Origin of the sequence: Mesorhizobium sp. M1273 (genome assembly GCF_040318195.1) — a bacterium.
Lineage (GTDB): Bacteria > Pseudomonadota > Alphaproteobacteria > Rhizobiales > Rhizobiaceae > Mesorhizobium.
This window is the reverse complement of record NZ_JAMYLV010000046.1, coordinates 1-42856: the sequence shown is the minus strand read 5'-3', so window position 1 is coordinate 42856 and position 42856 is coordinate 1. Positions and strand designations below refer to the sequence as shown.

Below are 42856 nucleotides of genomic sequence, written 5' to 3'. Positions count from 1 at the left end.
GCCGCCGATGCTGCCAAAGTTCCCATCAGCCATCGCATCAAGAAATGCGCCTGGAACGACGACTATCTCATCAATGCCATCACTCATATGCGATAGCCCTGCCTCGAGGGGGGAGATGGCCGGCAGGCCAGAGGGGATAGCCGCGCGTGAGGCGCCAACTTTCTCTTTCGTCCAACATGGCGTCGCGCCAGGACGTACCGACCCCCTCTGTCGCCTTCGGCGACATCTCCCCCTCAAGGGGGGAGATTGGCGACTTCTCCAACCGCTCAGGCTGGGGCGTTGACGCGCTGTGCGCGCGTTGCCCAATCGGCAACCGTCGCGCCAGCAACGCTCTCGCCGGCAACCATCCCGTTCGTCTGCGGCGCAAGCAGGTCGTTGCGGCGGGCGAAGGCAACGAAGGTGGCGCGCGCCGTCTCGGCGTCGATCTCTCCTTCCAGTGCTGCACGGCACGCTTTTGCGGCGATGTCATGCGCGGCCGTCCGGCTCGTTGCCGGCCACTCAGCCAAAAGTGCATAAGCCTCAGCCGCGCTTTCTATCTTCGTCGGCGTACCGAGGCCGGCGAGGATGGTAACCGGCTTGTCGAACGAAGCACGATCCATGAAACTCTCCTTTCCTGGCTCAATCGGCTCCTTGCGGAACTCAACCGCGCGGGCGCTTCGATCCGCCTGCAGGACGGCGTCGATCGGTGAATGCAATACGGCTTGCATGCCCGGCCGCGGCAGCAGCCGATGCCCCTTGACCAGCGCCTCGAGCCAGGCCGCCACGCCCAGCGGCGGATGTTCGCGCCCGTAGAGCCACGCCTTTGCCTTGGCGAGCGGGTAACCCGCCTCTTCGGCGAAATCGGTTTCCGACCAACGCAGCAGGCGCAGGCATTCGCGCATCCGCGCCGCGATCATTTGCGCTCCTCCGTGCCGGCCCCCACGCGTTGAGCCGACAGAAACATCAGCGTGTAGGCCGCCTTGCCGCGGTCCCAGCCGGCCGACTCGGCCATATCCAACAAGCCGTCGACCAAAGGCGCCAGCGCCGCCCTGCAGTCGGTTTCATAGTTGAAATCGTTTTTCGGGCGGGTCGGCGCCGCGATCTTTCCAAAACTGTCCATCATATCCATGGCAACACCTGCTCAGCATTAGTTCCGGACCGGCAAGACCGTGCCCGCTTTTGGCGGGCACGGTCCATCTGCCGTTTCGAAGTCGCGCTTTGGAAGCCTGGCCTTAGAAGTCCATGCCGCCACCGCCGGGCATGGCCGGTGCGGCAGCTTCCTTCTTCGGCTTCTCGGCCACCATCGCCTCGGTCGTCACCAGCAGGCCGGCAACAGAGGCGGCACCCTGGAGAGCGGTGCGCACGACCTTGGCCGGGTCGATGACGCCTTGACTGTAGAGGTCGCCGAACTCGTTGGTCTGCGCGTTCCAGCCATAGCCGAACTCGCCCGTCTCGCGCAGCTTGCCGACGATGATCGAACCTTCGGCGCCGGCATTCTCGGCGATCTGGCGCACCGGCGCTTCGATGGCGCGACGCACGATGTCGACACCGGTCTTCTGATCGGGATTGTCGACGACGACATTATCGAGCGCCTTCGCCGCTCTCAGCAGCGCCACGCCGCCGCCGGGCAGGATGCCCTCCTCAACCGCCGCGCGTGTGGCGTGCATGGCGTCGTCGACGCGATCCTTGCGCTCCTTGACCTCGATCTCGGTCGAGCCGCCGACACGGATGACGGCGACGCCGCCGGCGAGCTTGGCCAACCGCTCCTGCAGCTTTTCGCGGTCGTAGTCGGAGGTGGTTTCCTCGATCTGCGCCTTGATCTGGCTGATGCGCGCATGGATTTCATCCTTGCGGCCGGCGCCGTCGACGATGGTGGTGTTCTCCTTCTCGATCAGCACCTTCTTGGCGCGGCCGAGCATCTCCAGTGTGACGTTCTCGAGCTTGATGCCGAGGTCCTCCGAGATCGCCGTGCCGCCGGTCAGGATGGCGATATCCTCCAGCATGGCCTTGCGGCGATCGCCGAAGCCCGGTGCCTTGACGGCCGCGACCTTCAGGCCGCCGCGCAGCTTGTTGACGACCAGCGTCGCCAGCGCCTCGCCCTCGACGTCCTCGGCGATGATCAACAGCGGCTTGCCGGATTGCACGGCGGCTTCGAGCACAGGAAGCATGGCCTGCAGGTTGGACAGCTTCTTCTCGTGGATCAGCACATAGGGTTCTTCGAGTTCGACGCGCATCTTATCCTGATTGGTGATGAAATAGGGCGAGAGGTACCCACGGTCGAACTGCATGCCTTCGACCACTTCCAACTCGGTCTCAGCGGTCTTCGCTTCCTCGACAGTGATGACACCCTCATTGCCAACCTTTTCCATCGCCTCTGCGAGGAAGCGGCCGATCTCGGCATCGCCATTGGCAGAGATGGCGCCGACCTGAGCGATTTCGTCATTCCTGGTCACCTTGCGGGCATTGGATTTCAGGTCGGCGACCACGGCGTCGACCGCCTTGTCGATGCCGCGCTTCAAATCCATCGGGTTCATGCCGGCAGCGACCGCCTTGGCCCCTTCCCTGACAATGGCCTGAGCAAGAATCGTCGCGGTCGTGGTGCCATCGCCTGCGGTGTCGCTGGTCTTCGAAGCAACTTCGCGGACCATCTGAGCGCCCATGTTCTCGAACTTGTCCTCGAGCTCGATCTCTTTTGCCACCGTCACGCCGTCCTTGGTGATGCGCGGCGCGCCGAACGATTTGTCGAAGACAACGTTGCGGCCCTTGGGACCGAGCGTCACCTTCACCGCATTGGCAAGCATATCGACACCGCGTAACATCTTCTCGCGGGCTTCGGTATGAAATTTCACATCTTTGGCAGCCATTGGAACACTCCTCGATAGGCAGCTTTTCGTTGACTGGAATGCTTGTTCAGGCCCCGCTCAGGCAGCCTTCTTCATTTCGCCCGTGGCTTCGATCACGCCCAGCACGTCGCTCTCTTTCATGATGAGCAGATCCTCGCCATTGAGCTTGATCTCGGTGCCGGACCATTTGCCGAACAAAATGCGGTCGCCGACCTTGACGTCGAGCGGCTGCAATTGGCCGCTGTCGTCGCGCGCGCCCGGACCGGCGGCAATGACCTCGCCCTCCTGCGGCTTCTCCTTGGCGGTGTCGGGGATGATGATGCCGCCCGCGGTCTTTTCGTCGACCTCGATGCGGCGGACCAGGATGCGGTCATGCAATGGACGGAACGCCATGTCGTTCTCCTCTCGGGACAAGCAGATCTTCGAACATCCTCCTGACCGGACCGGCAATATCGGCCCGGCACGGGGTGCGCGATCTCTTCATCAGGCATCGCGCGCATACGAACTAGTCGCGCTTTTTTCAGCTTTCAAGAGGATCATGCAAAAATTTTAGCACTCGACGCCTGAGAGTGCCAATACGCTGTAATTGTTCGCACATTCGCCGTTTCCGGCGCGATGACCCGGCCGGATTTCCAAATCTGTCCGTCTCCTGAGCCGCTTGCCGGCGGCTGGAACCTATGTGGAAGGCGAGGCGTTTTGCAGACCGAGGTTCATTGGGAAAGGAAGGATTGCATGACCAGCAGGGACTTTCAGCTCCAGATGCAAGGGTTTGGCCTCACCACGGCGGAGATCCACTACCGTCTGCCCGATCATCGAAGCCTGCTTCAGCTCTATATCTGGCAGGAATACGATATCGCCCCTGATTTCCCGACGCTGAAGCATTTCCTCGATTTCTGGGAGCGCGAGATCGAAGGCCCGCTACATTCGGTGCGCGTGGCTCATCACCGTCTGATCCAACCGTCCGAATGGCGGGCCGTAAACGGCATTATCACCGTCCACTGAGGAGCAAGCCGATCTGCCGCCAGACAGCAAACAAAGTGCCTCCGAAGCGGGGGAAAGAGGTAGCTGACTCTCCCCCACTTGTTTTGGATCTCACAATATCGGAGGGCGTCCGGACTAGCCGGCGTGGTCGACAGGCTTGCGGGCGAGCAATCCAGCCTTGCGCGCCGCCCTGACGAAGGCCTTGCGCGCATCACGCGCGGTGCGCCAGCCGTCGAGCGCGTCGCGGCAGGTCCGATAGGCGGCGCGCCAGCTCCGGCCGCGTGCACGGTCCGGCCACTGCTGGCGCATGCATTCGATGGCTTCCCAACTGCTGGCGACCTTGCGCTCGCTCGATTGGAATTTCAACGTGATCGGCTCGGCGAAGCGGACGTCGTCCATCACTTCCTCCTTGTTTTCTGATCGTCTTCTTGTTTGAGCAAGCAACGTTATGCTGGCGGCACCGGCGGCCGGCCGGCGCCGCTGAAGGACATGGTTCGTCCCTTTGCGCGGTTCAAGAGCATCGCGGCAACAGCCGGTTATTCCTCCTCGTCCGGCCCTTGCAGCAGTTCGATCAGCGTCGCTACCCTTGCCGTCGGCAGCGGTCGGCCCTCGTTCACCAGCGCCTCGTCGGCGGCGATCCAGGCCAGGGCCTCGCGCAATTCCTGGACCGTCCCGTCCGTCGCCGCAATGTCGGCGATCACGGCTTCGTCGACCGGGCCCAGCACAGAAATGATCTCGTCGCGTGTCATGGTCAGCTCCATCTGCGAGTGCCGGGAACGGGCCCGGCAACACAAGAAATCTGGGTCTTGACCTGCTGCAGACAATAACCGGCCGGGGAAGTCAGCGTTGGCAATTGAAACCAGACAGGCAATCTCGTGCCGGACATCTCCCCACTTGTGGCGAGATTGGCAGCCTCGCCGAACCGACCGAAAACCGGCCCGAAAAACCGGCAACGCGAGAGCCACCGGGTCTTGACTTGCGGCGGACAATAACCAGATCGAAGGCACCGGTCGCCGAAATGGGGCCGGCGGAACCAGGGAGCGCCAGCTCTTTGGCGCCCCTCGTATCTATGTTGCTCGATGGAGGATGTAGCTATGAGAACCGCATTCGACTTTTCCCCGCTCTATCGGTCGAGCATCGGCTTCGACCGCGTCTTCAACCTGCTGGAAAATGCTCCGCAGGCCTTCGACGCCTGGCCGCCCTATGACATCGCGCGCAGCGGCGAGAACAACTACCGCGTCACCATCGCCGTAGCCGGGTTTTCCGAGGACGACCTCGAAATCACCCATGAACCCAACCTCCTGATTGTCTCCGGCCAGCACAAGGAGCCGGACAACGCGGAGTATCTGCATCATGGCCTCGCCACACGGCCCTTTACCCGCCGTTTCGAGCTTGCCGATCACGTCAAGGTCGCAGGCGCCTCGCTCGACAACGGCCTGCTCAGCATCGATCTGGTACGTGAGGTGCCAGAGGAGATGAAGCCTCGGCGCATCGCCATCGCGACCGATGTCGCCTCGCCGAAGACCGGGCCGAAGGTCGCGCAGGGCGAAGCAAACAAGCAGGCTGCCTGAATGCACCAGTCGAGAAAGGAGACTATGCAATGGCTATTCGTGATCTCATTCCGTGGGGCCGGGAGAACAATCAGCCCCCCAGCCTGTTCCGCAACGGCGACGGCGATCCCTTCCTGACGCTGCATCGCGAAATGAACCGCCTGTTCGACGAGGCGTTCCGCGGCTTCGACACGAGGCTGCCGTCGCTCGGTGGCTTCTCCGCTGCCCGCGCCAGCTGGCCGAGTGTCGAAATCTCCGATAGCGAAAAGGAGATCCGCGTCACCGCCGAGATCCCCGGCATGGACGAGAAAGACGTCGAGTTGCTGCTCGATGACGGTGTGCTGACGCTGCGCGGCGAGAAGCGCGAAGAGACCGAGGACAAGGACAGGCAGTTCTCCGAACGCTTCTATGGCCGTTTCGAGCGGCGTATCCCGCTCGGCTACGAAGTCGACGAAGACAAGGTGAACGCCGCGTTCCGGAACGGTGTGCTCAGCGTGACGCTGCCCAAGACGGAGCGCGCCCAGGCAAAGGCCAAGCGTATCGCCATCACCGGCGGCGACGGCAAGTCCTGACGGCTCGTAGGACGACGCCCCTTCTGCCTGCCGGTTCCGGCGGGCAGAAGCGGGCAAATGTCGATGACCCGTTCTCCCGACGCTCCGGTTCCGCCTGACCAGGCGCAGCACGCCCTGCAGTGCCTGACGACCGAGCATTTCGTGCTGCAAAACGCTCGCGCCGCGACCATTCAGGAAGCGAACCAGAGAGCCGATCTGTTCCTGACCTCGGTCTCAAGCGCAACGATTGCCTTGTCCTTCGTCGCGCAGGTCACGGAGATGGGCAGGCCGTTCGTGTTGTTCAGCCTGATCTTGCTGCCTTGCCTTTTCTTCATCGGACTGGTCACCTTTGTGCGCGCGGTGCAGGTTGCCATCGAGGACATGGTGCATGCCCGCGGCATGGCCAGGATCCGCCACTATTTCGTCGAACTGGCGCCGGTCCTGCAAAGATACCTCGTCAATTCCACGCATGACGACCCCTCGGCGGTGCTGGTCGACAAGGGCCTCAGACCCTCGCCGCTGCAATATTTCATGACCACCGCGGGGATGGTGGGCACGATCAACGGCGCCATTGCCGGCGTCTTCACCGGCATCGTTGTTAAGTCCGCTTTCGGCGGGGGCATGTCGCCCGGCGTGATTTGCGGGCTGGCGGTCTTCGCGACATGCATTCTCATCCTGCGGCGCTATCATAGTCGCGCCTGGGCGGCGGCCGAAGAAAGCTTGCCCGCACGGTTCCCGGGCGACAGTGGCGACAGCGAAAGCTAGCGCCGACGCAACCGGATGTCGAAAAGTGGCAGGGCGCCGCCCTTGCGTCTTGCGCGGCAATTGACCATCCTCGCCAACATCATTTGCACCGCGGCCGGGGGGTTCGCATATGCCGACGCTTTATGCGCTGAAACCGGCCTTCCAGGCCAGGCTGCGGCCGCTTGCCGATGGCCTGGCCAGGGCCGGCGTCACCGCCAACCAGATCACACTGCTGGCCGCTGCCCTCTCGCTCGCCGCCGGCCTTGCGGTGGCAGTCCTTGCAGGCCATCGCGCGGTCTTTCTGCTGATGCCGCTCGTGCTGTTTACGCGAATGGCGCTGAATGCCATCGACGGCATGCTCGCAAGGGAACATGGCCAGGCCTCGAAGCTCGGCATGTATCTCAACGAGCTCTGCGATATGATCTCCGACCTCGCTTTGATCCTGGCATTTGCCGTCATTTTTCCCGCCTGGGGTGTCGTTGCATTTGCGATCGCGGCTATGATCACTGAGTTCGCCGGCGTGCTCGGCATCGCCGCCGGAACCGGGCGCAACTATGCCGGCCCGTTCGGCAAAAGCGACCGGGCGCTGGCGCTCGGCATCCTCGCCGTGCTTATCGCGTCCGGCCTGTGGGTCCCGGCGCTCACGCCGCTGGTGTTTCCGGCCATGGCTACACTCTCGCTGGCGACCGCCATCAACCGGATACGCAGCGGCCTTAACGGGAGCGGCAGCTGAATTCCGGTCTCGCCAGGGAGAACAACATGCTTCACCAACAGACGGTTGCCGCGGTGGCTCCAGCCAATATCGAGCGGGTGGCGCAGGAGCGCAGCTTCAAGAGCCATGACGGCACCGAGATCTTCTACCGCTATTGGCCGGCGCTGTCGGAAAACCGCAAGGGCGCCATCCTGCTGTTCCATCGCGGCCACGAGCATGGCGGCCGCATGGCGCATCTGGTCGACGAGCTCCAGATGCCCGATCACGCCTTCTATGCCTGGGACGCGCGCGGCAATGGCCGCTCCGCCGGCGAACGCGGCTATGCGCCGTCGTTTGCCGCGCTGGTGCGCGACATCGATTGCTTCGTGCGCGAGATCGGCAGCGACGGCTTTGCCCGGCGCGACATCGCGCTGATCGCGCAATCCTTCGGCGCCGTGCTTGCCGCCGCCTGGGTGCATGACTATGCGCCTGACATTCGCGCCCTGGTGCTGGCCTCGCCGGCCTTCTCGGTCAAGCTCTACGTACCCTTCGCCAAGCAGGGCATTGCGTTGTGGCAGAAGCTGAAGGGCCGCTTCTTCGTCAATTCCTACGTCAAGGCGAAATTCCTGACGCATGACCCCGAGCGCATCGCCTCCTTCGACGCCGACCCGCTGATCACCCGGCCGATCGCCTCCAACATCCTGGTCGAGCTCTACGATCATGCCGCGCGCATCGTCGCCGACGCCCGCGCCATCACCGTGCCGACACAGCTTCTGATCTCCGGCAGCGACTGGGTGGTGCGGCATGGACCGCAGCACGAATTCTTCGTCAATCTGGCGAGCCCGGCCAAGGAGCGGCACGTGCTGCCCGGCTTCTTCCACGACACGCTGGGCGAGCGCGACCGCCACAAGGCACTCGACCTGATCAGGCCCTTCCTCGAAAAGCAGTTCGCGGCGCCGGAAGAGCCGGTCGACCTGACCGGGGCCGACCGTGCCGGCTACACACGCGACGAGGCCGACCGGCTGGCCTCGCCGCTGCCGCTGCTGTCTCCCAGGGGGCTCTACTGGGCAATGAGCCGCGCCTCGATCCGCATGGGCGCCTGGCTGTCGTCCGGCATGAAGACGGGGATTGCCACCGGCTTCGATTCCGGCTCGACGCTCGACTATGTCTATGAGAACGAGGCGCGCGGCATCAGCCCCATTGGCCGCATGATCGACCGCACCTTTCTCGATGCCATCGGCTGGCGCGGCATCCGCCAGCGCAAGCTGCATCTGGAGGAGCTGATCGGCAGCGCAGTTGAGACGCTGAAGGCCGCCGGCCGGCCGGTCCATATCGTCGATATCGCCGCCGGCCATGGCCGCTACGTGCTCGATGCCGTGCAGAAAGGCGCGGCGCCGCCGGCAAGCGTGCGGCTGCAGGATTTCTCCGAGCTCAACGTCTCGCTCGGCCGCAAGCTGATCGCCGAGCGCCAGCTGCCGGCGACCGTCTCGTTCCATCGAGGTGACGCCTTCGACGCCACGCTGCTGGCCGGGCTCGACCCGGCGCCGGATCTCGCCATCGTCTCGGGGCTCTACGAATTGTTTTCCGACAATGCCATGATCGCCCGCTCGCTCGGTGGACTGGCCAGCGCCATGCAGCCCGGAAGCCTGCTGGTCTACACCAACCAGCCTTGGCATCCGCAGCTCGAGATGATCGCGCGCAGCCTGACCTCGCACCGCGGCGGCCAGGCCTGGGTGATGCGCCGCCGCACGCAGGCCGAGATGGACCAGCTGGTGGCGGCCGCCGGCTTCGAGAAGCTCGACCAGCGCATCGACCAGTGGGGCATCTTCACCGTTTCGGTCGCGCGGCGCGTCTGAGCATGGATCTGCCTGCCTGTGCCTCACCTCGCGATGCCCCTGCCCTTCCGGCCTTGCCGCGCGAGCCGTATCCCGGGATCGTCCTGCGCGCCGCATTGTGGCTGGCATTTGTGGCGCCGTTCTTCTACGCCACCTACGGCTTCGCCAATTGGCTGGCGTCGCGGCGCGACGACGTCGGCAGCATCGTCTTTGGCTGGGAGCATGGCATCCCGTTCCTTGCCTGGACGATCGTGCCCTACTGGTCGATCAACCTGTTCTACGGCTTGTCGCTGCTGTTGAACAATTCGAAGAGCGGCGTCGACCGCCTCGCCGGCCGCTATCTGACGGCACAGATCGTCGCCGTCGCCTGCTTCATCCTGTTCCCGCTGACTGCCACGTTCGTGCGCCCGCAGACGAGCGGCCTGCCCGGCTTCATGTTCGCCGTGCTCGGCGGCTTCGACAAACCCTTCAACCAGGCGCCGTCGCTGCATATCGCGCTGCTGGTCATCATCTGGGACCATTGGCGTCACAGATTGACCGGCATCGCCGGCGTCGCCTGGCATGTCTGGTGTTTCCTGATCGGCGCCTCGGTGCTGACGACGTGGCAGCACCATTTCATCGACATACCGACCGGCGCGCTGCTCGGTCTTTTCGCGCTGTGGCTGTTTCCGCGCGACGGCGCCTTGCCTTTCGCCGGCTTCCGCCTGACCGCGGACCCGAAAGCGCGGCTTCTGGCGCTGTTCTATGCGCTTGGCGCAGCCTTTGCGCTGGCCGGTGCTGCCGCCGGCGCATTGGTCTCGGCGCTGTGGCTCATCCTGTTGTGGCCGGCACTGGCGCTGGCCATAGTCGCTTTCGCCTATGCCGGCGCCGGCGCCAAGGTGTTCCAGAAAACAGCCGATGGCCGCGTGTCGCTGGCCAGCCGTCTTCTGCTGTGGCCCTACCGGGTTGCCGCCAAGGTCAATGTGTGGGCATGGACGCGAAAGCTCCCGGCGCAGATCGTCATCGCCGACGGTGTTTCCCTTGGCCGTTTTCCGACCGCCGCCGAGGCCGACGCCTTCGGCACGGTGATCGACCTTGCCGGCGAATTGGAACGGCCGCGTGGCGCCTCGATCCGATGGTTGAGCCTGCCCATGGTCGACCTTTTGCCGCCGTCTCGCGAGGCGCGTGCGCAAGCGGTGGCGGCGATCGAGACGGCGCGGGGCCAGGGCACGGTGCTGGTCTGCTGTGCGCTCGGCTTCCAGCGCAGCGCCGCCGTCGTCGCCGAATGGCTGGTCGCCAGTGGCCGGGCCGCCACGCCGGATCAGGCGCGAGGCCAGCTCGCCGCCGCGGGCCGACCTGTGCATCTTGGCATGGACGCGGCGACATGACCGCCTTTCGAGATAAGGCCGAGACGTTCGCCGCCGGACTGATGGTGCAGGTGGCGTGGCCGCTGCTGTTGATTGCTGCTGCCTTGCTGGCGGCGCCGGTCATCGGCCTGGCGACGGCGCCGCAAACATCGTCGCTGTCCGCGGCGGCCTGGCTGATCGCCGCCGCGGGTGCCATAGCCACAATCATTCTCTCGGCCCTGCTTTTGTTCGACGCGCTGCTGTTCCGGCTGATGGCCAGCCACGCCAGCGAAGCAGGCGGCGCTGCGGCGATCGACGACGTGCTGGCGCGCATGCGGCTGAAACCCACGGCGGCCGGTGGCCGCTCGCTCGACCAGCGGATGGCCGGCACGCGCCGTCTGCTCGCCAAGCAGCGTATCGCCTTCAGCCTGTTCGCGGCGGCCTCGGTCGTCGCGGCATTCTTTTGAGCCCGTCCATGACAAAGCTTCGCGTCAGCACCTATACCCTGCTGCAGACGGTGACCTCGGTCGGCCTGTCGGCACTGGCCTGGGTGGTCACCGGCGTGCGGCCGATCTGGAACGGCAGCCAGCCATCGGACCGGCAGCGCATCTACTTCGCCAACCATGCCAGCCACGGCGATTTCATCCTGCTGTCGGCCTGCCTCAGCGAGAAGGAACGCGCCCGTACCCATGCGGTGGCGGCCGCCGATTATTGGAGCAAGTCGCGGCTGCGCCGTTTCATTGCCGAGGACATGCTGTCTTCCGTGCTGATCCACCGGCAGTGGACGGATGAAACGCAGCACCCGATCTCGATCATGCTGTCGGTGCTCGACCAGGGCCATTCGCTGATCCTGTTTCCCGAAGGCACGCGCAACATGACCGACGAACCGCTGCTGCCGTTCCGCTCCGGCCTCTACAATCTGTCGATGGCGCGGCCCGATGTCGAGCTGATCCCGTGCTGGATCGAGAACATGTCGCGGGTGCTGCCCAAGGGCCAATTCGTGCCGGTGCCGCTGCTTTGCCGCGTCGTCTTCGGCGCCCCGATCGCCATTCAACCGGGTGAGGAACGCCGCGCCTTTCTCGACCGCGCCCGCGAAACGCTGCTGGCGCTGAACCCCCGGCCGCAGCGAGACGATTGAGGACCAAGGCAAAATGCTGCCGATGATGCACGAAACCCTCATTCTGATTGTCGGCCTGCTGGCGGTGCTGATCAGCGCCAGCGTCGTCGCCGGCGTCTTGTCATGGCGCGCGCCAAAGCCGTTGTCGCCGACGCTGGTCAACCTCACCCAGCGCATCAATGCCTGGTGGGTGATGGTGGTGGCGATCACCGTCGCCTTCTTCTTCGGCCGCCCCGGCATGACCATCCTGTTCGCGCTGATTTCGTTCGCCGCGCTGCGCGAATTCGTGACGCTGACGCACAGCCGCCGCAGCGACCACTGGGTGCTGCTCGGCATGTTCGGCATCGTCATCCCGTTCCAGTACTGGCTGGTGTGGACCGCCTGGTATGGCCTGTTCACCATCTTTATCCCGGTCTACTGCTTCCTGCTGATGCCGGCGATCACCGCGCTGCACGGCGACACCGAACGCTTTCTCGAGCGCGTCTCGGCGCAGCAATGGGCGGTGATGATTTCGGTCTACTGCGTCAGCCACGTGCCGGCGCTGCTGACGCTCGAGGTGCCAGGCTTCGAAGGCCGCAACCTGTTGCTGATCGCTTTCCTGATCATCACCGTGCAAGGCAGCGACGTGCTGCAATATATTTTCGGCAAGCTGTTCGGCCGGCATCTCCTGGCGCCGACGGTCTCGCCGTCGAAGACCTGGGAGGGGCTGGTCGGCGGGCTGGCGGCGTCGAGCCTGCTCGGCGCGCTGCTGTCGTTCCTGACGCCGTTCTCGCCGCTGCAGGCAGCCGGCGTCGCCTTCATCGCCTGCCTGATGGGCTTCCTTGGCGGGCTGGTCGCCTCCGCCATCAAGCGCGATCAGGGCGTAAAGGACTGGGGCCATCTGATCGAAGGCCATGGCGGCATGATGGACCGTGCCGACAGCCTGGTCTTCGCCGCCCCGGTCTTCTTCCATACCGTGCGCTATTTCTGGACTATATGATGGTTGGCGCCGTTTGCCGTGGCGGACGGTTCAGGGCGACCTTGCGAAGATAACCTGATCCGTTTCGTTATTACCACTTTCGCGAAAGCGGTAATAACCCGACCTGCCGCAGTCTTCGCCGCACTCATTTTGCCGCGGCGAGCGGCTCTTTCTTGCGCGCCGGCGTCAGGCGGCGCATGCGGCGTTTGGCGGTGGTCTTCAGCGCCACCGGCGGAGCGCTGGACAACGCACCGAGCACCGCGTCTACCATGCCATGTGCGACGAAATCGGCGTTGATCTCGTTGGCCAATCTGGCATCTGCCTCCTGGTTGTCGCTGTCGGCTTCCGACCACAACACGATGCCCACTCGCAACCTTGGTTTGGTGCGTTTCAGCCGACGGACCAGGAACCGCCCGTGCTTGACGGAATCCCGGTTCAAAAATCCGATGACGACACTATCGACGGCGTCGAGCTCAAGGCGGCGAATGCTCCCCGGTTCCATCTCGGCGAAGCTCGCTCTCAACACCGTAGCGCCCTGGACTTCGAGCACCTGGGCCAGCATGGCGGCCGCCGCGTCGTCGAGTTCGCCGCGCCCGCCGGCGCACAGCACCGACATGCCCGTGCCATCCGGCAGTTCGGTGTACTCCTCGCCCTGAACCTCCCCCTGAACGTGCCTGTCCTCGCGTGAGCCGTTGTCCTCGGCCGCGGCCGTGTCGTCCGCTTCCGCCTCCTCCTGCGCGCTGTCGTCGAGGTTCGCCACCATCGTCAGCGCGCTGCCCGCGACCTGCTGTCTTTGCTCGTCGCTCAGCACACCACGCACCCGGTCCTGCTCGCCGAGCAGAAGTGCGGGAATCGCGACCTTGTCGTAGAACTCGACCAGATATTCTTCGTCCAGCATCTCCTCGGCATGGTCCGTCGCTTCCTCGGGATCGCCGGCCAACAGCCGCTGGTAAAGCCGGGCGTGCGGTTCGAGCACGGGTTCGTTGCCGAACAGAACGTCGAGGAATTCGAACTGCGGCACATGGCGGCCGAGCACGACGAGGCAGACCGTGAGCGGCGTCGACAGAACCAGGCCCAGTGGCCCCCAGAGCCAGGTCCAGAATATCGCCGCAACGATGATGGCCAATGGCGACAGCCCGGTGCGCGAGCCGTAGAGCCAGGGTTCGATCACGTTGCCGGTGATCAGTTCGACCACGACGAAAAGCCCTGCGGTCCAGAGCACGAGCGACCAGCCGGGCGCCACGGCAAGCGCCAAGAACAGAGGCAACAGCGTCGCGATGACCGGGCCGATATAGGGAACGAAGCGCAGCGCCAGCGCCAGCAAACCCCACAGCAATGGATTGGGTATGCCCAGCAGCCAAAGTCCAATTGCAATCGGGACGGCATAGACGATGTTCACGACCAGTTGCATGAGCAGATAGCGGCCGACGCGCTTGCCGGCATCCTGCAGCGCCTCGGTGGTTCGATGCAGATCGCCGTAGCCGACGAGGCGTATGAAGCGATCGCGCAGGTCCTCCCGCTCGAGCAGCATGAATATGACGACCACGACGATCAGTCCGGCCGATGCCAGCGGGCTCAGCAGCGGGCCGATCAGATTCTGGAGGACCTCGAGCGGTCGTTCGCGCGCGACGATTTCGACCGGGATCGGTTCCCGCGGAGGCTGATCGGCGGCGGGTTGTACGGGCTCGGGTCTGTCGAGTTCCTGGCCGACGCGTTCGATCACCCGGCTCAATCTGGAAACGATGCCGCCGCCGACGCCGGTTTCCTTGAGCGACCGGACCTTGGTCAGGATATTCGCCTGGTAGAGCGGAATGTTCTGCGCCAGTTCACTGACCTGCGTGGCGACGATGAAGGAGAACAGCGCCAGCACGGTGAATGCGCCGAGCACACTGGCGATCACGGCCGGAAGACGCGGAATGCCGGCTCGCTTGAGTGCCGACACCATGGGCACGAGCGCAAAGGTAAGCAGCAGCGCGATTGCGATCGGCAGAAAGACCTCGCGCCCGAAATAGAGCGCCGCGACGGCCGTCACGACCGACGCTACGCTGGGCAACGATGTGCGCGGAAGCGCCCTGGCCGCGGAAACGATGCCCGCCCGCCGGGGCTCCGACAGGTGCGCGTCGTTTCGACGATTTGCCGCCACTTGATACCTCCGCTCCGCCGTCGCCATGATCGGGCATATTGAGCCGGCCTGCAACTTCGCAGCGTCTCACCCAGCTGGACGCCGATTGCCCTGGTCGGCAGCGCGGCAAATTCAGTCATGGTAGAATTTTTTGCATTAATGACGTCACGGGCAATCCTGTTCCATGTCTGCGCCAGAACGTGGAACTTTTGGGTCAAAACACCGTTCCTTCGTAGATCGCTGATGGACAACCTCAAAGCAGCAGCTCAGGAGGAATGATCATGAACTTCAAGACGCTTTGCATGGGCGCGATGGCCCTTTCGATGATGACCGGCGCAGCGCTTGCCGCCGGTGCCACTGGCACTTCGGCGCTCGACGATCCGCAGAAAATGACGCCCTTCTTCACCGACGCCGGCATGAAGACCATGAAGTCGGAAGCCGAATTCAAGGCGGCATGGATGGCCATGTCCACGAGCGACCGGGCCATGATGTTGAAGGAATGCAGCGACGCAGGCATTGCCAAGATGCATGCCGACTTCTGCAAGATGGCCAAGCAGCTCAACAAGTAACCGTCGGCTTCTTGCCAAGCGAAATGGGCCAAGCGAAAGGGCGGGCGGCCCTTTCGCGACCTTCCAGTCCGCACTCATACCGGCGGGTGCCTAGCCATTTGAAATCGCGACGCCGGCCGGAGCGGCAATGACATTATGGTCCAGGGGCACCGTCTGCTTGCAACCTGGGTTTTCCGGTCGGCCGTTCCCGCATAGTATTGGCGGACGGCCCGCTTGACGCTTGACCCCGCTTGACGCTTGACCCCGCTTGACGCTTGACCTTGTCGCCGAGCGTGGGATAGGCCGGGGACTGGCCCGACCACCTCCCACCGGAGTCCCACGAAAGACCTGCCATGACCGACGCGATCATAAGAGACAGCAATGGCACGGCGCTGCACGAGGGCGACTCCGTGACCCTGATCAAGGATCTCAAGGTCAAAGGCACGTCGGAGACGATCAAGCGCGGCACGTTGGTGAAGAATATTCGCCTCACCGGCAATCCCGGCGAGATCGAATGCAGCACCAGGCAGGTGAAGGGCCTGGTGCTGAAGACCGAGTTTTTGAAAAAGGCGTGATCGCCTCGGCACCCTTCGCTTCGCTTCCATATCAGTGGCTCTCGAATCGCTCGTGTGAGTGAACCGCCCACGCGAGGAACTGGAGGAGCCGCGCCCTCCCCCTATGTTGCACTGCGTTAGATTTGTTGCATTGCAATATCGTCGCATCGGGTCGAGCCTCTGCGAGGTGGGCATTCCTTGCATGAGGTGATTGTGTCTGCATCATTTCGGCCTGACATCGAAGGGCTGCGCGCGCTGGCGGTGGCGGGTGTCATCGCCTTCCATTTTGGTCTGTCCGGCCTGCCCGGCGGCTTTGCCGGCGTCGACATCTTCTTCGTCATCTCCGGCTATCTGATCACCCGCCACCTGGTTACGGAAATTACCGAGACCGGGCGGCTGAACCTCTGGCGCTTCTACGCCCGGCGCGCCCGGCGCCTGTTGCCGGCGGCACTGTTCGTCATCCTCGCCACGCTGTTCGCGGGTTACTTCATCCTGTCGCCGGAGGAACAGGCGCTTTATTCGAAAGGCGCCATGTTCGCCTCCGCCTACATGATCAACCTTTGGCTGATCCGCTGGTCGTTCGACTATTTCGCCGCCGACGCCACCAACAACCCGTTCATCCACTTCTGGTCGCTCTCGGTCGAGGAACAGTTCTATTTGGCATGGCCGGCGCTGCTTCTTGCCGCCGCCTGGCTGCGTCCCGGCAAGCGCGCCGCTATAATCGTCATCGGCGTCGCCGGCGCGGCCTCCTTCGCCGCCTGCGCCTGGCTGACGGAAGTGTCGCAGCCCTGGGCCTTCTATTTCTCGCCGCTCAGGGCCTGGGAATTCGCCGCCGGCGGCCTCGCGACCATGGCGCCGGCAAAGATCTGGCGCGACCGGCCGCTGCTGGCCACGCTCCAGGCATGCCTCGGTCTGGCGCTGATCGCCTGGGCCTATCTGATGCTGGACGAAGACTCGCCGTTTCCCGGGGTGAATGCGCTGGCGCCTGTTGCCGGCACCGTGCTGCTGCTGCTCAGCGGCAGCGGCGGCCGCAATCTGCCGAGCGCCGTGCTGGCGCTGCCGCCCATGCAATGGTTGGGCCGGCTGTCCTATTCGCTCTATCTCTGGCACTGGCCGGTCATCGTCTATGCGGCGATGGTGGTTCCCGGTCTGTCTATCCTGGACCGCCTTGCCTGCGCGGCGCTGACGCTGCTTCTGTCGATGTTCACCTATCATTTCATCGAGAACCCGATCCGCCGCAACGGCTGGCTGATGGCCGGAGCAGCGCGGGCGCTGGTGCCCGCCGTCGCGCTGACCGGCGCCGGCGTGGTTGCGGCCTATGGCAATGCGCGCTTTGCCGAGCACAATCTCAGCCCCGAACAGCACGTCATCGCCGACAGCGCCGCGCAGCTCTCTACTGTGCGCGCGAGCAATGGCGGCTGCGTGCTCGATTTCGAGACCGTCAAGCCAAAACCCTGCATGTTCGGCCGCAAGGATGCCCAGCGCTCGGTCGTGCTGTTCGGCGACTCGCATGCCGACCATTGGTCGACGCCGCTGATCAAGGCGGCCGAGAAGAACAATTTTCGCGTCGTCACCTTTCTCAAATCCTCCTGCCGGGCTTCGCGGGTGACGACCTGGAACTGGCGGCTGAAGCGCGACTACACCGAATGCGACCAATGGCGCGAGCAGTCGGTCAAGGACATCATCGCGCTCCACCCCCAACTGGTGGTGATCTCGGAGTTCTCGATCGGCAATGTGATGAAGGAATCGCCCGAGGAGTTGAGGCACGCCGATTGGCAAGCGCAGTGGCGGACGGGCCTCACCTGGACGCTTCAGGCCTTCAGCCAGGCCGGCATCAAGGTCGCGGTCATCAGGGACGTTCCCTACAATGCAAGCTACGCCGACAAATGCGTGGCGCGGGCGCTGTGGCGGGGCCAGACGCCCGCGACATGCGACACGCCGAGGATCATGGCGGCAAACGACGACATCGCCACCATCGAGCGCGATATCGTGCGCTCGACACCGAACGCTGCTTACATCGACATGACCGACCGCTTTTGCGACCAGACCACCTGCCACGTCTTCATCGACGGCAAACTAGCCTTCCGCGACCGCCACCACCTGGCGACGCCCTTCGCCGAAACGCTGGAACCGGCGGTGGAGCGGGCGCTGTTTTCGGATGTGATGGCGGCGGCTGTAAAGTAACGGTTCCGGATCTTGTCGGATCACGACTCAGCCTCTCGGCAAGCAACCATGCGGGGTCAGCTAAGGATGAGACCCGCCAGGAAAACGGTAAGGAGAAGCGACAGCGGAACTGCAAGAAGGCAGCACAACTCGAAAGTATTGGCTCGCCAAGAAGTCATTGGGCGCTTTTCCATGTTGGCCTTCTCCCTCAACGGCCAGACCGAAACGGCAGTTCCGCTTAAATGTCAGGGTGCTCGTCCGCACCGCTCTTTATGCTACTGGCGCAACTCGTTCCGCTTCCTGGTCATCCATCGTGCACGCGCCAGATGTGTCGCCCACGCCCGGAAAGCCCTCTCCGGCTCCCGCTCCGGATCAAGATGCAGGACGATGCGGGCGACCTCGCGCCAGTCCGTTCCTTCCGCCGAAGCGTCGAGCAGCCGGATATAAGTAAGCATGCGATCTTCGTCATAACCGGTCAGCACCGAAGACGTCGGCGCTGCGTTCGCGATATGAGAGTTTGGCTGCTTTGGCATTGCGACCTACCAGCAATGGCGCATCGTAGCAGCCTATGAAGAAGCCCGCGCCCTTTGATCGGAGGATGCGGATCGCGATTCGCCCCGACAGTCGACAAATGCGAACCTCGGGCGGCGGTTCCCCGCCCAGCTGGGCTCACGCCTCACCACGTCGTGATCGGGTCGAGGCAATCTATATATTTTAGTGGAACCTAATTTAGTCAACGCAATTATGCGTGCGTGAGAAAGCGTGAAATCCAGACCGTCACTGAAAGCCGGCTATCGCGGGATCAGTTGGCCGATGATCCAGTGATTGCAGTCGATTTGACGGAACGGATATTGCAGGCGGCCGACAACGACAGGATTGTCTGCCTCGTCATGGCAACGGAGGAGTTGGAAACCGACCGCATCGAGAAAGCAGAGCCTAAGGAGACCAGGATTGCCGCAAGCTTCGTCCGGGACTTTGAGGTGATGCTGCTTGTTCTTTATGCGGCCTACGCCCTCGCTGTGCTGGGTGCGACCGCGTTCGTTTTGCTGGAACTGGGCCATGTTCTGTAGGCAGACGTCGGCAAAAGACGGGACTGACGCGCGATTGCCGCTGTTTGATGAGAGGAGCGGCCACGCTGCGTCGACGATCCGACCCCGGCGCAGCCAGCGGCGTTTTCGCGCCAGCAGGCGCTAAACTTCGGGCCCGTCCGTTCGTTACATCTTGCCAATCTATGGAACGAGGCTGCCCCTCGGGGGTTTTTCTATTAGAGGGACGTTAAAGAAGGAGGTAGCTATGAAGAAGCTCCTGCTTGCCTCGGTGATCGCCATCGCATCGGCGGCTTCCGTGATCGGCCCGGCGAATGCCGGCGGCAGCGTCACGATCGGCATCGGCAACGGCTATGACGACGACGACTATTACTATCGCCACCATCGGTATTCCGATTACGACGATGAGTACGTTCCCCGTTACCGCTATGATGTCTATAACGAGGACTACGCGCCGCGCTACCGGTACCGGTACCACCGGCGCTGCCACACCGAAGTCATCAGGCACTGGCGTCATCACCACCGGATTATCGAAAGAATCCGTGTCTGCCGTCGTTGACGGATCGATCCGGCCGGTAGTGCCGGCCGGATCGGCGGGGCTTCTCACCTCGGCTTGCGCATCAGCATCATGCCGTAATGCACGGCCAATATGTCGAGCCCGATCTTGAGTAGTTTCACCACCACGTCGCGCGGCTCGCCGGCCTGTTCGGCCAGGCTCTTGACCGTTGCGTCGGCACAGCAGACCTTTTGCACGATGCCGGCGATCTCCCAGTGGGCAAGAGCCCTGGTGGCCTCGGCATGGTCGCGGCCGGCGGACAGGATGTGTTCGGCGACGCCGCTGCCGGTGCGGCCGCCGTCGACGCGCTCGGCCCAGGCCATCGGCTTGGCGGTTGCCTCGGACGAGTTGCGGAAATCCTGGCGGTAGCGCATGCCCGCCTCGCGCTGCTGGCGCGACAGCGAGGTGAGGCCGCTCAGCGGGTCGACGTTGCGCACCCGCACGATGCCGCCGGTCGCTGTGTGGCCGTCATTGGAGACCTCATAGAGGCGCGCTCCTTCCTGCGTCCCCTTCGCCAGCCGCTTGCGGCCGAACCGGTCGTCCTTCAGTGCGAAATCATGGCCGATCTCCTTGCGGATGCGCACCTGCTCGGCCTCGCCTTTCGGCAATCTCGGTGGCCTGGCTTTGACCTTTTGGGCGGTTTTGGTGCTCATCGGCTCGGTCCTCCTGGGTTTTGGTCGTCGGGCTCTGGCTAACTTCCAGCCTCATTGCAGCGGGCTCAAATCGCTTCGGCCGGCAGCGTGCGCAGGAAGCGCGCCGCGTGATAGGCGCAGTAGCTTTTCGATGGGTTCGTGCGCATTCCGCAGCACAGCATGTCCAAACCTGGCCGGCTGCCGGGGGCGTCGTTTTCCCCATCCTCCTGCGGCGTCGTGTCGAGCGGCGCGCGGCAGCGCTCGAACAGGCAATCGATGAAGCGCATGGCGGCGAAATGCGGCTGGCGGCCGCCGGCGGCGATCGGGCGCGGCGCCGGCATTTCGAGCGGTGCGCCATCGGTCCCGGTGATCCGAGCCGGACCCGGCTGCCAGGCCGGCGGCGCCAGCCTGGCCGACAGCCTTGCCGGGCGGCAGCGTGGCTCGGCCTTCGGAGCCGACTCCGCTTGATCAGCAGTGCTTGATGGCTCAGGCGCCGAATTTCCGAGCCGGCCGCCAGAGCGTCCGCCACACCAGCCCTTGGATCTGGCAAGGCCGATGGTGCGCAAACGGGCGGTGCGGTGGACGATGCCGATGATGGCTGCACGCGAGGCCGGGCGGCCGCGCAGCGCGGTCAACCGGGTGGCGATCTTCACGGCCGACAGTCCGCTCGTCAGCCAGTTCTCGATTTGTTCCAGTTCCGAGGCGGAATAGCGGGCGGCCATGATGTTTCATTCCCTGCAAAAATGGTTGTGTGCGGCGCCGGCTTCGCCGGTCTCAGGCTCGAAAGCCGGTCAGCCTTCGCGTGGTCTGCTGCGATCGCGCTTCATCTCGGCCGCCTGCCTTGTTGCGCCGGACACTGCCTTGCCCGTCCGCTCGTCGAAGGCGATGACCGTGCCGTCTTCGGTGCGGATGCAGGAAACCGCGGCTTCCGCATTGCCGGCCGGCAGGCAATTCGTGGCCGGAGTCGTGAGGGGAACGGCTCCGGCCGTTCCGGCCGCTTGCGCTGCCGGATCCGAGGCGCGAGCCTCGGGCATCGTCCCGGCCGGGGAGGAGGACAGCCGCGACGAAGGGGAAAGGGTTGGCACATGCATGGCCTCGGCGATCGGTTGCGCTACCGCCTCCAGGCGAGCGCTGCCGGCGCGCTGAACGGCGGATTCAAGGACCGAAAGCTGGCGAAGCGACTTGTGCATGCCTACATAAGAGCATAACTCAAATTGTAATGCAAGCGATTCTTGCATAGACTAAACCGAATCTTATGCCTCAGATGGAGCCATGGCGAAAACTGCACTGTCGATCAAGGTCGGAGCGGCGATCCGCCGGGCGCGCAAGCAGCGCGGCCTGGTGATGCGTCACATTGCCGAGCACAACGACACCGACGTCGCTGCCGTCGGCAATTGGGAGACCGGGCGCAACCTGCCCAAGACCGAGAACCTTTTGAAGACCGCCGCTTTCCTGCGCGTCGACCCGGTGGCGCTCGGCAAGGGCGAGGTCGTTTTCCTCGAAGATGCCGGACCGGTCGCCGATGCCGAGATCGTCACCGATCCCGGCCCCCTGCCCGCCGGGCCGATGGACATCCAGCTTCTCGGTACCGCCGTCGGCGGCGACGATGGCGACTTCACCTTCAACGGCCAGCCGGCCGGCTATGTCCAGCGGCCGCCGGGGATCCGGCATCTGCGCAATGTGTTTGCGCTGCACGTGCTGAGCGATTCGATGGTGCCGCGCTACGAGCCCGGCGAGATGATCTATTGCGGCGGCCGCGAAGCGTTGCCCGGCGACCATGTGGTGATCGAGACCCTGCCCGAGGAGAACGAGCAAAACGGCAAAGCCTTCATCAAGAAGCTGGTCAAGCGCACCGCCGCCGAGCTGATCGTCGAACAGTACAACCCGCCCAAGACGCTGTCCTTCAACCGCTACGCCATCAAGAACGTCTTCCGCGTCATCCCGCTCAAGGAACTGCTGGGGTATTGAGGCGGGAGCTTTCCCTTCTCCCCTTGTGGGAGAAGGTGGATCGGCGCACAGCGCCGAGCCGGATGAGGGGTGCTGGAAGGAACGCGGCGGAGGAAATGTAGAAGCGTTTTTTAAGCATTTACGCCATCAAGGTAGCGATCCGTCCAACACCCCTCATCCGACCGAGCTTCGCTCGGCCACCTTCTCCCACAAGGGGAGAAGGAAGAACACCGTCCCCGCCCCCCTCAAGCCCGCCTCGACTGCAGCTCTCGACCATTGAGCAGGCGCGCCTCGGCGCGGGTCCGTTGCCGGTCGTCGATGAAGGCGGCCTGGATCGAGACGGCGGCGCCCGGCAGGCCGTCGGCCCGGCAGGCCTTGCAGATCAGGCGCCCCGAAAGTGCGGCCAGCGGTGTCTCCGGCATCACCCCATGCCGCTTGAGCTCGGCCGGCTTCCACCACCTGTTGCGGCCGCAGTCGATGCATTCGACCGCAATCGAGACAACATCGGCGATCGTCGCTTCCTTGCCTGCCAATGCCATGGTTATCCCCATCGTTGTTCCTGCTTTGTTCGCAACATTATCGGATTTTGGAGCGGAGTCGAGTCGGTTCCGCTTACATCAATGTGAAAGTTTGACTTGTTCAATTATTTGAGTTATGCTTATACGTGGCGAGGACTGGAATCGGCGCGAGCAACAGAACCGCAGCCGGCCGGCAGCAAGGGAATGACGATGGACCCAGCCCAGTTCGCCCATGCCTGCGGCTATAGCGGCGACAGCCCGGCCATGCTTGCCGCTTTCGCGGCCATCCGCCAGGACGGCATCCGCAAGGCACGCCAGGGTCATCGCCAGCGCAAGGCGGCGATTGACCGGATGAAGCCGAGCCGCGCTCTGTTCCTGGCGGCGATCCGCCCGGCGCAGTCAGCCGAGGAGGCACTCGAGGATGCCGCCCGCTTCCTGTCGATGTTCCGCAATATGCCGCACTGGCGACAGGAAAGGCGCGCCGCCGACCTCACCCGCGCCAGGCAGCAGCGCCTCTTCGCCCGCTTCTTCCGCCGCTACGGCCACCGCCTCTGGGCGCTCGAGGCGACCTGAAGGCGCGCGGGCCTCCCTTGCAAAACGGATGTTGCGATCGCCGACACCGCGCCGTATGTCTCCGCGCGATGAGCGAGATCGAATTCCGTCGCGCGCAGGCGCCCGACCTGCCGGCGATCGTTGCAATGCTTGCCGACGATGTGCTCGGCGCAGACCGGGAAGACCCGTCCACGCCGCTTGCGCCATCCTATCTCGATGCCTTCAGCGCAATCGATACCGATCCCAACCAGTTGCTGGCCGTCGCGGTCAACGCCGGGCAAGTGGTCGGAACGCTGCAGCTCAGCTTCCTTCCAGGCATTTCGAGAAAAGGCGCCTGGCGCGGCCAGATCGAAGGCGTTCGCGTCGCCCGGCAATGGCGCTCGCGCGGCGTCGGCAAGCTGATGATCGAATGGGCGATTGAAACATGCCGTTCGCGCAATTGCAGCTTCGTCCAGCTCACCACGGACAAAGGTCGACGGGAGGCGCACGCTTTTTACGAGCGCCTCGGCTTCACCGCCAGTCATCTCGGCTACAAGCTGGCGCTGTAGCGCTCGGCTGATTGCCGAAGTCGGCGCTGCCCCTCATCCGCCTGCCGGCACCTTCTCCCCGTATAGCGACGGGGAGAAGGGGCTGTCCGCAACTTCGGCACTTTCCTGCAACGTTAGTGATTGGCGAAACCATCGACGAAAGCGTCCTTCTCCCCGTCACTATACGGGGAGAAGCGCCCGGCAGGGCGATGAGGGGCAGCGCCAACCTGAAGCGATTGCCCCTTCACCTGTCGTCCGCGCTGCTTGACAATCCACCCACAATGTTCTCTTTATGTTCTCACCACAACTCGAGACAATGCGGCGTTCGAACCGCCGCGGGCGAACGGGCCGGATGGAAGCCAACATCCTCCACGCGGATCTGGATGCCTTCTATGCCTCGGTCGAACAGTTGCTCGACCCGGCCTTGCGCGGCAAGCCGATTGCCGTCGGCGGCGGGGTAGTGCTTGCCGCATCCTATGAAGCCAAGGCGTTCGGCGTGCGCGGCGGTATGCCGGGACGGCGGGCGCGGGAACTCTGCCCGCAACTCATTTTCGTCGGCGGCCATTTCAAGGACTACCAGCGGCTGGGCGATGCGGCAATCAAGGTGCTCGGCGATTTCACGCCGGTGGTCGAGCGGATTTCGATCGACGAGGCCTTTGCCGACGTCGCCGGCTGCACCCATTTGTTCGGCTCGCCGGCCGAGATCGCCGGCAGGATCCGCCGCCGCGTGCGGGCCGAGCTCGGCCTGCCGATCTCGGTCGGCGTAGCCCGCACCAAGCATCTGGCCAAGATCGCCTCACAGGTCGCAAAACCGGACGGGCTGGTGGTGGTCGATCCGCGCCACGAGCTGGAGTTCCTGCACCACCTGCCGGTCGAGCTGATGTGGGGCGTCGGCCCGGTCACCAGGCAGCGGCTGGCCGGCATCGGCGTCAACACCATCGGCGAGCTGGCGAAGACCAATGGTGGGGCGCTTGAGCGCCTGCTCGGGCCGGCGGCGGGAGAGAAACTCAACGCGCTGGCGTGGAACCGCGATCCGCGCAAGCTCAAGACGCAGCGCCGGGCGCGCTCGGCGGGTGCGCAGTCGGCGCTTGGCCGAAAACCGGCCGACGAGGAAGTCTTCGTGCCCGCTTTGCTGCATCTGGCCGACAGGGTCGCCACAAGATTGCGGGCGAAATCCCGGCCCGGCCGCACGGTGACGGTTCGCGTCCGCTTTGCCGATTTGCGCTCGGTGACGCGCTCGATCACGCTCGACCAGCCGATATCGGCAACCGCCATGCTGGCCGAGATCGCCGAGGCGCTGGTGCGCAAGGTGCTCATCGACCATCCGCACGAAAAGACAATCTCGCTGCTGGCGATCGCCGTCTCGCATCTGGAGCAGCATGCCGGCCTGCAACTGGAACTGCCGCTCGGGCTCGACGACGACCGCCGCCGCCCCGGCACCAGCAAGGGCGCGGCGCGCTGGACCGCGGACCGCGCCGTCGACAAGATCCGCGACCGCTTCGGCTGGGAGGCGGTGGGCTACGCCTCGGTCGCGCTCGGGCTACAGCGGTCGGTTCCCGACGCGTTTCGCGAGCTGGCCGAAAAGGAACTGTGAGCCTCGATTACACTTTGGTTGCCAAGTCGCCGGAGTGACGTTGAAGGCTGCGCCGTTGTGAATTTATCTTGGACCAGTTCGTCGTGCACCCGTTTGGGTATTAACCAGACAGGGTAGCACCCGCTCGCAAATCCTTCCGCCCTCACTTCGAACGACAGGAGATCGGCATGGGACAGAACGCCGGATATTTCGCACTCATCGTTGCCGGACTGGTGACCAATGCAACGACGCTGGCCAAGCCGCTCAACCCGGACCGGGCGATTCCATCCCTGGGCGATATCAACTCGCCGCTGGCCAGCCCGCTGTTCAAGCAGGTCAAGGCCGGGCCGCTGGCGATAAAGCTTGAGGAAACCACGCTTGCCGATGTCGAAAAAGCCTTCGGCGGAGCGATGCACGATGAAGGTGACGCCGGAGATTCACGCCACTGGCTTTGCTATGCCGGCCCCGACGCCGGCGGATCGCCGTCGATCTTCTGGTTCGTCTCCGGCGAGATGGGCGGCTCCGACCACGGTGTCCTGTCCGTCGCGCTGCAGCCGAACCCGGAAGGCAAGGTGCCGGAAGGATGCGCCGGCGCGCCTGCCAGCCTGACAGCAATTGAACTCGATACGCCCGGCGTCGGAGCGCCGCTGAGCGACGTGGCCGCGAAATTTGGCGCCGCCAAGCCCGATCGTTACGGCCATTTCGGCTTCGCCGCCTCTTATCCTCCTTCGTCTCCCGACCAGAAGGACACCACGGTCACGCAGACGCTCACCTACACAGCCGGGAACGGCAGGATAACCGGCGTGGCGGTGACGCAAGTCACCACCAACTAGGGCGTCCCCGCTCGGTTGGCGAATGGTTCACGTGTGATTGATTCTGCCGCGCCCGAGCCGGGCGGCCTGCTTGCTGGCCACCTCGGTTCTGATGTGCCGCCCGGGCCCGCCTCCTCCTGCAAATGCGACATTCGAGGCGGCCCTGGTCGTCAGACCAAAAGCGTTGCGCCGCCCCAAGCGACCAGGGCGGTGCCGGCCGCACGGCCAACCCATGGGCCGGCAGGAAACACCGGTTCGACGAGAACCTGCGAAAGTCCGGAAATGACCCAGAAGCGGGCGGTCGGCAGCGATCCGAGCAGCAACGATTTTGGCAGGACCGGAAATCGGCATGGAATGCTGCAATCATCATCATGTCCCGTCCAAGTTGTGGACAGTTCCTTCTCAAAGGCGCACTCTTAGCATGCGAAACGCGAGCTGGCGTTTCGTGCAACGCTTCACATGCTTGACTTGCGTCGGTGATTATCTGACCTACCCGGATACTTCCGGGTGGGCAGATCTCACATTGTGTCGCCTATCCGTGATCAGGCTACGGCCTAAGGCACGTTGCAGCCCGTTCCGGATCAACTGGGAGGTAAACAACATGCCTGATTTTCAGCGCAGAGAACTTCTTGTTCAAGGAAGCGCGGCTCTTGCCGCAATTGCTGCTCTCTATACCTCGCGCCGGGCTTACGCTTTTCCAACACGGCCGAACGAGGAAGTTATTCGATGGCTGGATCAGCCGACCGAAAATCCCGATCCGGTGGGTATCCAGAAGCAGCTTGTCTGGGAGGATTTGGATAGCTGGATAACGCCAAACGACAAGTTCTTCAGCATCTCGCATTTCAACCGACCAACGATCGACGAGAAGACATGGTCGATGGAAATCGGAGGCCTGGTTAAGAAGCCCCTGGAGTTAACGCTCGCCGACATCAGGGCGCGACCGCGGCAGGAGGTCGTTTTCACAGTGGAATGCTCGGGCAACCACGGGTTTCCCTTTTTCACCGGCGGCATCGGCAATGCTCGCTGGGCAGGGACGCCGCTCGCCCCGATCCTCGAGGAAGCCGGCGTTCTGGAGAAGGGCATCGAGGTCGTCTTTTTCGGTACCGACACAGGCGAGATCCCGATACGCGACGTCAAGATGCGGCAGAACTTCGCTCGTAGCATGTCGCTCGCCGACGCGATGAACCCCGACAATCTCCTCTGCTATGAAATGAACGGGGCCGCCTTGCCGGCGCCCAATGGCTTCCCGGTACGGCTCATTGCGCCAGGCTGGTACGGGATCGCCAACGTCAAGTGGCTAAAGCGCATCGAGGTTCGCGATACGCGGTTCATGAGCCTTCTGATGGCCCGTGACTATGTCACCATCCGGGAGGAGGACCACAACGGCGAGACCGTATGGGCCGAGACGTCAGTCGGGCGAGCGCTGATAAAGTCCGCGCCTGCGAAGGTTACCCGGAAAGATTCAGATTACCGCATCGTTGGGGCAGCCTGGGGGGCGCCGATCGACCGGGTCGAAGTGCAAATCGATCAAGGGCCTTGGATACCAGCGACCATTGACCACAGTGAGGAGGCCGAACACGCCTGGAAAATATGGTCCCTGGCTTGGGCAAATCCCTCTCCTGGAGAACACACGGTGACCTCGCGCGCGGTCAGCACCACGGGACAAGTTCAACCGGCGATGGACGATCCCTTGATAGCCAAGAAACACACATACTGGGAAAGCAATGGCCAGGTGACGCGCCGCGTGCGTATCGGCTAGAGGATTCTGCCGCCAAATGGAGTCATGTGGCGTCCGCATAAATGCGGCAAAACAGATAGTTAGAGCGGTTCCGGTTCTGAGAGAACCGGAACCGCTCCAAGAACGTGCTGCCATGTGGCAATTGCGTTTGGGTCAAACAGGAAGAGGCTGCCTGATCGCCATTTCGCACCATTTCCAGCGCTCTCCTCACCCCTCCACGGCCCTGATCTCCGCGTCGACCAGGCACCAGGGCGCATAGCGGAAGTCGCGGATCTGGATGACCTGATCGTTCCGCCACTCGACCAGAATGAAGCCGCGCACCGCGCCGTCGGCCGCTTGCGGGTGGCGGATCAGGATCGCCGGCCTGCCGTCGACGAAGCCGAGCGACAATGTCCAGTCGCTGATACGGGCATAATTGCCGAAATAGGTCGACACCTCGGCCTTGCCGCGCAGGCGGACGCGGTTGACGACGTCGAGCCGGACGTCCTCGGCGATCAGTGCCCTGACCGCGTCGAAGTCGCGCGCGTTGAACAGGTCGACATAGCGCCGCAGCCGGCGCTCGTCATCGGCGTCGAGCCTCGGCGCGAGCGCCTGTTCGGGCTGCAGCGCCAGCTGCTTGAGCTGCGCCCGCCCGCGATGCAGCGCGGCCTTGGTGGCGGCGAGCGTCGTGCCGGTCACCTCGCAGGTCTCATGCAGGCTGAGGCCGAGCACGTCGACCAGGATCACAGCGCTGCGCTGCGGCACCGAAAGCTGCATGAAGGAGCGCAGGCCGGTCTGGGCGGCGAGCCGGCTGTCGGCGCTGCCGGAGGGATCCTCGATGACGCTCATGTCGGCCTCGGTCATGCGCGACCTTTCCCGATTGCGCCGCCGCAGATGATCCTGCGCGGCATTGTGGGCGATGCGAAACAGCCATTACTCCGGCCGTTCGACCATCGCACCGCCGTCGATCGCCTGCAGCGCCTTGATCAGCACCTCCTGGACGATGTCCTCGCCGTCGATCACCGAGCCGGCCATGCGTGCGCAGTAGCGATGCAGCCTTGGCCGCAACCCGACGAGCATCGCCTCCAAAGTCGCCCTGTTCATTTTCGGCGTAGCGTCCCATTTCTGCGCGAGCGGCACGGCAGGCGCTACCCGGCTTTCTGATCCGCCAGCATACGGTAATTGCCGATGACTTTAACAGGCGATCGCAATGCCGGGGTCGAACGGCGCTCGGCGTGGTTTTCCGTAAACGCCTTGAAGGCCGCAAGCCCGGTCAGCGCCGACGAATCGCCGTCCTGGCCGACGATGTGGACGAACGAGCCGTCGTCCAGCTCGAGCACGAGATAACGCACCGTCGGCGGTGCCGCCTCGCCAAGCGCTTCGAACACTTTTTCGACCAGCGCGCGGTTATCTTCCAGGTCGGCTTGTTTCACACCGTATCGAATGAGCGCGTAGTTCATCATCGTCTCCTGACTGGTTGGTATGAACGAAGGACGACCGGCTGCGCTGAAAAGATTCTCCTTGCCGAAGAATCTTTTCGGTTGCCCGCATCGTCTTTCCCGCGTGGGCGGCTGCGCGGCAGCCATCAAGCAGGAGAGACGATCATGCATATCCAGTTTGCCGAGCTTCCGGTGTTCGAGCAGGACCGCGCCAAGGCGTTCTACACCAGGCATCTCGCCTGCCAGGTCATGGCCGACCAGAAGATGGGTGATGGCGGCTGGCGCTGGATCGAGCTGGCATTTCCGCATGCCGTGACGAACCTGCATTTTGTCAGGCGCGCCGACGACGCACCCGGCGCGGAGCCGGTATTGGTGCTGGTCGACGAAAATGTCGGGGCAATGATCGCGGCCATGAAAGCGGGCGGCGTCGAGATCATCACCGAAGCGCATGAGGCGCCGTGGCAGCCGGGGCGAACGGTGGCGGAGTTTCGCGACAGCGAAGGCAACCGCATGGTCCTCGCCAGCCGATAAGGCACCGGAGCCCTCTGTCCGGCGGGGCGTCGTACCTAAGTCCTACCTCCGGCCGGACCATCGGCCGTACTTCCTTCGTATTATTATTTCGTGACCTCTGCGCGCCGGAACCTTCCCTTGCATCGGGCGTTCGGGCGCTGTATCGCGATGCCTCATATTTAGGCAGGCGGAGGAAATACGAATAGGGCGGGTGGCAAAACAAACATGGGCCGGGGAGGAGCATCTTACCATGTCGAACCGTAAAATCGGAATGTCCCACAGTTTGGGGCTGCGCATCGCTGACCTCAAATCCAGAATGCAAAGTGCCCAGATTACCGAGCATGAGATCAAGACGTTTCAAAAGGTTGCCGCCATCATGGGCGGCGCCAAAGGCTCACTGCGCCTCGATGCGGACGATCTGATCGCCGCGTCTTTCCTTGTCGATCCCTTGGAAGATCTCCCGCTCTCCAGTTGAAGGCGCCGAACGCAGGTCGAAATCCTATCGGGTTTGAACCTGCGATTGCCGCCGGCGGAGCATCCGCCAGCCCAAGCCGCATGCGAGGATGACGTTGGCCAGCGCTAGACCAGAAAGCGCGGCCAACGTCCCGTGCGGGCCGAAGCGCTCCAGCAGCAATGCTCCGGCCGAGGGTGCCGCCGCCTGGGCTATCAGGCTCGGCATGGCGAGGCGGCCCATCAGTCTCGCGTAGCCGTTAGAGCCGAACAGCGCGAGCGGCAACGTCCCCCGCGCGATGGATTCCAGGCCGATGCCTGCGCCGTAGAAGCCCAGCGCCAGCGGGATGATTGGCATGCCGGCCCAGAGCGTCGAAACGCCGATCGCCACAAACGTAACCGAGGCAAACTTGGTGAAAATCGGATGGTGGTAGCGCGCGATCATCATCTCGATCGCGCGCGCCGCCACCTGTGATGGACCAACCAGCACGCCGAGCCCGACGGCTGCGGCAAGCGCCATGCCGCTGCCTTGCAGGATTGTGAGCAGATGCACCGATAGTGTCGACGAGATCACCGCTGCGAGTGTCAGGGTCGCGGCCAGAACGATCATGATCGACGGATCGGCTTGGTTGTCGAGAATGGGTGCCGCCTTCTTCACTCCCGGTTTGACTGCCGGTTGCGGCGGCTCCCGGGGCAGGATCACGAGATAGAGCGGCAGCGCAATTGCCAGCTGAAAGGAGGCGTAAACCAGGCAGGTGCCGCGCCAGCCGACCTCCCCCAGCAGCAAGGCTGAGATCGGCCAGCAGATGGTGCTCGCAAGGCCGCCGAACAGCGTCAGCATGGTGATGGCGGAGCGCGCGCCCTGGCCGTAGTGGCGGCCAAGCGTCGCGAAAGCGGCATCGTAGAGCCCTGCCCCCATGCCCAGGCCGATGACCAGCCAGGCCGCGATATAGGCCGCAAGATTAGGGGCAAGAGCCAGCCCGATCTGGCCGAGCCCGATGCATCCGGCGCTGAACGCCAGAACGTTGCGGCCGCCATGCCGCTCGATCGACGAGCCGACGCGCGGAGAGATCAATCCTGCCGTGAGCAAGCCGAGAGACAGGCCGCCGACAACCCATGCCAGCGGCCAGCCGGTATCGGAGGAGACTGCCGGCGCGATGACCGCGGGAAGATAGTAGGAAGAACCCCACGCCATGATCTGCGTCAGGCCAAGCGCGGTGATGATCGCGCCGCGGCTGCGCACGATGGCCGGCGAAGGCGGCGAAAGACTCATGCCGCGACGCTGCAGCCACAGCCGCCTTCGCCGACCGCCTTCGCCTTGGCGTCGGCGACACAGCACGCATCCACCGCTGCCGGCGCCGGACCGCCGCAGCACCCCTTGTCGGCCACGCCGATCCGCGGCACGGTGCAGACGCCGGTCTCGGGCAGCACGAGCTGGACATTGTCGGCCGCCACCATGTCTCCGGCGATCGCCGCCGCGACCGAGCGGACCTGCTCATACCCGGTCAGCAGCAGGAAGGTCGGTGCGCGGCCATAGCTCTTGATGCCGACTGTGTAGAACCCTTGCTCTGGATGGCTGAGCTCACGGTGGCCGTGCGGCGGCACGTCGCCGCAGGAGTGCTCGTTGGGATCGATCAACGGTCCCAGTGCCTTGACGCTTTCCAGCCATGGATCGAGCTCGAGCCGAAGCTCACGGGTCAGCGACAGATCCGGGCGTTGCCCGGTCGCGGCGATGATGCGGTCGACCGGGCCAAGCGCCTGCAAACCGTCCCTGGTCTGGCCTTCGACGACCAGCCGGCCGTTGGCATCGCGGATCGAAACAGCCGCAAAGCCCGTCACCAGCCTGACGCCGCCGCTCTCGGCGAGTTCGCGCACTTCGGCGCCGAGTTCGCCGCGTGCCGGCAATTGGTCGGCATCACCGCCACCGTAGATGCGCACCAGGTCGGTGCCGCGCGTCGTCCAGATGAAAGCGGTGCCCGCCTCCACATTTGCCAGGCTGGCGAGATCCAGCACCGCATTGGCGGCCGAATGGCCGGAGCCGGCGACCAGCGTCGTCTTCCCCGCATAAAGGCTGCGGTCGCGGCCGAGAATATCGGGGATGCCGTAGGCAATGCGGTCGGCAAATTCGGCCTCGCCTTCTGCAGGAATTCCGCCGGCGCCGAGCGGGTTCGGCATCTGCCAGGTTCCCGAAGCATCGATGACGGCACGTGCGCTGTCGCGTCTTGTACCATCGGCAGTCTCGACCGCCAGCATGAACGGCCGGTTCTCGCGTCCCTTGCTCAGCACCTTGTCGGCGCCCCAGCGCGAAATGCCGACGACCCGGGCGCCGGTTTCGATCGACGGCGACAATTGCGGAAGCTTTGCCAGCGGCTCGAGATAATCCGCGACGAGGTCGTCCGCGGTTGGGAATGCCTCGGGCTCAGGCATCCGCCAGCCATGCGCCTCGAGCAGGTTTCTGGCCGCCTGATCGACGCAATAGCGCCAAGGCGTGAACACACGGACATGGCCCCAATCCCTGAGATTGGATGCAACCGCATTGCCGGTTTCGTAGACTTTGACAGGAATGCCCCGCGCGATCAGGTGGACCGCTGCCGCCAGGCCGACCGGCCCGGCGCCGATCACCGCAACGGGGAGTTTTTCAATCATCTCCATGTCTTCCATCCTTCCGGTAATTTCGAATTATAATGGCAAAAAAATCATGCCGCCGTTTTGGCGGCCGCTTCCGCCGATGCCGGCGCACAGGTGGCGTCGGCGCAGCATTCGTCCGCGAGGTATCCGATGAGCCCGTTCATGGCGGGATAGTTGGCCCGGCAGATTAGCGTCGTCGCCTGGCGCTCCTGTGTCACCAGGCCGGTGTCGACCAGCCGCTTGAGGTGATGCGACAGCGTCGAGGCAGCGATGCCCAATCTGTCCTGGATACGCCCGACCGGCAGCCCCTCATCGCCCGCCCGCACCAGCGTCCGATAGAGCTGCAACCGCGTCGGGCTGCCGAGGGCTTCAAGTTGCGAGGCTGCTTTTTCGAGTTTCATGGAAATAAGCTATTTCCAGAATCGCTGCACGTCAAGAGAATTTCGACAGATCGAAATAAGACGATATCTAGCCGACGCGCTTGCCGCTGGCGTCGATGACGACCTCGCCGTCCTCCTTGGTGAACGGGCCGATATCCGGATTGGGCAGGATATCGAGCACGGCTTCGGAGGGTCGGGCGAGCATGGTGCCGAGCGGCGTCACCACGATCGGCCGGTTGATCAGGATCGGATGCGCCAGCATGAAATCGAGGATCTCGTCGTCGCTCCACTTCGGGTCGCCCAGGCCAAGTTCGGCATAGGGCGTGCCCTTTTCGCGCAGCAATTGGCGCGGCGTCATGCCCATCGCTGCGATCAGCTCGACGAGCTTTTCGCGCGACGGCGGATTTTTTAGATATTCGACCACCTCAGGCTCCTCGCCGGACTGCCTGATGATGGCCAGCGTGTTGCGCGAGGTGCCGCAATCGGGGTTGTGGTAGATGGTGACGGTCATTGCGCGGCCTTCATCTGTCCGATCTGTTTTGGTTCGGCGAGCAGCCACCCTGCAAAGGCCATGGCGAGCAATCGCTTTAGACCTAAATTTGAATCAGCCCCTTACTTCACGGGTTTGCGCCGCCCCATGCCTGCTTGCTGGCGTCGTTGTAGACGGAGCGAGGGACCCTGCCTTCGACAATTTCGCAAAGCGCCAACGTTGCAAGCATAGCGCCAGCGTTGCGGCCGGGTCTATCTCTCCGTTTATGGCAGGGCTATCGCAGATGGAAAGCGGAGGCTTTCGCTCTACGAAGGACCCCCACCCCTAACCCTCCCCACAAGGGGGAGGGAGACTTCCGTCGGCGCCGACCTCGGCAAATTGCCTGCTTTTCGGCGCCAAGGGGAAGTAAAGGCACGCGGCAGCGTTCCCTCCCCCTTGTGGGGAGGGGTTAGGGGTGGGGGGTCCCTTCTTCGTAAGAATCCACATGCGATTTGCCCTGCCCCTGCGGGAGATGCCAAGTGGGGCGAAGGAATACGAGTTGGCAATCGTTCTGAGCAGCGACCTCGGACGAGCAGGAATTCGGATTTTCTATCGCTACAGCGTATTTTGTTCTTGCTTTGTGCCGGCAGCTATGCTACTAATTTCGGTGTGGTGCTAATTGGCTCCCAACGACCCGCCTCCGAGGCGGGTTTTTCGTTTCAGGCGTTGCAGCGTTCGGTAGGTGGGTCCGTCAAGTCCATATTCGATTGCCCTGCCGTTTACGGGGAGAAACGCCCGGCAGGGCCAGAGGGGCGGCGCCTACTTCGATAATTGGCCGTCTTCAACACCAACTTGGCGCAATCGCCCGTCCAAAGCGATTGCCCGCGCCGGCGACGGCCCACCCGGCTGATCAGCCAGGCATCGTGGCGGCAACGGCATCAGCGCGGCCAAGACCGGCAACCGCTTTCCTGACCCGCTGCAGATGTGCCTGGCGTCCGGCGGCCGAGACGCTGTCCATCCGGTAGAGCGCCAGGAATTTGGTCCGGCACAGCGGATGGCAGACGGAGCGGAAGCCGCGCAGCAGGGTCCGCCGGCCGGGCTGTCCCATGATCCACGACATCAGCGGCGTGGCGCCACATGTGGTCATTGCCATCACCCGGCGTATGTGCCGCAATTTGGGCCGCGGGCCGCGTCGTGCCGTCGGCATCTCGAAAGCGAAGCCCGGCACCAGCACACGCTCCAGCCAGCCTTTCAGCATCGCCGGCAGGCCATACCACCAGGTCGGATAGATGAAGACGACCGCCTCCGCCCAGAGCAGCTCCTGCGCATGTTCGTGCACCGGTTGCAGGTTCGCCGCCTTGTCGTGGTAACCGCGCCATTCCTGCGTGCGCATGACCGGATCGAAGCCGGTCGCATAGAGGTCGAGCAGGTGGACCTGGTGACCGCTTTCGGCAAGCGTCTCCAGCACCGTGTCGCGCACCGCGCCGCTGAAGCTGTCGGCGCAGGGATGGCAATGGACGACGAGGACCTTCATCTGGCGTTCAGACCTGTCGGTCGCGAGAGGATCGCGGGGGTGCATGCAAGCGTCGCATGCAAACAAGCCACCCGCAGACGTAGTCGATCAGCTGTTTTCATGCGAAGCCCCGCAGCCCCCGTATCAAGACGCAACACCTCCGGTCGCGTCAAGGCCCGTTCGTGCGCAGACGTGGGCTTGCTGGGGCCAAAACCCTAACGGTGGATTCGGTTTTTCGATCAGCATTGTTCCAGAATGTCCGCGCCCTAGCTTCACGGCCGGTCCAAAGCGTCAGGAGAAAAAGAATGCAGACAGGAAAACTGAGCGGCAAGATCGCCTTGGTGACTGGCGCCTCTTCCGGCATCGGCGAGGCCACCGCCCTGGCGCTGGCGGCCGAGGGCGCCACGCTGGCGATTGCCGCGCGGCGCGCCGAGCGGCTGGACCATCTGGCGAAGCGGATCCGTGAGACCGGCAGCGCGGCACTGCCGATTGCCGTCGATGTCGCCGACGAAGCGCAAGCCACGGCGATGGTCGAGCGGGTCCAGCAGGAGTACGGCCGGCTCGACATGCTGCTTGCGGTGCCGGGGTCGGCGTCGCCGCGCCGTTCCGCAACACGACGCCGGAAGAATACCGCCGGATGGTCGACGTCAACATCCTGGGCCTGCTTTATCCGATCCATGCGGCACTGCCGTCGATGCAGCGGCAAGGCGCCGGCTACATCGTCGTGGTCTCGTCCGGCACCGGCCGTTACATCCACCCTTCGGTGGTCTATTCCGGCACCAAGCACGCGGTGAGCGCGATGGCGGAATCGCTGCGCCGCGAGATCGGCAAGGATGGCATCCGCGTCACCTGCATCGAGCCTGGCGCCGTCAAGACCGAGTTCACCCAGAATATGCGCGCCGATGTGCGCCAGGCGGTCGAGCAAAGGCTGGGCGACATGGAGCAGCTGGAAAGCGAGGACATCGCCGCCGCCATCCTTTATGCGGTGAGCCAGCCGCCAAGGGTCAACGTCAACATCCTGACGCTCTATCCGACCGAGCAGGCGTGAGGCCGCGAAGGTGGTATCCTGCGCCGCCCCGCAGCGTCATCCGCCGGTCATCAGCGTGAACACAAGCTGCCGCAGCTTGCCGCCCGGGCCGAATTCGACCCGGTCGAAATCGCGGCTCGCCTGCCGTTGTGCCTGCGAGATTCCGGCGAGCCGTCTCGTCACTTCGACCCTGATCTTGCTGCAGCCGCGGTCATCGGCGACGGTCAGGCCGATCGTGGCCGCCTCGATCTTGTGCACCATGTCGACGATGCTGGCGCCGTGCACCTTCTCGTGGGCGGCAAGGCCGGCTGCGAAAACCTCCCAGTTCTTCTGGATTGCGCCCGGCAGCCGCGCGGCCGGCTTCGGCAAGGTGTAGGTGATGATCAGCTTCGGCCGCGCCGACACCAGCACGCAGGCGTCGCCTTGCGGCTGGTAGTCCCTCACCCAGGTCAGCTTGAAATTGGTATGCGCGATGACGCGGCGTTCGCCGAGCAGCGGCCCGCGCCCGCCGATCGAGGCGTAGAGCTCCGGGCCGGATTGCCCTGAGATGGCATAGGTCTCGACCTTCTCGACTGCCTGCCAGCCGGCATGCGCCGGCGATGTCGGCAACAAGGCGAGCAGCAGGCAAAGGCGAATGGCTGTTTTCATGCAAGTCCTCGCAGCCGCTGCGCACGACGCAAACGATATGCAGTTCCCTTCCGTGGACATAGCCGGCGGCCGACTATAGTGGGATGCTCGTATACAAGAATCCACAGACAACGCCATGTCGCCACGACCGAACCTTGCCCGGCAACGCCCTGCCCCCGCAGCCAATCCTCCCGGCGTCAGCCTCTGTCGCGCGCTGTCGAAGCTTGGCCTGTGCTCGCGCAAGCAGGCCGAGCTTCTGGTTGCCGAGGGGCGCGTGCGGGTCGCCGGCAAGATCGTGCGCAACGGCTCGATGCGCGTTGATCCAGGCCGCGATCGCATCGAGGTTGACGGCCGCCGCGTCGCCGCCGAGCGCAAGGTCTATCTGATGCTCAACAAGCCGCGCGGGCTGGTCACCACCCGTGACGACCCGCAGGACCGCGGCACCGTCTATGATTGCCTGGCAGGCCTCGACCTGCCTTTCGTCTCGCCCGTCGGCCGCCTCGACAAGGCCAGCGAAGGCCTGCTGTTGATGACCAACGACACGCGCTTCGCGCAGCGCCTGCTCGATCCGGCCTCGCATGTCGCCAAGACCTATCACGTGCAGATCGGCGCGCTGCCCGACGCGACCATGCTGGCGCGGTTGCGCGCCGGCGCGACCGTCGACGGAGAATTGCTGGCGGCCCGCTCGATCGAGTTGCTGCGCGGCGGCACCAGCACCGCCTGGCTGGAAATCGTGCTCGACGAGGGCCGCAACCGCCATATCCGCCGGCTGCTCGCCGCCCATGATATCGAGGTGCTGCGCCTGGTGCGGATCGCGATCGGATCTCTGCAACTCGGCGACCTTGCCAAAGGCAAGGCACGCCATCTGAGCGCGGAAGAGCAGGCGCTGCTTCAGGCCTGAACTGCTGGCGGCGACTCGACAGTCAGGCAGCTGCCCGCCAAAGCTGTTCCCTGTCGGATACAGCATCAATTGCCCGCAAGAGAACTGACACCGCGGTGTCCAGGCTGCTTTCCTCGGCCTCCAACTCGACAAGCCCTGTCCAGGGATCGAGATCAGCAGGATCACGCTCTATGTTCGCGACCAACGTCTCGCGTGATTCAAATCGAAATGTGAGGGGTTCATCAATCTTCATTGTCGGAAGAAGCCTTGGCTTTGCCGCACTGGGCCAGCACCTTGCCGATGGCGGCGGATGAGCCGGCAAGCGGAAAGCTGTTCTCGCCATATTTGCCCGAGGCGACCGTGACCTCGCCCTTGGAGCGCAGCAGGGCCAACAGCGGGTCGGTGCTGCTCAATTCCACGGTGAAGGTGTTGTACATTTCTTCGAGTTGAAGCGTCTTGGTCACCGCTTTGCCGCCGGCCTTGAACGCGAACGAAGCGATGCCGGGTTCCAGTTGCGGACCGCTGTCGCCCAAATCATAGCTCAGCGTCGGCTTGCCGAAACAGGCCAGCGTCAGCTGGGCGCCGCCATTCGATCCGCCGCAGACCGACGCCATCAGCACTTTGCCGCCCTCCTCTTCCTCCAGTTTCGCCGTCCAGCCGCACGGCGCGGCAAACGCCGGCTGCGCCGCTTGCAGGACGACCTGAGCGGCGACGCAACCCGCCACGACGAATTTCGCCAATCCGCTTCGCATGATCTTCCCTTCCCAAGTCATCGAACCATCGTCGGCCACGTGGCATCAAGGACTATACAAAACAAATTGTCCCGTGGCATTACCGGCGACAGGGCGCTGTAGCAATTCAGGCGATTGATTTTCGATCGAGTGGAAGCGGCACCAGCACCGCCTGGCTGGAGATCGTGCTCGACGAGGGCCGCAACCGCCACATCCGCCGGCTGCTTGGCGCCTACGATATCGAGGTGCTGCGCCTGGTGCGGGTGGCGATCGGCCAATTGCAGCTCGGCGAGCTTGCCAAAGGCAAAGCACGCCATCTGAGCGCGGAAGAGCTGGCGCTACTTCAGGCCTGAAGTGCTGGCTCCAGGGGGCCTTCGCACCGAACGGGTGATTGACATTAACATTCCTGTTTCATATTTTCCTTTTATGAAACCGAAATGCGACAGCGCAATTGAAGGGCTGGTCCGACGCGAAGTGGCTCGGCAGCCGGAGAGAAAAGCATGAGCACGGCGTTGCGGGCGGTCCCCAGATTCCTGGACGAATTGGGCACGTTTGGCGGTCTCAAGGGAACCGACATTGCAAACATCACCGACGTGTCCAAGGCCACGGTTTCGAGGTGGAAGGCCGGCGACATCAAGCCCCAGCCGCGCAGCGAGCTCATTCTATCGGACCTGCACTATATCGTCGGCCGACTGCAGGAATTCTACGAGCCAAGCGATATCCGCACCTGGCTTTACGCTCGCCACCCGCAATTGAACGGTGAAAGGGCGATAGATCTCATTCACGACGACCGTGCTCTCGACGTGCTCAAAGTCATCGATCGGCTTGAGAACGAGGTCTTTCTCTAGTTGGCGATCGCCGGGCGGAAACGACGCGATAGCCGGCTCATCGACGTTATCGAGGCAATAGTTCCGGTCGAATACTCCGGAACGGTTTGGCGTGTGGTGCGCCAGGGCCGCAGCCCGATCCAGTGCTCGAACTCCGGCGGCCGTTGGGACGATGGAACGTTCGACGTGCTCTACACCTCGCAAGAGCGCGAAGGTGCCTTGAGCGAGATGAGATTCCACCTGACGCGGGGGCAGCCAGTGATCCCTTCGCGTGTCAGATACAATCTCTTCGAGATCGATCTTGCTTTGGACCGGACGCTCAGACTGCTCGACCTGGCAGCCTTGCAGACCCTTGGCCTCGACACCGCGCGCTACGGGCAGCTTTCGTATCAGGAAAAGCACGCCGAATATCCGAGATCGCAAGACATCGGCGAGGCCGCGCATTTCCTCGATTATGACGGCCTGATCGTGCCCAGCGCGCGACATGACTGCCTGAACGTCGTCGCGTTTTGTGATCGGCTGCCGGCCGGAGCGATGACGATCAGAACCGACCACGGGGAAATTGCCTGGGCTAGCGGCGGCCCCGCTGCCGTCCATCCCCCGCACGGGTGATGCGGCCAGCGGAAGTGGCGCGCTAACATTGCCTCCAAGTGTAGAGGGTCTAACGCGCAAGGGAGGATCCATGCGTATGCTCCGACTGATACCGACGCTGCTGGCGCTGCTGGCCGTCTTGCCATTGAACGCTGAAGCGACCACGAAGAAGTACCCTAAGGGCCACGGCACGAATTGCGCCGAGAAGGACCAGGCGTGCCAGAAGAAATGCCAGGCTGTGCCGATCGACTACAACAGCGTCAGATCCATCCAGGGGCGCAACGAATGTCTGAATAATTGCACCATCGGCTACGATCAGTGTCTCGGGGCACCCGCCCGAATCCAGGAACAGACAATCCAGGAGGACGCCGCGCAATAGAAGCCCGCCAGAGATGGCTCCAATGCGCAAAACATAGGTGTGATCGAATGACGGCGACAGCCCGCCGGTCGCCTTCATGTGCGGCCGCCGACTTCGTCGACATGGCGCAGCATGTCGTCGGGATCTTCATAGACGCGGAACGTGCCCGATTGGCGGAGCTTCTACGGTGCCGTAGCCGCCGCTGAGCAGGCCGACATCCAGTAGGACCGTGCGATGCGTCACCCGCCGCGCGCCGCGTCATGGATTTCGGCAAAATCCAGCCCATATTCCTAGATGTGGAGCTTTGAGCGTGAAACTCGCGCGTGCGGTCCTGCTTGCCGCGGCTTTCGTGGCTGTTGCGGCCGTTTGTCCCTCTTCAGCAACCGGAGAGGCGGACGGCCGGGAGAAAATTGTGTTGCGCGTCGAGATAGACGGCGCCATCGGTCCGGCGAGTGCCAGGCAGCTCGAGGAAGCGCTGGCGGTGGCCGCGGACCGAAATGCCCAGGCTCTCATCCTGCAGATGGATACGCCCGGCGGGCTGGTCACCAGCATGCGCGAGATGATCGCCGGCATTCTCGCCTCGCCGGTTCCCGTCATCGGCTATGTCGCGCCGGCCGGCGGGCATGCGGCGAGCGCCGGAACCTACATCCTCTACGCCGCCCATCTGGCGGCGATGGCGCCCGGCACCAATCTGGGCGCGGCAACGCCGATCGAGATGGGCGGGCCGCTGCCATCGTTTCCCGGCGGCAAGAACGATGGCCCGGAGGCGGACAAGGACAAGAAGAACGCACCCGCGGGCGATGCGATGATCGCCAAGGCGACGAACGACGCCGTTGCCCTGATCCGCAGCCTGGCTGAATTGCGCGGGCGCAATGCCGAATGGGGAGAAAAGGCCGTGCGCGAGGCGGCCAGCCTGTCGGCCGGCGCGGCGCTGCAGCAGCATGTCATCGACTTCGTCGCCCGCGACACCACCGAACTGCTTCAACTGGCCGACGGCCGGACCGTCGAGATCGCCGGCAAAAAAGAGGCATTGGCGACGAAGGGGCTGCCGGTCGAAACGCTCGAGCCAGGCTGGCTCATCCGGCTTCTCGCCGTCATCACGGACCCGAATATTGCCGTCATCCTGATGCTGGTCGGCGTCTATGGCCTCGTCTTCGAATTCACGAGCCCGGGCGCGGTCGCGCCCGGCGTGATCGGCACGATTTGCCTTCTGCTCGGGCTCTATGCGCTCAATCTCTTGCCGATCAGCTATGCCGGCCTTGCCTTGATGCTGCTTGGCATCATCTTCCTGGTCGTCGAAGCCTTGAACCCGACTGTGGTCCTTGGGCTGGGAGGCGTGGCTGCGTTTCTGCTGGGCGCAGCCATGCTGCTCAGGATCGAGGGGCCCGGCTTCGAGATGTCGTGGGCCGTTATCGGCACCGCCGCCGTCCTGACGCTCGGCCTGGCGCTGTTGACCGGCAGCTATCTGTGGGCGGCCCGCAAGAACGTTCCGCGTGTTGGCGCACAGGCCATGCAAGGGCTGCCGGCGGAGGTCCTCGACTGGCAGGGCAGCGAGGGCCACGTGCTCGCCCGGGGCGAGCGCTGGCGGGCAAAAGCCGACGAACCGCTTGCAGTGGGCGACAGCGTCGAGGTGGCCGATGTCAGGGATCTCGTGCTGACGATACGGCGCCGCAATGTGAGAAGCGATGGAGCAAGGCAATGATCATCGGTTATGTGGCCTATCTGGCAGCAGCGCTCGTCGTGGTCATGTTCCTGTCCGCGGCCATTCGCATCCTGCGGGAATATGAGCGCGGCGTGGTCTTCACGCTCGGCCGCTTCACCGGAGTCAAGGGCCCCGGCCTTATCATCCTCATCCCTTTCGTGCAGCAGATGGTGAAGGTCGACCTGCGAGTGGTGGTCCAGGACGTCCCGCCGCAGGACGTGATCTCGCGCGACAACGTCTCGGTGAAGGTCAACGCGGTGCTGTATTTTCGTATCGTCGACGCCGAGCGGGCGGTGATCCAGGTTGAAGACTTCATGACCGCCACCAACCAGCTGGCACAGACCACGTTGCGCTCGGTGCTCGGCAAGCATGAGCTCGACGAAATGCTGGCCGAACGTGACAAGCTCAACAGCGATATCCAGGAGATTCTCGACCAGCGCACCGATGCCTGGGGCATCAAGGTCTCCGATGTCGAGATCAAGCATGTCGACCTCAACGAGAACATGGTCCGCGCCATCGCCAAGCAGGCCGAGGCGGAACGGCTGCGGCGTGCGAAAGTGATCAATGCCGACGGCGAACAGCAGGCGGCGGCAAAGCTCGTCGAGGCCGGCAAGATGCTGGCCGAAGCACCGCAGGCCATGCAGCTACGCTATTTCGAGGCTCTCCATGACATCGCCGGTGAGCGCTCGTCGACGGTCGTGTTTCCGGTGCCGATGGATCTGCTCGGTCATTTCATCAAGCAGGGTGGTGGAGGCGGCTGAGCGCGTAATCCTCCCCCTCGAGGGCAGGGCTATCGCATATGAGTGATGGCATTGATGAGATAGTCGTCGTTCCAGGCGCATTTCTTGATGCGATGGCTGATGGGAACTTTGGCAGCATCGGC

53 protein-coding genes and 3 pseudogenes are annotated in these 42856 nt (G+C 63.8%); 32 read left to right on the top strand and 24 right to left on the bottom strand.

Going from position 1 to position 42856, the window contains the following annotated elements:
- Positions 1–266: 266 nt before the first annotated feature.
- The 4 genes from NKH30_RS33275 to NKH30_RS30040 all read right to left on the bottom strand — a co-directional run bounded on the left by NKH30_RS33275 (position 267) and on the right by NKH30_RS30040 (position 3215).
- The gene (locus NKH30_RS33275) at positions 267–896 is read right to left on the bottom strand and encodes a DUF982 domain-containing protein (protein WP_502911534.1); all 630 of its coding nucleotides are present in this window, start codon (positions 894–896) and stop codon (positions 267–269) included.
- Positions 893–1108, bottom strand: coding sequence for a hypothetical protein (locus NKH30_RS30050; RefSeq protein WP_352997790.1), 216 nt, complete (start codon positions 1106–1108; stop codon positions 893–895). The genes NKH30_RS33275 and NKH30_RS30050 overlap by 4 nt, the downstream gene beginning before the upstream one ends.
- A 103-nt stretch (positions 1109–1211) precedes the next feature.
- The gene (groL, locus tag NKH30_RS30045; RefSeq protein ID WP_352472117.1) at positions 1212–2843 is read right to left on the bottom strand and encodes a chaperonin GroEL; all 1632 of its coding nucleotides are present in this window, start codon (positions 2841–2843) and stop codon (positions 1212–1214) included.
- A 57-nt stretch (positions 2844–2900) separates the two neighbouring features.
- Positions 2901–3215, bottom strand: a complete 315-nt coding sequence (locus tag NKH30_RS30040; RefSeq protein WP_352457303.1) for a co-chaperone GroES — start codon at positions 3213–3215, stop codon at positions 2901–2903.
- Positions 3216–3554: 339 nt separating this feature from the next.
- On the opposite strand from NKH30_RS30040, the gene NKH30_RS30035 reads away from it, so the two are divergent.
- On the top strand, positions 3555–3824 hold the full coding sequence (locus NKH30_RS30035) for an usg protein (RefSeq protein WP_352457304.1): 270 nt from the start codon (positions 3555–3557) through the stop codon (positions 3822–3824).
- Between the two features lie 114 nt (positions 3825–3938).
- Here the strand turns inward: NKH30_RS30035 and NKH30_RS30030 are convergent, their stop codons facing one another.
- Both NKH30_RS30030 and NKH30_RS30025 read right to left on the bottom strand, forming a co-directional pair.
- Positions 3939–4202 (bottom strand): DUF982 domain-containing protein, encoded by a 264-nt coding sequence (locus NKH30_RS30030; RefSeq protein WP_352501214.1) that lies wholly within the window; start codon positions 4200–4202, stop codon positions 3939–3941.
- A gap of 137 nt (positions 4203–4339) precedes the next feature.
- A complete protein-coding gene (locus NKH30_RS30025) occupies positions 4340–4552 on the bottom strand; it encodes a hypothetical protein (protein ID WP_245274651.1) in 213 nt (70 codons plus the stop codon).
- A gap of 345 nt (positions 4553–4897) precedes the next feature.
- On the opposite strand from NKH30_RS30025, the gene NKH30_RS30020 reads away from it, so the two are divergent.
- The 9 genes from NKH30_RS30020 to NKH30_RS29980 all read left to right on the top strand — a co-directional run bounded on the left by NKH30_RS30020 (position 4898) and on the right by NKH30_RS29980 (position 12595).
- Positions 4898–5374: an Hsp20 family protein gene (locus tag NKH30_RS30020; protein WP_352453511.1), complete on the top strand. Its 477-nt coding sequence runs from the start codon at positions 4898–4900 to the stop codon at positions 5372–5374.
- Positions 5375–5403: 29 nt separating this feature from the next.
- A complete protein-coding gene (locus tag NKH30_RS30015; RefSeq protein ID WP_352541166.1) occupies positions 5404–5925 on the top strand; it encodes an Hsp20/alpha crystallin family protein in 522 nt (173 codons plus the stop codon).
- A gap of 57 nt (positions 5926–5982) precedes the next feature.
- Positions 5983–6669, top strand: coding sequence for a hypothetical protein (locus NKH30_RS30010; RefSeq protein ID WP_352997789.1), 687 nt, complete (start codon positions 5983–5985; stop codon positions 6667–6669).
- Positions 6670–6778: 109 nt separating this feature from the next.
- Entirely contained in the window at positions 6779–7381 is a 603-nt protein-coding gene (locus NKH30_RS30005; RefSeq protein WP_352501216.1) for a CDP-alcohol phosphatidyltransferase family protein, read from the top strand.
- Between the two features lie 26 nt (positions 7382–7407).
- Positions 7408–9195 carry a bifunctional alpha/beta hydrolase/class I SAM-dependent methyltransferase gene (locus tag NKH30_RS30000; protein WP_352997787.1) on the top strand — a complete coding sequence of 596 codons (1788 nt, stop codon included), beginning with the start codon at positions 7408–7410 and terminating at the stop codon, positions 9193–9195.
- A gap of 2 nt (positions 9196–9197) precedes the next feature.
- Positions 9198–10541: a phosphatase PAP2/dual specificity phosphatase family protein gene (locus NKH30_RS29995; protein WP_352997786.1), complete on the top strand. Its 1344-nt coding sequence runs from the start codon at positions 9198–9200 to the stop codon at positions 10539–10541.
- Positions 10538–10966: a hypothetical protein gene (locus NKH30_RS29990; RefSeq protein ID WP_352501219.1), complete on the top strand. Its 429-nt coding sequence runs from the start codon at positions 10538–10540 to the stop codon at positions 10964–10966. Before NKH30_RS29995 ends, NKH30_RS29990 begins: the two co-directional genes overlap by 4 nt.
- 8 nt (positions 10967–10974) lie before the next feature.
- On the top strand, positions 10975–11637 hold the full coding sequence (locus NKH30_RS29985; RefSeq protein ID WP_352775642.1) for a lysophospholipid acyltransferase family protein: 663 nt from the start codon (positions 10975–10977) through the stop codon (positions 11635–11637).
- A 22-nt stretch (positions 11638–11659) separates the two neighbouring features.
- The gene (locus tag NKH30_RS29980; RefSeq protein ID WP_352541241.1) at positions 11660–12595 is read left to right on the top strand and encodes a phosphatidate cytidylyltransferase; all 936 of its coding nucleotides are present in this window, start codon (positions 11660–11662) and stop codon (positions 12593–12595) included.
- Positions 12596–12719: 124 nt separating this feature from the next.
- On the opposite strand, the gene NKH30_RS29975 is transcribed toward NKH30_RS29980, so the two are convergent.
- Positions 12720–14717 (bottom strand): AI-2E family transporter, encoded by a 1998-nt coding sequence (locus NKH30_RS29975; RefSeq protein WP_352770583.1) that lies wholly within the window; start codon positions 14715–14717, stop codon positions 12720–12722.
- A 260-nt stretch (positions 14718–14977) separates the two neighbouring features.
- Here NKH30_RS29975 and NKH30_RS29970 point away from each other — a divergent pair, with 260 nt between their 5' ends.
- The 3 genes from NKH30_RS29970 to NKH30_RS29960 all read left to right on the top strand — a co-directional run bounded on the left by NKH30_RS29970 (position 14978) and on the right by NKH30_RS29960 (position 17982).
- On the top strand, positions 14978–15265 hold the full coding sequence (locus tag NKH30_RS29970) for a hypothetical protein (RefSeq protein ID WP_352501220.1): 288 nt from the start codon (positions 14978–14980) through the stop codon (positions 15263–15265).
- 332 nt (positions 15266–15597) lie between these two features.
- Entirely contained in the window at positions 15598–15819 is a 222-nt protein-coding gene (locus NKH30_RS29965) for an alkylphosphonate utilization protein (protein WP_023675660.1), read from the top strand.
- Positions 15820–16011: 192 nt separating this feature from the next.
- The gene (locus NKH30_RS29960; protein ID WP_352774437.1) at positions 16012–17982 is read left to right on the top strand and encodes an acyltransferase family protein; all 1971 of its coding nucleotides are present in this window, start codon (positions 16012–16014) and stop codon (positions 17980–17982) included.
- A gap of 254 nt (positions 17983–18236) precedes the next feature.
- On the opposite strand, the gene NKH30_RS29955 is transcribed toward NKH30_RS29960, so the two are convergent.
- Positions 18237–18494 carry a hypothetical protein gene (locus tag NKH30_RS29955; RefSeq protein WP_352774435.1) on the bottom strand — a complete coding sequence of 86 codons (258 nt, stop codon included), beginning with the start codon at positions 18492–18494 and terminating at the stop codon, positions 18237–18239.
- Between the two features lie 273 nt (positions 18495–18767).
- On the opposite strand from NKH30_RS29955, the gene NKH30_RS29950 reads away from it, so the two are divergent.
- Complete coding sequence (locus NKH30_RS29950) at positions 18768–19031, top strand: hypothetical protein (RefSeq protein ID WP_352997785.1); 264 nt, start codon at positions 18768–18770, stop codon at positions 19029–19031.
- A 223-nt stretch (positions 19032–19254) separates the two neighbouring features.
- Entirely contained in the window at positions 19255–19566 is a 312-nt protein-coding gene (locus NKH30_RS29945) for a hypothetical protein (protein WP_352467934.1), read from the top strand.
- A 44-nt stretch (positions 19567–19610) separates the two neighbouring features.
- Here NKH30_RS29945 and NKH30_RS29940 read toward each other — a convergent pair whose 3' ends face one another.
- The 3 genes from NKH30_RS29940 to NKH30_RS29930 all read right to left on the bottom strand — a co-directional run bounded on the left by NKH30_RS29940 (position 19611) and on the right by NKH30_RS29930 (position 21385).
- A complete protein-coding gene (locus NKH30_RS29940; RefSeq protein WP_352472136.1) occupies positions 19611–20216 on the bottom strand; it encodes a DUF6456 domain-containing protein in 606 nt (201 codons plus the stop codon).
- Positions 20217–20281: 65 nt separating this feature from the next.
- On the bottom strand, positions 20282–20917 hold the full coding sequence (locus NKH30_RS29935) for a high mobility group family protein (RefSeq protein ID WP_352997784.1): 636 nt from the start codon (positions 20915–20917) through the stop codon (positions 20282–20284).
- Between the two features lie 69 nt (positions 20918–20986).
- Entirely contained in the window at positions 20987–21385 is a 399-nt protein-coding gene (locus NKH30_RS29930) for a hypothetical protein (protein ID WP_352997782.1), read from the bottom strand.
- An 82-nt stretch (positions 21386–21467) separates the two neighbouring features.
- On the opposite strand from NKH30_RS29930, the gene NKH30_RS29925 reads away from it, so the two are divergent.
- Positions 21468–22163 carry an XRE family transcriptional regulator gene (locus tag NKH30_RS29925; RefSeq protein ID WP_352457320.1) on the top strand — a complete coding sequence of 232 codons (696 nt, stop codon included), beginning with the start codon at positions 21468–21470 and terminating at the stop codon, positions 22161–22163.
- Positions 22164–22387: 224 nt separating this feature from the next.
- On the opposite strand, the gene NKH30_RS29920 is transcribed toward NKH30_RS29925, so the two are convergent.
- Positions 22388–22681 (bottom strand): hypothetical protein, encoded by a 294-nt coding sequence (locus tag NKH30_RS29920; protein ID WP_352617091.1) that lies wholly within the window; start codon positions 22679–22681, stop codon positions 22388–22390.
- A 183-nt stretch (positions 22682–22864) separates the two neighbouring features.
- Between NKH30_RS29920 and NKH30_RS29915 the strand changes: the two genes are divergently transcribed.
- The 5 genes from NKH30_RS29915 (at position 22865) to NKH30_RS29895 (ending at position 27883) form a co-directional block, all read left to right on the top strand.
- Positions 22865–23233, top strand: a complete 369-nt coding sequence (locus NKH30_RS29915; RefSeq protein WP_352472141.1) for a hypothetical protein — start codon at positions 22865–22867, stop codon at positions 23231–23233.
- A 68-nt stretch (positions 23234–23301) separates the two neighbouring features.
- The gene (locus NKH30_RS29910) at positions 23302–23760 is read left to right on the top strand and encodes a GNAT family N-acetyltransferase (RefSeq protein WP_352501228.1); all 459 of its coding nucleotides are present in this window, start codon (positions 23302–23304) and stop codon (positions 23758–23760) included.
- Positions 23761–24091: 331 nt separating this feature from the next.
- Entirely contained in the window at positions 24092–25333 is a 1242-nt protein-coding gene (dinB, locus tag NKH30_RS29905) for a DNA polymerase IV (RefSeq protein WP_352997780.1), read from the top strand.
- 167 nt (positions 25334–25500) lie between these two features.
- Entirely contained in the window at positions 25501–26145 is a 645-nt protein-coding gene (locus NKH30_RS29900) for a hypothetical protein (protein WP_352997778.1), read from the top strand.
- Between the two features lie 580 nt (positions 26146–26725).
- A complete protein-coding gene (locus NKH30_RS29895) occupies positions 26726–27883 on the top strand; it encodes a sulfite oxidase (RefSeq protein WP_352997776.1) in 1158 nt (385 codons plus the stop codon).
- A gap of 186 nt (positions 27884–28069) precedes the next feature.
- Here NKH30_RS29895 and NKH30_RS29890 read toward each other — a convergent pair whose 3' ends face one another.
- The 3 genes from NKH30_RS29890 to NKH30_RS29880 all read right to left on the bottom strand — a co-directional run bounded on the left by NKH30_RS29890 (position 28070) and on the right by NKH30_RS29880 (position 29301).
- Positions 28070–28705, bottom strand: coding sequence for a nuclear transport factor 2 family protein (locus tag NKH30_RS29890; protein WP_352997774.1), 636 nt, complete (start codon positions 28703–28705; stop codon positions 28070–28072).
- A gap of 69 nt (positions 28706–28774) precedes the next feature.
- Positions 28775–28945: a sigma factor gene (locus NKH30_RS29885; protein WP_352997772.1), complete on the bottom strand. Its 171-nt coding sequence runs from the start codon at positions 28943–28945 to the stop codon at positions 28775–28777.
- Positions 28946–28989: 44 nt separating this feature from the next.
- Positions 28990–29301 carry a hypothetical protein gene (locus NKH30_RS29880; protein ID WP_352706381.1) on the bottom strand — a complete coding sequence of 104 codons (312 nt, stop codon included), beginning with the start codon at positions 29299–29301 and terminating at the stop codon, positions 28990–28992.
- A 144-nt stretch (positions 29302–29445) separates the two neighbouring features.
- Here NKH30_RS29880 and NKH30_RS29875 point away from each other — a divergent pair, with 144 nt between their 5' ends.
- Together NKH30_RS29875 and NKH30_RS29870 are read left to right on the top strand one after the other, a co-directional pair.
- Positions 29446–29811, top strand: coding sequence for a VOC family protein (locus NKH30_RS29875; protein ID WP_023680367.1), 366 nt, complete (start codon positions 29446–29448; stop codon positions 29809–29811).
- Between the two features lie 229 nt (positions 29812–30040).
- Entirely contained in the window at positions 30041–30265 is a 225-nt protein-coding gene (locus NKH30_RS29870; protein WP_352997770.1) for a hypothetical protein, read from the top strand.
- A gap of 24 nt (positions 30266–30289) precedes the next feature.
- On the opposite strand, the gene NKH30_RS29865 is transcribed toward NKH30_RS29870, so the two are convergent.
- The 5 genes from NKH30_RS29865 to NKH30_RS29845 all read right to left on the bottom strand — a co-directional run bounded on the left by NKH30_RS29865 (position 30290) and on the right by NKH30_RS29845 (position 35251).
- Positions 30290–31513, bottom strand: a complete 1224-nt coding sequence (locus tag NKH30_RS29865) for an MFS transporter (protein ID WP_352997768.1) — start codon at positions 31511–31513, stop codon at positions 30290–30292.
- Positions 31510–32886: an FAD-dependent oxidoreductase gene (locus NKH30_RS29860; protein WP_502911535.1), complete on the bottom strand. Its 1377-nt coding sequence runs from the start codon at positions 32884–32886 to the stop codon at positions 31510–31512. Before NKH30_RS29860 ends, NKH30_RS29865 begins: the two co-directional genes overlap by 4 nt.
- A 50-nt stretch (positions 32887–32936) precedes the next feature.
- The gene (locus NKH30_RS29855) at positions 32937–33269 is read right to left on the bottom strand and encodes an ArsR/SmtB family transcription factor (RefSeq protein WP_352490030.1); all 333 of its coding nucleotides are present in this window, start codon (positions 33267–33269) and stop codon (positions 32937–32939) included.
- A gap of 67 nt (positions 33270–33336) precedes the next feature.
- Positions 33337–33759, bottom strand: a complete 423-nt coding sequence (gene arsC, locus NKH30_RS29850) for an arsenate reductase (glutaredoxin) (protein WP_352834119.1) — start codon at positions 33757–33759, stop codon at positions 33337–33339.
- 868 nt (positions 33760–34627) lie between these two features.
- The gene (locus NKH30_RS29845) at positions 34628–35251 is read right to left on the bottom strand and encodes an NAD(P)H-dependent oxidoreductase (protein ID WP_352997765.1); all 624 of its coding nucleotides are present in this window, start codon (positions 35249–35251) and stop codon (positions 34628–34630) included.
- Between the two features lie 284 nt (positions 35252–35535).
- Between NKH30_RS29845 and NKH30_RS29840 the strand changes: the two are divergent.
- Both NKH30_RS29840 and NKH30_RS29835 read left to right on the top strand, forming a co-directional pair.
- Positions 35536–35865: pseudogene (locus NKH30_RS29840) on the top strand (SDR family NAD(P)-dependent oxidoreductase); the annotation flags it as partial.
- Positions 35866–35867: 2 nt separating this feature from the next.
- Positions 35868–36278 (top strand): SDR family oxidoreductase, encoded by a 411-nt coding sequence (locus tag NKH30_RS29835; protein ID WP_502911533.1) that lies wholly within the window; start codon positions 35868–35870, stop codon positions 36276–36278.
- A 36-nt stretch (positions 36279–36314) separates the two neighbouring features.
- On the opposite strand, the gene NKH30_RS29830 is transcribed toward NKH30_RS29835, so the two are convergent.
- Positions 36315–36905, bottom strand: coding sequence for a DUF922 domain-containing Zn-dependent protease (locus NKH30_RS29830; RefSeq protein WP_352997759.1), 591 nt, complete (start codon positions 36903–36905; stop codon positions 36315–36317).
- Between the two features lie 115 nt (positions 36906–37020).
- Here NKH30_RS29830 and NKH30_RS29825 point away from each other — a divergent pair, with 115 nt between their 5' ends.
- A complete protein-coding gene (locus tag NKH30_RS29825; RefSeq protein ID WP_352997757.1) occupies positions 37021–37785 on the top strand; it encodes a pseudouridine synthase in 765 nt (254 codons plus the stop codon).
- Between the two features lie 22 nt (positions 37786–37807).
- Here the strand turns inward: NKH30_RS29825 and NKH30_RS29820 are convergent, their stop codons facing one another.
- A complete protein-coding gene (locus NKH30_RS29820) occupies positions 37808–38017 on the bottom strand; it encodes a hypothetical protein (protein WP_352501242.1) in 210 nt (69 codons plus the stop codon).
- The gene (locus tag NKH30_RS29815; protein WP_352501243.1) at positions 38007–38516 is read right to left on the bottom strand and encodes a hypothetical protein; all 510 of its coding nucleotides are present in this window, start codon (positions 38514–38516) and stop codon (positions 38007–38009) included. The genes NKH30_RS29820 and NKH30_RS29815 overlap by 11 nt, the downstream gene beginning before the upstream one ends.
- 134 nt (positions 38517–38650) lie before the next feature.
- Here NKH30_RS29815 and NKH30_RS29810 point away from each other — a divergent pair.
- The 4 genes and pseudogenes from NKH30_RS29810 to NKH30_RS29795 form a co-directional block, all read left to right on the top strand.
- Positions 38651–38848, top strand: a pseudogene (locus NKH30_RS29810) (pseudouridine synthase); the annotation flags it as partial.
- A gap of 147 nt (positions 38849–38995) precedes the next feature.
- Positions 38996–39343, top strand: a complete 348-nt coding sequence (locus NKH30_RS29805; protein ID WP_023680350.1) for an antitoxin Xre/MbcA/ParS toxin-binding domain-containing protein — start codon at positions 38996–38998, stop codon at positions 39341–39343.
- Positions 39344–39934 (top strand): RES family NAD+ phosphorylase, encoded by a 591-nt coding sequence (locus tag NKH30_RS29800; protein ID WP_352997755.1) that lies wholly within the window; start codon positions 39344–39346, stop codon positions 39932–39934.
- Between the two features lie 76 nt (positions 39935–40010).
- Complete coding sequence (locus tag NKH30_RS29795; protein WP_352997753.1) at positions 40011–40292, top strand: hypothetical protein; 282 nt, start codon at positions 40011–40013, stop codon at positions 40290–40292.
- Positions 40293–40366: 74 nt separating this feature from the next.
- Here the strand turns inward: NKH30_RS29795 and NKH30_RS29790 are convergent.
- Positions 40367–40493 (bottom strand): annotated as a pseudogene (locus tag NKH30_RS29790) (HAD family hydrolase); the annotation flags it as partial.
- Between the two features lie 88 nt (positions 40494–40581).
- On the opposite strand from NKH30_RS29790, the gene NKH30_RS29785 reads away from it, so the two are divergent.
- Together NKH30_RS29785 and NKH30_RS29780 are read left to right on the top strand one after the other, a co-directional pair.
- Positions 40582–41973, top strand: coding sequence for an NfeD family protein (locus NKH30_RS29785; protein ID WP_352494412.1), 1392 nt, complete (start codon positions 40582–40584; stop codon positions 41971–41973).
- Positions 41970–42734, top strand: coding sequence for a slipin family protein (locus tag NKH30_RS29780; protein ID WP_352822324.1), 765 nt, complete (start codon positions 41970–41972; stop codon positions 42732–42734). The genes NKH30_RS29785 and NKH30_RS29780 overlap by 4 nt, the downstream gene beginning before the upstream one ends.
- Positions 42735–42856: the final 122 nt, after the last annotated feature.

Coding starts and splice junctions, on each gene's coding strand:
- NKH30_RS29925 (WP_352457320.1), top strand. CDS start 21,468: ATGGCGAAAACTGCACTGTCGATCAAGGTCGGAGCGGCGATCCGCCGG.
- arsC (WP_352834119.1), bottom strand. CDS start 33,759: ATGACCGTCACCATCTACCACAACCCCGATTGCGGCACCTCGCGCAAC.
- NKH30_RS29965 (WP_023675660.1), top strand. CDS start 15,598: ATGACCGACGCGATCATAAGAGACAGCAATGGCACGGCGCTGCACGAG.
- NKH30_RS29820 (WP_352501242.1), bottom strand. CDS start 38,017: ATGAAGATTGATGAACCCCTCACATTTCGATTTGAATCACGCGAGACG.
- NKH30_RS29805 (WP_023680350.1), top strand. CDS start 38,996: ATGAGCACGGCGTTGCGGGCGGTCCCCAGATTCCTGGACGAATTGGGC.
- groL (WP_352472117.1), bottom strand. CDS start 2,843: ATGGCTGCCAAAGATGTGAAATTTCATACCGAAGCCCGCGAGAAGATG.
- dinB (WP_352997780.1), top strand. CDS start 24,092: ATGGAAGCCAACATCCTCCACGCGGATCTGGATGCCTTCTATGCCTCG.
- NKH30_RS29910 (WP_352501228.1), top strand. CDS start 23,302: ATGAGCGAGATCGAATTCCGTCGCGCGCAGGCGCCCGACCTGCCGGCG.
- NKH30_RS29860 (WP_502911535.1), bottom strand. CDS start 32,886: ATGATTGAAAAACTCCCCGTTGCGGTGATCGGCGCCGGGCCGGTCGGC.
- NKH30_RS29940 (WP_352472136.1), bottom strand. CDS start 20,216: ATGAGCACCAAAACCGCCCAAAAGGTCAAAGCCAGGCCACCGAGATTG.
- NKH30_RS29995 (WP_352997786.1), top strand. CDS start 9,198: ATGGATCTGCCTGCCTGTGCCTCACCTCGCGATGCCCCTGCCCTTCCG.
- NKH30_RS29985 (WP_352775642.1), top strand. CDS start 10,975: ATGACAAAGCTTCGCGTCAGCACCTATACCCTGCTGCAGACGGTGACC.
- NKH30_RS29935 (WP_352997784.1), bottom strand. CDS start 20,917: ATGGCCGCCCGCTATTCCGCCTCGGAACTGGAACAAATCGAGAACTGG.
- NKH30_RS30020 (WP_352453511.1), top strand. CDS start 4,898: ATGAGAACCGCATTCGACTTTTCCCCGCTCTATCGGTCGAGCATCGGC.
- NKH30_RS29920 (WP_352617091.1), bottom strand. CDS start 22,681: ATGGCATTGGCAGGCAAGGAAGCGACGATCGCCGATGTTGTCTCGATT.
- NKH30_RS30010 (WP_352997789.1), top strand. CDS start 5,983: ATGTCGATGACCCGTTCTCCCGACGCTCCGGTTCCGCCTGACCAGGCG.
- NKH30_RS33275 (WP_502911534.1), bottom strand. CDS start 896: ATGATCGCGGCGCGGATGCGCGAATGCCTGCGCCTGCTGCGTTGGTCG.
- NKH30_RS29865 (WP_352997768.1), bottom strand. CDS start 31,513: ATGAGTCTTTCGCCGCCTTCGCCGGCCATCGTGCGCAGCCGCGGCGCG.
- NKH30_RS30050 (WP_352997790.1), bottom strand. CDS start 1,108: ATGGATATGATGGACAGTTTTGGAAAGATCGCGGCGCCGACCCGCCCG.
- NKH30_RS29885 (WP_352997772.1), bottom strand. CDS start 28,945: ATGAACAGGGCGACTTTGGAGGCGATGCTCGTCGGGTTGCGGCCAAGG.
- NKH30_RS29875 (WP_023680367.1), top strand. CDS start 29,446: ATGCATATCCAGTTTGCCGAGCTTCCGGTGTTCGAGCAGGACCGCGCC.
- NKH30_RS29895 (WP_352997776.1), top strand. CDS start 26,726: ATGCCTGATTTTCAGCGCAGAGAACTTCTTGTTCAAGGAAGCGCGGCT.
- NKH30_RS29825 (WP_352997757.1), top strand. CDS start 37,021: ATGTCGCCACGACCGAACCTTGCCCGGCAACGCCCTGCCCCCGCAGCC.
- NKH30_RS30015 (WP_352541166.1), top strand. CDS start 5,404: ATGGCTATTCGTGATCTCATTCCGTGGGGCCGGGAGAACAATCAGCCC.
- NKH30_RS29890 (WP_352997774.1), bottom strand. CDS start 28,705: ATGACCGAGGCCGACATGAGCGTCATCGAGGATCCCTCCGGCAGCGCC.
- NKH30_RS29955 (WP_352774435.1), bottom strand. CDS start 18,494: ATGCCAAAGCAGCCAAACTCTCATATCGCGAACGCAGCGCCGACGTCT.
- NKH30_RS29980 (WP_352541241.1), top strand. CDS start 11,660: ATGATGCACGAAACCCTCATTCTGATTGTCGGCCTGCTGGCGGTGCTG.
- NKH30_RS29970 (WP_352501220.1), top strand. CDS start 14,978: ATGAACTTCAAGACGCTTTGCATGGGCGCGATGGCCCTTTCGATGATG.
- NKH30_RS29845 (WP_352997765.1), bottom strand. CDS start 35,251: ATGAAGGTCCTCGTCGTCCATTGCCATCCCTGCGCCGACAGCTTCAGC.
- NKH30_RS29915 (WP_352472141.1), top strand. CDS start 22,865: ATGACGATGGACCCAGCCCAGTTCGCCCATGCCTGCGGCTATAGCGGC.
- NKH30_RS29780 (WP_352822324.1), top strand. CDS start 41,970: ATGATCATCGGTTATGTGGCCTATCTGGCAGCAGCGCTCGTCGTGGTC.
- NKH30_RS29830 (WP_352997759.1), bottom strand. CDS start 36,905: ATGAAAACAGCCATTCGCCTTTGCCTGCTGCTCGCCTTGTTGCCGACA.
- NKH30_RS30000 (WP_352997787.1), top strand. CDS start 7,408: ATGCTTCACCAACAGACGGTTGCCGCGGTGGCTCCAGCCAATATCGAG.
- NKH30_RS29795 (WP_352997753.1), top strand. CDS start 40,011: ATGCTCCGACTGATACCGACGCTGCTGGCGCTGCTGGCCGTCTTGCCA.
- NKH30_RS29835 (WP_502911533.1), top strand. CDS start 35,868: ATGGTCGACGTCAACATCCTGGGCCTGCTTTATCCGATCCATGCGGCA.
- NKH30_RS29990 (WP_352501219.1), top strand. CDS start 10,538: ATGACCGCCTTTCGAGATAAGGCCGAGACGTTCGCCGCCGGACTGATG.
- NKH30_RS29930 (WP_352997782.1), bottom strand. CDS start 21,385: ATGCACAAGTCGCTTCGCCAGCTTTCGGTCCTTGAATCCGCCGTTCAG.
- NKH30_RS29880 (WP_352706381.1), bottom strand. CDS start 29,301: ATGAACTACGCGCTCATTCGATACGGTGTGAAACAAGCCGACCTGGAA.
- NKH30_RS30035 (WP_352457304.1), top strand. CDS start 3,555: ATGACCAGCAGGGACTTTCAGCTCCAGATGCAAGGGTTTGGCCTCACC.
- NKH30_RS29855 (WP_352490030.1), bottom strand. CDS start 33,269: ATGAAACTCGAAAAAGCAGCCTCGCAACTTGAAGCCCTCGGCAGCCCG.
- NKH30_RS30030 (WP_352501214.1), bottom strand. CDS start 4,202: ATGGACGACGTCCGCTTCGCCGAGCCGATCACGTTGAAATTCCAATCG.
- NKH30_RS30025 (WP_245274651.1), bottom strand. CDS start 4,552: ATGACACGCGACGAGATCATTTCTGTGCTGGGCCCGGTCGACGAAGCC.
- NKH30_RS29870 (WP_352997770.1), top strand. CDS start 30,041: ATGTCGAACCGTAAAATCGGAATGTCCCACAGTTTGGGGCTGCGCATC.
- NKH30_RS29900 (WP_352997778.1), top strand. CDS start 25,501: ATGGGACAGAACGCCGGATATTTCGCACTCATCGTTGCCGGACTGGTG.
- NKH30_RS30005 (WP_352501216.1), top strand. CDS start 6,779: ATGCCGACGCTTTATGCGCTGAAACCGGCCTTCCAGGCCAGGCTGCGG.
- NKH30_RS29815 (WP_352501243.1), bottom strand. CDS start 38,516: ATGCGAAGCGGATTGGCGAAATTCGTCGTGGCGGGTTGCGTCGCCGCT.
- NKH30_RS30040 (WP_352457303.1), bottom strand. CDS start 3,215: ATGGCGTTCCGTCCATTGCATGACCGCATCCTGGTCCGCCGCATCGAG.
- NKH30_RS29945 (WP_352467934.1), top strand. CDS start 19,255: ATGAAGAAGCTCCTGCTTGCCTCGGTGATCGCCATCGCATCGGCGGCT.